This is a genomic window from Zobellella aerophila, assembly GCF_039539325.1.
Taxonomy (GTDB): Bacteria; Pseudomonadota; Gammaproteobacteria; order Enterobacterales; family Aeromonadaceae; genus Oceanimonas; species Oceanimonas aerophila.
Genome location: NZ_BAABCX010000008.1, coordinates 1 through 57,061, shown reverse-complemented (window position 1 = coordinate 57,061; position 57,061 = coordinate 1). Strand labels below are relative to the sequence as shown.

52 protein-coding genes, 5 tRNA genes and 1 pseudogene (1 of these 58 cut by a window edge) are annotated in these 57,061 nt (G+C 60.1%); 24 read left to right on the top strand and 34 right to left on the bottom strand.

From position 1 onward, the window contains the following. The 13 genes from rpoB to ABD806_RS17110 form a co-directional block, all read right to left on the bottom strand. Positions 1–4,028 carry the 5' portion of a DNA-directed RNA polymerase subunit beta gene (rpoB, locus tag ABD806_RS17170; protein ID WP_344960034.1) on the bottom strand. Its footprint begins 1 nt before the window's first position, so the window shows 4,028 of its 4,029 coding nt (coding positions 1–4,028); it begins with the start codon at positions 4,026–4,028; its stop codon straddles the left edge of the window (only 2 of its three bases are visible, at positions 1–2). A gap of 223 nt (positions 4,029–4,251) precedes the next feature. After that, complete coding sequence (gene rplL, locus ABD806_RS17165) at positions 4,252–4,617, bottom strand: 50S ribosomal protein L7/L12 (protein ID WP_344960032.1); 366 nt, start codon at positions 4,615–4,617, stop codon at positions 4,252–4,254. A gap of 54 nt (positions 4,618–4,671) precedes the next feature. Beyond that, on the bottom strand, positions 4,672–5,175 hold the full coding sequence (gene rplJ / locus ABD806_RS17160; RefSeq protein WP_116475732.1) for a 50S ribosomal protein L10: 504 nt from the start codon (positions 5,173–5,175) through the stop codon (positions 4,672–4,674). Positions 5,176–5,415: 240 nt separating this feature from the next. After that, the gene (gene rplA, locus ABD806_RS17155; RefSeq protein ID WP_344960031.1) at positions 5,416–6,114 is read right to left on the bottom strand and encodes a 50S ribosomal protein L1; all 699 of its coding nucleotides are present in this window, start codon (positions 6,112–6,114) and stop codon (positions 5,416–5,418) included. Positions 6,115–6,118: 4 nt separating this feature from the next. Further along, on the bottom strand, positions 6,119–6,547 hold the full coding sequence (gene rplK, locus ABD806_RS17150; RefSeq protein ID WP_344960030.1) for a 50S ribosomal protein L11: 429 nt from the start codon (positions 6,545–6,547) through the stop codon (positions 6,119–6,121). A gap of 129 nt (positions 6,548–6,676) precedes the next feature. Further along, positions 6,677–7,219, bottom strand: coding sequence for a transcription termination/antitermination protein NusG (gene nusG / locus ABD806_RS17145; RefSeq protein ID WP_116475735.1), 543 nt, complete (start codon positions 7,217–7,219; stop codon positions 6,677–6,679). A gap of 9 nt (positions 7,220–7,228) precedes the next feature. Then, positions 7,229–7,600, bottom strand: a complete 372-nt coding sequence (gene secE / locus ABD806_RS17140; protein WP_344960029.1) for a preprotein translocase subunit SecE — start codon at positions 7,598–7,600, stop codon at positions 7,229–7,231. Positions 7,601–7,664: 64 nt separating this feature from the next. Further along, positions 7,665–7,741: transfer RNA gene (locus ABD806_RS17135), tRNA-Trp, on the bottom strand. Positions 7,742–7,793: 52 nt separating this feature from the next. Then, complete coding sequence (gene tuf, locus ABD806_RS17130; RefSeq protein WP_344960028.1) at positions 7,794–8,978, bottom strand: elongation factor Tu; 1,185 nt, start codon at positions 8,976–8,978, stop codon at positions 7,794–7,796. A gap of 98 nt (positions 8,979–9,076) precedes the next feature. Next, positions 9,077–9,152 (bottom strand) — tRNA-Thr (locus tag ABD806_RS17125). A 3-nt stretch (positions 9,153–9,155) separates the two neighbouring features. Beyond that, positions 9,156–9,230: transfer RNA gene (locus ABD806_RS17120), tRNA-Gly, on the bottom strand. A 70-nt stretch (positions 9,231–9,300) separates the two neighbouring features. Continuing rightward, positions 9,301–9,385, bottom strand: a tRNA-Tyr gene (locus ABD806_RS17115). A gap of 9 nt (positions 9,386–9,394) precedes the next feature. After that, positions 9,395–9,470, bottom strand: a tRNA-Thr gene (locus ABD806_RS17110). Between the two features lie 266 nt (positions 9,471–9,736). On the opposite strand from ABD806_RS17110, the gene coaA reads away from it, so the two are divergent. Further along, on the top strand, positions 9,737–10,678 hold the full coding sequence (gene coaA / locus ABD806_RS17105) for a type I pantothenate kinase (RefSeq protein WP_344960027.1): 942 nt from the start codon (positions 9,737–9,739) through the stop codon (positions 10,676–10,678). On the opposite strand, the gene birA is transcribed toward coaA, so the two are convergent. Then, a complete protein-coding gene (gene birA / locus ABD806_RS17100) occupies positions 10,679–11,641 on the bottom strand; it encodes a bifunctional biotin--[acetyl-CoA-carboxylase] ligase/biotin operon repressor BirA (RefSeq protein WP_344960026.1) in 963 nt (320 codons plus the stop codon). After that, positions 11,629–12,666 carry a UDP-N-acetylmuramate dehydrogenase gene (gene murB / locus ABD806_RS17095; RefSeq protein ID WP_425583175.1) on the bottom strand — a complete coding sequence of 346 codons (1,038 nt, stop codon included), beginning with the start codon at positions 12,664–12,666 and terminating at the stop codon, positions 11,629–11,631. Before murB ends, birA begins: the two co-directional genes overlap by 13 nt. 203 nt (positions 12,667–12,869) lie before the next feature. Between murB and ABD806_RS17090 the strand changes: the two genes are divergently transcribed. The 3 genes from ABD806_RS17090 to ABD806_RS17080 are packed head-to-tail and all read left to right on the top strand — an operon-like array spanning position 12,870 to position 14,760. Beyond that, a complete protein-coding gene (locus ABD806_RS17090; RefSeq protein ID WP_344960024.1) occupies positions 12,870–13,280 on the top strand; it encodes a ketosteroid isomerase-related protein in 411 nt (136 codons plus the stop codon). Continuing rightward, entirely contained in the window at positions 13,280–13,888 is a 609-nt protein-coding gene (locus ABD806_RS17085; protein WP_344960023.1) for a GNAT family N-acetyltransferase, read from the top strand. Before ABD806_RS17090 ends, ABD806_RS17085 begins: the two co-directional genes overlap by 1 nt. Beyond that, a complete protein-coding gene (locus ABD806_RS17080; RefSeq protein WP_344960022.1) occupies positions 13,885–14,760 on the top strand; it encodes a carbon-nitrogen hydrolase family protein in 876 nt (291 codons plus the stop codon). Before ABD806_RS17085 ends, ABD806_RS17080 begins: the two co-directional genes overlap by 4 nt. Before the next feature lie 268 nt (positions 14,761–15,028). Here ABD806_RS17080 and ABD806_RS17075 read toward each other — a convergent pair whose 3' ends face one another. The 8 genes from ABD806_RS17075 to ABD806_RS17040 all read right to left on the bottom strand — a co-directional run bounded on the left by ABD806_RS17075 (position 15,029) and on the right by ABD806_RS17040 (position 23,837). Further along, positions 15,029–16,117 (bottom strand): trypsin-like peptidase domain-containing protein, encoded by a 1,089-nt coding sequence (locus ABD806_RS17075; protein WP_344960021.1) that lies wholly within the window; start codon positions 16,115–16,117, stop codon positions 15,029–15,031. Between the two features lie 127 nt (positions 16,118–16,244). Continuing rightward, a complete protein-coding gene (locus ABD806_RS17070) occupies positions 16,245–18,173 on the bottom strand; it encodes a DNA topoisomerase III (RefSeq protein WP_344960020.1) in 1,929 nt (642 codons plus the stop codon). Positions 18,174–18,366: 193 nt separating this feature from the next. After that, a complete protein-coding gene (locus tag ABD806_RS17065) occupies positions 18,367–18,828 on the bottom strand; it encodes a hypothetical protein (protein ID WP_344960019.1) in 462 nt (153 codons plus the stop codon). 42 nt (positions 18,829–18,870) lie between these two features. Then, positions 18,871–19,500, bottom strand: coding sequence for a protein-methionine-sulfoxide reductase heme-binding subunit MsrQ (msrQ, locus tag ABD806_RS17060; RefSeq protein ID WP_344960017.1), 630 nt, complete (start codon positions 19,498–19,500; stop codon positions 18,871–18,873). Further along, positions 19,491–20,507 carry a protein-methionine-sulfoxide reductase catalytic subunit MsrP gene (msrP, locus tag ABD806_RS17055; protein ID WP_344960016.1) on the bottom strand — a complete coding sequence of 339 codons (1,017 nt, stop codon included), beginning with the start codon at positions 20,505–20,507 and terminating at the stop codon, positions 19,491–19,493. Before msrP ends, msrQ begins: the two co-directional genes overlap by 10 nt. 57 nt (positions 20,508–20,564) lie before the next feature. Next, positions 20,565–21,908, bottom strand: a complete 1,344-nt coding sequence (locus ABD806_RS17050; RefSeq protein ID WP_344960015.1) for a sigma 54-interacting transcriptional regulator — start codon at positions 21,906–21,908, stop codon at positions 20,565–20,567. Then, positions 21,905–22,297, bottom strand: a complete 393-nt coding sequence (locus ABD806_RS17045; RefSeq protein ID WP_344960014.1) for a hypothetical protein — start codon at positions 22,295–22,297, stop codon at positions 21,905–21,907. Before ABD806_RS17045 ends, ABD806_RS17050 begins: the two co-directional genes overlap by 4 nt. Positions 22,298–22,403: 106 nt before the next feature. Then, a complete protein-coding gene (locus tag ABD806_RS17040; RefSeq protein WP_344960088.1) occupies positions 22,404–23,837 on the bottom strand; it encodes a sensor histidine kinase in 1,434 nt (477 codons plus the stop codon). A 541-nt stretch (positions 23,838–24,378) separates the two neighbouring features. Here ABD806_RS17040 and ABD806_RS17035 point away from each other — a divergent pair. Beyond that, positions 24,379–24,786, top strand: a complete 408-nt coding sequence (locus tag ABD806_RS17035) for a CBS domain-containing protein (RefSeq protein ID WP_344960013.1) — start codon at positions 24,379–24,381, stop codon at positions 24,784–24,786. 41 nt (positions 24,787–24,827) lie between these two features. Here the strand turns inward: ABD806_RS17035 and asnC are convergent, their stop codons facing one another. Then, positions 24,828–25,298: a transcriptional regulator AsnC gene (gene asnC / locus ABD806_RS17030; RefSeq protein WP_116475752.1), complete on the bottom strand. Its 471-nt coding sequence runs from the start codon at positions 25,296–25,298 to the stop codon at positions 24,828–24,830. 140 nt (positions 25,299–25,438) lie between these two features. Between asnC and asnA the strand changes: the two genes are divergently transcribed. Continuing rightward, positions 25,439–26,431, top strand: a complete 993-nt coding sequence (asnA, locus tag ABD806_RS17025; protein WP_344960012.1) for an aspartate--ammonia ligase — start codon at positions 25,439–25,441, stop codon at positions 26,429–26,431. Positions 26,432–26,705: 274 nt separating this feature from the next. Here asnA and ABD806_RS17020 read toward each other — a convergent pair. After that, positions 26,706–27,030, bottom strand: a pseudogene (locus ABD806_RS17020) (hypothetical protein); the annotation flags it as partial. 181 nt (positions 27,031–27,211) lie between these two features. Here ABD806_RS17020 and ABD806_RS17015 point away from each other — a divergent pair. After that, on the top strand, positions 27,212–28,126 hold the full coding sequence (locus ABD806_RS17015; RefSeq protein ID WP_344960011.1) for an o-succinylbenzoic acid (OSB) synthetase: 915 nt from the start codon (positions 27,212–27,214) through the stop codon (positions 28,124–28,126). Between the two features lie 104 nt (positions 28,127–28,230). Beyond that, positions 28,231–30,216, top strand: a complete 1,986-nt coding sequence (locus tag ABD806_RS17010) for an exoribonuclease II (protein WP_344960010.1) — start codon at positions 28,231–28,233, stop codon at positions 30,214–30,216. Positions 30,217–30,249: 33 nt separating this feature from the next. Here ABD806_RS17010 and ABD806_RS17005 read toward each other — a convergent pair whose 3' ends face one another. From ABD806_RS17005 to ABD806_RS16985, 5 genes are all read right to left on the bottom strand, one after another. Beyond that, positions 30,250–31,206, bottom strand: coding sequence for a methyl-accepting chemotaxis protein (locus ABD806_RS17005; protein WP_344960009.1), 957 nt, complete (start codon positions 31,204–31,206; stop codon positions 30,250–30,252). A 50-nt stretch (positions 31,207–31,256) separates the two neighbouring features. Then, entirely contained in the window at positions 31,257–32,093 is an 837-nt protein-coding gene (locus ABD806_RS17000; RefSeq protein ID WP_344960007.1) for an alpha/beta fold hydrolase, read from the bottom strand. A 434-nt stretch (positions 32,094–32,527) separates the two neighbouring features. Then, complete coding sequence (gene pcaF, locus ABD806_RS16995; protein ID WP_344960006.1) at positions 32,528–33,733, bottom strand: 3-oxoadipyl-CoA thiolase; 1,206 nt, start codon at positions 33,731–33,733, stop codon at positions 32,528–32,530. Continuing rightward, positions 33,730–34,524 (bottom strand): CoA-transferase subunit beta, encoded by a 795-nt coding sequence (locus ABD806_RS16990; RefSeq protein ID WP_425583167.1) that lies wholly within the window; start codon positions 34,522–34,524, stop codon positions 33,730–33,732. Before ABD806_RS16990 ends, pcaF begins: the two co-directional genes overlap by 4 nt. Then, on the bottom strand, positions 34,521–35,342 hold the full coding sequence (locus ABD806_RS16985) for a CoA transferase subunit A (RefSeq protein ID WP_344960005.1): 822 nt from the start codon (positions 35,340–35,342) through the stop codon (positions 34,521–34,523). Before ABD806_RS16985 ends, ABD806_RS16990 begins: the two co-directional genes overlap by 4 nt. A 263-nt stretch (positions 35,343–35,605) precedes the next feature. On the opposite strand from ABD806_RS16985, the gene ABD806_RS16980 reads away from it, so the two are divergent. Further along, a complete protein-coding gene (locus tag ABD806_RS16980) occupies positions 35,606–36,391 on the top strand; it encodes an IclR family transcriptional regulator domain-containing protein (protein ID WP_344960004.1) in 786 nt (261 codons plus the stop codon). Between the two features lie 250 nt (positions 36,392–36,641). Here ABD806_RS16980 and ABD806_RS16975 read toward each other — a convergent pair whose 3' ends face one another. Further along, a complete protein-coding gene (locus ABD806_RS16975; protein ID WP_344960003.1) occupies positions 36,642–37,529 on the bottom strand; it encodes a LysR family transcriptional regulator in 888 nt (295 codons plus the stop codon). A gap of 122 nt (positions 37,530–37,651) precedes the next feature. On the opposite strand from ABD806_RS16975, the gene ABD806_RS16970 reads away from it, so the two are divergent. The 13 genes from ABD806_RS16970 to cysA all read left to right on the top strand — a co-directional run bounded on the left by ABD806_RS16970 (position 37,652) and on the right by cysA (position 50,614). Next, entirely contained in the window at positions 37,652–38,770 is a 1,119-nt protein-coding gene (locus ABD806_RS16970) for a muconate/chloromuconate family cycloisomerase (protein ID WP_344960001.1), read from the top strand. A 36-nt stretch (positions 38,771–38,806) separates the two neighbouring features. Continuing rightward, positions 38,807–39,097, top strand: coding sequence for a muconolactone Delta-isomerase (gene catC / locus ABD806_RS16965; RefSeq protein ID WP_344960000.1), 291 nt, complete (start codon positions 38,807–38,809; stop codon positions 39,095–39,097). A 62-nt stretch (positions 39,098–39,159) separates the two neighbouring features. Next, positions 39,160–40,098 carry a catechol 1,2-dioxygenase gene (gene catA / locus ABD806_RS16960; RefSeq protein ID WP_344959998.1) on the top strand — a complete coding sequence of 313 codons (939 nt, stop codon included), beginning with the start codon at positions 39,160–39,162 and terminating at the stop codon, positions 40,096–40,098. Between the two features lie 110 nt (positions 40,099–40,208). Further along, positions 40,209–41,585, top strand: coding sequence for a Rieske 2Fe-2S domain-containing protein (locus ABD806_RS16955; RefSeq protein WP_344959997.1), 1,377 nt, complete (start codon positions 40,209–40,211; stop codon positions 41,583–41,585). Next, on the top strand, positions 41,582–42,067 hold the full coding sequence (benB, locus tag ABD806_RS16950) for a benzoate 1,2-dioxygenase small subunit (RefSeq protein WP_344959995.1): 486 nt from the start codon (positions 41,582–41,584) through the stop codon (positions 42,065–42,067). Before ABD806_RS16955 ends, benB begins: the two co-directional genes overlap by 4 nt. Before the next feature lie 19 nt (positions 42,068–42,086). Further along, positions 42,087–43,115 (top strand): benzoate 1,2-dioxygenase electron transfer component BenC, encoded by a 1,029-nt coding sequence (gene benC, locus ABD806_RS16945; RefSeq protein WP_344959994.1) that lies wholly within the window; start codon positions 42,087–42,089, stop codon positions 43,113–43,115. Next, the gene (benD, locus tag ABD806_RS16940) at positions 43,112–43,891 is read left to right on the top strand and encodes a benzoate diol dehydrogenase BenD (protein WP_344959993.1); all 780 of its coding nucleotides are present in this window, start codon (positions 43,112–43,114) and stop codon (positions 43,889–43,891) included. The genes benC and benD overlap by 4 nt, the downstream gene beginning before the upstream one ends. A gap of 102 nt (positions 43,892–43,993) precedes the next feature. After that, a complete protein-coding gene (locus tag ABD806_RS16935; RefSeq protein ID WP_344959992.1) occupies positions 43,994–45,334 on the top strand; it encodes an MFS transporter in 1,341 nt (446 codons plus the stop codon). A 119-nt stretch (positions 45,335–45,453) separates the two neighbouring features. Beyond that, complete coding sequence (locus ABD806_RS16930; RefSeq protein ID WP_344959991.1) at positions 45,454–46,677, top strand: benzoate/H(+) symporter BenE family transporter; 1,224 nt, start codon at positions 45,454–45,456, stop codon at positions 46,675–46,677. Between the two features lie 152 nt (positions 46,678–46,829). Continuing rightward, positions 46,830–47,831 (top strand): thiosulfate ABC transporter substrate-binding protein CysP, encoded by a 1,002-nt coding sequence (cysP, locus tag ABD806_RS16925; RefSeq protein WP_344959990.1) that lies wholly within the window; start codon positions 46,830–46,832, stop codon positions 47,829–47,831. Positions 47,832–47,834: 3 nt separating this feature from the next. Further along, positions 47,835–48,677 carry a sulfate/thiosulfate ABC transporter permease CysT gene (cysT, locus tag ABD806_RS16920; protein WP_344959989.1) on the top strand — a complete coding sequence of 281 codons (843 nt, stop codon included), beginning with the start codon at positions 47,835–47,837 and terminating at the stop codon, positions 48,675–48,677. Beyond that, the gene (cysW, locus tag ABD806_RS16915) at positions 48,677–49,516 is read left to right on the top strand and encodes a sulfate/thiosulfate ABC transporter permease CysW (RefSeq protein WP_344959988.1); all 840 of its coding nucleotides are present in this window, start codon (positions 48,677–48,679) and stop codon (positions 49,514–49,516) included. The genes cysT and cysW overlap by 1 nt, the downstream gene beginning before the upstream one ends. 6 nt (positions 49,517–49,522) lie before the next feature. Continuing rightward, the gene (cysA, locus tag ABD806_RS16910) at positions 49,523–50,614 is read left to right on the top strand and encodes a sulfate/thiosulfate ABC transporter ATP-binding protein CysA (RefSeq protein WP_344959986.1); all 1,092 of its coding nucleotides are present in this window, start codon (positions 49,523–49,525) and stop codon (positions 50,612–50,614) included. 67 nt (positions 50,615–50,681) lie between these two features. Here the strand turns inward: cysA and cysM are convergent, their stop codons facing one another. Together cysM and ABD806_RS16900 are read right to left on the bottom strand one after the other, a co-directional pair. Next, positions 50,682–51,572 (bottom strand): cysteine synthase CysM, encoded by an 891-nt coding sequence (gene cysM / locus ABD806_RS16905; RefSeq protein WP_425583165.1) that lies wholly within the window; start codon positions 51,570–51,572, stop codon positions 50,682–50,684. An 82-nt stretch (positions 51,573–51,654) separates the two neighbouring features. Further along, positions 51,655–52,275: a LysE family translocator gene (locus ABD806_RS16900; protein WP_344959984.1), complete on the bottom strand. Its 621-nt coding sequence runs from the start codon at positions 52,273–52,275 to the stop codon at positions 51,655–51,657. A 145-nt stretch (positions 52,276–52,420) separates the two neighbouring features. Between ABD806_RS16900 and ABD806_RS16895 the strand changes: the two genes are divergently transcribed. Together ABD806_RS16895 and ABD806_RS16890 are read left to right on the top strand one after the other, a co-directional pair. Beyond that, entirely contained in the window at positions 52,421–55,081 is a 2,661-nt protein-coding gene (locus ABD806_RS16895) for a bifunctional acetate--CoA ligase family protein/GNAT family N-acetyltransferase (RefSeq protein WP_344959983.1), read from the top strand. Positions 55,082–55,181: 100 nt separating this feature from the next. Then, a complete protein-coding gene (locus ABD806_RS16890) occupies positions 55,182–56,087 on the top strand; it encodes an aldo/keto reductase (protein WP_344959982.1) in 906 nt (301 codons plus the stop codon). 177 nt (positions 56,088–56,264) lie between these two features. On the opposite strand, the gene ABD806_RS16885 is transcribed toward ABD806_RS16890, so the two are convergent. After that, positions 56,265–56,567 carry a hypothetical protein gene (locus ABD806_RS16885; protein WP_344959980.1) on the bottom strand — a complete coding sequence of 101 codons (303 nt, stop codon included), beginning with the start codon at positions 56,565–56,567 and terminating at the stop codon, positions 56,265–56,267. Between the last annotated feature and the right edge of the window lie 494 nt (positions 56,568–57,061).

Here is a 57,061-nt window from a genome sequence, read left to right as displayed (position 1 = left end):
TAATTTTCTTCCAGCTCGATGTTGATACCGAGGGAGCGGATTTCCTTCAACAGTACGTTGAAGGACTCGGGCATGCCCGGCTCCATCCGGTGATCGCCGTCCACGATGTTTTTGTACATCTTGGTCCGGCCGTTCACATCGTCCGACTTGACGGTCAGCATTTCCTGCAGGGTATAGGCGGCACCGTATGCTTCCAGTGCCCACACTTCCATTTCCCCGAAACGCTGACCACCGAACTGGGCTTTACCGCCCAGCGGCTGCTGGGTAACCAGGCTGTAGGAACCGGTAGAACGGGCATGCATCTTGTCGTCCACCAGGTGGTTCAACTTCAGCATGTACATATAACCCACGGTGACCGGACGCTCGAAGGCATTGCCGGTACGACCGTCGAACAGGGTGATCTGGCCGGATTCGGGCAGATCGGCCAGGCTCAGCAGGCGCTTGATCTCACGCTCGCGGGCACCGTCAAACGCCGGTGTGGCGATCGGCAAACCCTTGCGCAGGTTTTCGGCCAACACCTTAACTTCCGCATCAGAGAAGCTGGCGATATCCACCTTCTGCTGTACGCCATCCCCCAGGTCATAGACTTCCTGGAGAAACTCGCGCAGTCGGGCCAGTTCCTGCTGTTCCTTGATCATGCGATCGATCTTCTCGCCGATACCCCGGGCAGCCAAGCCCATATGTGTTTCGAGGATCTGACCGATGTTCATCCGCGAGGGTACCCCCAGCGGGTTGAGCACGATATCGACCGGACGGCCATGCTCGTCATGAGGCATGTCTTCGATCGGAACTATAGTGGATACCACACCCTTGTTACCGTGACGGCCGGCCATCTTGTCGCCGGGCTGAATGCGACGCTTCACGGCCAGGTAAACCTTGACGATCTTCAGCACACCCGGTGCCAGATCATCGCCCTGGGTGATCTTGCGACGCTTGTTCTCGAACTTCTTATCGAAGTCGGCTTTCAGCTCGGCATACTGCTCGGCGATCTGTTCCAGTTCGATCTGTTTGCCTTCATCGTCCAGGGCCTGCTCCAGCAATTTGGCGCGGGCTATCTTGTCGACTTTCTCGGCACTCATACCGGCGGCGATCAGTACCGAGCGGGCGCGGGCATAGATGCCGTCCTCGAGGATGCTGAATTCTTCGGTCAGGTCTTTCTTGGCCTGCTTCAGCTGCATCTGCTCGATATCCTGGGCGCGCTTGTCTTTTTCCACGCCATCGCGGGTAAAGACCTGCACGTCGATCACGGTGCCGTACACGGAGTTGGGTACCCGCAGCGAAGAGTCCTTCACGTCGGAAGCCTTCTCACCGAAGATGGCGCGCAGCAGCTTCTCTTCCGGGGTCAGCTGGGTTTCACCCTTGGGTGTTACCTTGCCCACCAGGATATCGCCAGGCTTGACCTCGGCACCCACATAAACGATACCGGACTCGTCCAGCTTGCTCAGGGCGGCCTCACCCACGTTGGGGATGTCGGCGGTGATCTCTTCCGGACCCAGTTTGGTGTCACGGGAGATGCTGGACAGCTCCTGGATATGGATGGAGGTCAGGCGATCTTCCTGCACCACCCGCTCACTCAGCAGGATGGAGTCTTCGAAGTTGTAGCCGTTCCAGGGCATGAAGGCGACACGCAGGTTCTGGCCCAGGGCCAGTTCACCCAGATCGGTCGACGGACCGTCGGCCAGTACGTCACCGCCCATCACCCGCTCGCCCGGCATCACACAGGGACGCTGGTTGATACAGGTGTTCTGGTTGGAACGGGTGTATTTGGTCAGGTTGTAGATGTCGATACCGGCTTCGCCCGGCAGCATCTCGTCTTCGTTGACCTTGACCACGATACGGGAGGCATCCACATAGTCGACCACACCGCCACGCTTGGCGACCGAGGTCACCCCGGAGTCCACCGCCACGGCACGTTCGATACCGGTTCCCACCAGCGGCTTGTCGGCGCGCAGGGTCGGTACCGCCTGACGTTGCATGTTCGAGCCCATCAAGGCCCGGTTGGCGTCATCGTGCTCCAGGAAGGGGATCAACGAGGCTGCAACCGATACGATCTGCTGCGGGCTCACATCCATGTACTGGATCTGGTCCGCATTCATGTAAGTGGCTTCACCCTTGTGACGACAAGGTACCAGATCTTCCAGCAGGCGACCGTCTTCATCGGTAGCCGCGTTGGCCTGGGCGATCACGAAGTGACCTTCCTCAATGGCCGACAGGTAGTCCACCTCATCGGTGATCTGGCTGTCCACCACCTTACGATACGGGGTCTCGAGGAAACCGTATTCATTGGTGCGCGAGTAACAGGCCAGCGAGTTGATCAGACCGATGTTCGGACCTTCAGGGGTCTCGATCGGGCACAGACGACCATAGTGGGTCGGGTGTACGTCGCGCACCTCGAAGCCGGCGCGTTCACGGGTCAGACCGCCCGGGCCCAGGGCCGAGATACGGCGCTTATGGGTCACTTCCGACAGCGGGTTGTTCTGATCCATAAACTGGGACAGCTGGCTGGAACCGAAGAATTCCTTGACGGCGGCAGAAATCGGCTTGGCATTGATCAGGTCCTGAGGCATCAGGGTATCCAGATCGCCCAGCGACAACCGTTCTTTCACCGCCCGCTCGACCCGCACCAGGCCGACCCTGAACTGGTTCTCGGCCATTTCGCCGACGGAGCGGATACGACGGTTGCCCAGGTGGTCGATATCGTCCACTTCGTCATTGCCGTTACGGATGGCGATCAGCTGCTTCATCACGTCGACGACGTCTGACTTGGTCAGGGTGCCGGAACCGTTCGAATCATCGCGCAGCAGGCGGCGGTTGAATTTCATCCGACCTACGGTGGACAGATCATACCGGTCTTCGGAGAAGAACAGGTTCTCGAACAGGGTCTCGGCCGCATCACGGGTAGGCGGCTCGCCCGGACGCATCATGCGATAGATTTCGACCAAGGCCTCGAGTCGGCTGGTGGCGGAATCTACACGCAGGGTCTCGGACATATAGGCGCCGTGATCCAGTTCATTGGTAAACAGGGTTTCGAACCGCTTGAAGCCGGCCACAGACAGGTTGGCCAGGTTTTCCAGGCTCAACTCGCTGTTGGCGGCCACGATCACTTCGCCGGTATCGGCGTTGATATAATCCTTGGCCGACACCTTGCCGACGGCATATTCCACCGGCACTTCGATCTGCTCGACGCCGGCCTTTTCCAGCTGGCGGATATGGCGGGCGGTGATACGACGACCGGTTTCCACCACGGTTTCACCGTCGACGACGATATCGAACGAGGCGGTGTCGCCACGCAGGCGCTCGGGCTTGAGCTCCATCATCAACTTGCCATCGATCACTTCGAACTTGGTGGTCTCGAAGAAGGTGGCCAGGATGTCTTCGGTGGTGAAGTCGAGCGCGCGCAGGATAATGGATGCGGGCAACTTACGACGACGGTCGATACGGACAAACAGGTTGTCTTTCGCATCGAATTCAAAATCGAGCCAGGAACCACGGTAGGGGATCACCCGGGCGTTATAGAGCACCTTCCCGGAGGAATGGGTCTTGCCACGGTCATGATCGAAAAACACACCCGGGCTGCGGTGCAGCTGGGAAACAATTACCCGCTCGGTACCATTGATGACAAAGGTGCCGTTTTCAGTCATGAGCGGGATTTCGCCCATGTAGACTTCTTGCTCTTTGATGTCCTTGACAGTGCCGGCCGCGGCTTCTCTGTCATACAACACCATGCGCAACTTGACGCGCAGGGGCGCCGAGTAAGTCACACCACGGATTTGACATTCCTGTACGTCAAACACGGGCTCACCCAGGCGATAGCTGACATACTGCAACTCGGCAGAGCCAGAATAGCTGGTGATAGGGAAAACGCTACGGAAAGCCGCTTCCAGACCGTACTCGCCTTGCGGATCTGCATCAATAAACTGTTTGAAGGAGTCAAGCTGGATTGACAGCAGGTAAGGCGTGTCCAAGACCTGGTCACGCTTACCGAAGTCCTTACGAATGCGTTTTTTCTCTGTGTAAGAGTAAACCATAGGGTTCCTCAGCTCGCTGATAAGTGACCCACTCTGTCCAAATGGGACAGCTCTAAAACACCGTTTTTTGTCAGACCGGGTCTCTCGACAAAACCCGATGGCTGGTACAACAAGGGGATCAAACGGTGTGAAAATTCCCCTCATCCCACAGCGCAAAAGGGCCGGTGAATGAAGATTCACCAGCCCTAGCCCGATTGCTCAGGCCGCTAAGCTATAGTCTAGCTTATTTGAGCTCAACAGAAGCACCGGCTTCTTCGAGTTCTTTCTTCAGTGCTTCGGCTTCGCCTTTGCTCAGCTGCTCTTTAACAGCGGCAGGAGCGGACTCAACCAGGCCCTTGGCTTCTTTCAGGCCCAGACCGGTAGCGCCACGGACGGCTTTGATAACGGCAACTTTGTTGGCGCCAGCAGCAGTCAGGATAACGTCAAATTCGGTCTGCTCTTCGGCAGCAACAGCAGCTTCACCGGCAACGGCAACGGCAGCAGCGGCAGAAACGCCGAACTTCTCTTCCATTGCTTCGATCAGTTCAACAACTTGCATTACAGACATTTCTGCAACGGCTTCAATGATTTGGTCTTTAGTGATAGACATGACTCAAATTCCTAATGTTCTGAAGTATTCGGTAATCAAGCAGCCAGAAACAGCTTAGGCGGCTTCGGCTTCTTTCTTGTCGCGCAGGGCAGCGATGGTACGCACCAGCTTGCCAGCGGAGGCTTCTTTCATAGTCGCCATCAGCTTCGCAATCGCTTCGTCGTAAGTCGGCAGTTTTGCGAGACGGTCAATATCGGCTGCGGGGATGAACTCGCCCTCATATGCCAGACCTTTCACCTCAAACGCTTTCTGCTCTTTGGCAAAATCCTTGAACAGACGGGCAGCTGCGCCCGGGTGCTCGTTGGAAAACGCGATTAAGGTAGGACCAACAAACACCTCTTTCAGGCATTCGTAGTTGGTCTCTTCCACTGCCAGGCGAGCTAGGGTGTTACGGACTACCTTGAGGTAGATACCGTTTTCACGGGCTTGCTTACGCAGGGTGGTCATGGCAGCTACAGTCACGCCGCGAGAATCGGCAACAACTGCAGACAGGGCGCCCTTGGCAGCTTCGTTGACTTCAGCAACAATTGCTTTTTTGTCGTCGAGTCTTAATGCCATTGGCTAAACTCCTGGATTCCACCTGGGTTATACCCAGATTAAACACACGCCCCTTTATCGGGGGCACCAAGGTGGCAGATTCCAGAAGAAAGGAAATCTTTCTAACTGGGTCCCGGCACCATCTACGCTGGAAAATTAAGACGTTAAAGTCTCCAGCGGTCTTGGACGGGAGTCGAAGCCCCCAACCAAATTACAAGGCGCAAAATTCTAAGAGAAATCCCGCGCCTTGTAAATGCTTAATTAAGCAACATCCAGGCTAGCTTGCTCGATAGTCACGCCGGCGCCCATGGTGGTGGACAGGCTGACTTTCTTGATGTACTGGCCTTTGGAGGAGGCCGGCTTGGCGCGCTTCAGCGCAGCCAGCAGAGACTCCAGGTTGCCTTTCAGCTTATCTGCGTCGAAATCAACCTTACCGATGGTGGTGTGGATGATACCGTTCTTGTCGTTACGGTAGCGCACCTGACCGGCCTTGGCGTTCTGAACGGCTTCGGCAACGTTCGGGGTCACGGTGCCCACTTTCGGGTTCGGCATCAGGCCGCGCGGGCCCAGGATCTGGCCCAGCTGGCCGACAACACGCATGGCATCGGGAGAGGCGATAACGACGTCGAAGTTCATTTCGCCTTTCTTGACCAGGTCGGCCAGGTCGTCCATGCCGACCAGTTCGGCACCGGCAGCCTTAGCGGCTTCGGCATTAGCGCCCTGAGCGAACACGGCAACGCGCACGTCACGACCGGTGCCGTGCGGCAGCACGGTGGCGCCACGCACGTTCTGGTCGGATTTACGTGCATCGATGCCCAGGTTAACGGCAACGTCGATGCTCTCTACGAATTTAGCGGTCGCCAGCTCTTTCAGCAGGGCAACGGCTTCGTTGATTTGGTACTCTTGTGATGCGTTAACGCGCTCACGGATGGTACGCATGCGTTTGGTCAGTTTAGCCATCGTCTTAGCCCTCCACTACCAGGCCCATGGACCGGGCAGTACCTTCGATACAACGAACACGGGCGTCCAGATCGGCACCGGTCATGTCCTGCAATTTCACAGTTGCGATTTCTTCCAACTGAGCGCGGGTAACGGTACCCACCTTCTCTTTGTTGGGTTTACCGGAACCGGACTTGATGCCAGCCGCTTTACGCAGCAGGAAGGCCGCAGGCGGAGTCTTGGTTTCGAAGGTGAAGGAGCGGTCACTGTAGACGGTGATGATAACCGGAGTCGGTGAACCTTTTTCCAGGCTTTCTGTACGGGCGTTGAACGCCTTACAGAATTCCATGATGTTAACGCCGTGCTGACCCAGGGCAGGACCAACGGGAGGACTCGGGTTAGCTGCACCGGCCGCAACCTGCAGCTTGATGTAGGCTTGTACTTTCTTAGCCATTGAAAAATACCTCGTGAACGGGTGATAGCGCCTCGGAGTCTTGCTCCTTATCGGCTCCCCAAAGTTAAAAGGGCGGCAAATTGTAGTGATTTTTGCCGCCCCTCGCAAGAGATGATGAGTGAAATTCGCTCAGCTTTTTTCTACTTGTCCAAACTCCAGCTCGACCGGGGTGGAACGGCCGAAGATCAGCACGGATACCTTGACCCGGCTCTTTTCGTAGTCGACTTCTTCCACCACGCCGTTGAAGTCGGCGAAGGGACCATCGGAGACCCGCACCACTTCACCCGGTTCGAACAGGGTCTTGGGTTTCGGCTTGTCCACCGCATCCTGCAGGCGATTGAGGATGGCATCGGCTTCCTTGTCGGAAATGGGGGCCGGACGGTCGGAGGTTCCGCCGATAAAGCCCATTACCCGGGGAATGCTGCGTACCAGGTGCCAGGTATCGTCGTTCATCAGCATCTGCACCAGCACATAGCCGGGGAAAAATTTGCGTTCGCTCTTACGTTTCTGTCCGGCGCGCATTTCCACCACCTCTTCGGTGGGGACCAGCACTTCACCAAACTGATCTTCCATGCCGTGCATCTTGATATGCTCGCGCAGGGACTTGGCTACGCGGGACTCATAACCGGAAAACGCCTGGACCACATACCAACGCATTCTTTGTTCAGACATGGTTTATCCTTATACTCCAGTAACCAGATTGACCAGCCATACCAGCAGGCCATCCAGCAAAAACAGGAACAGGCCCACCAGCGCGGTGACGGCCAGTACGATCAAGGTAGTCTGAATAGCTTCCTGTCGGGTCGGCCAGACCACCTTGCGCATTTCCATGCGGGACTCACGGGCAAAGGCGAATGAGCTCTTGCCTTTTTGGGTTTGATAGGCCAGGAAGCCCGCGATGGCGACCGCCACCACTACCCCAGCGGCACGGATAAAGACGGCGAGATCACTATAAAGATAATTGGCTACCACGGCTGCGACCAGAATAATGAAGACCAGCCCCCACAGCAGGGTGTCTTTAGCCCCGCCCTGGCTCTCGGTGTTTGCACTCATAAGCTACCTGTTTAAAAACTTGAGTCTGTCACAGACACAAAAGCCCCGCTATTGGCGAGGTGGATGGCAGGGGCGGAGGGACTCGAACCCCCAACCGTCGGTTTTGGAGACCGCCGTTCTACCAATTGGAACTACGCCCCTAATACAAGAAAGCCCCTATTATAGGGGCTTTCCGATGCGATTGTAAGCGCAATTACTCGATGATTTTGGCTACCACGCCAGCACCAACGGTACGGCCACCTTCACGAATGGCGAAGCGCAGGCCTTCTTCCATCGCGATAGGAGCAATAAGGTTGACGACCATCTTGATGTTGTCGCCAGGCATAACCATCTCAACGCCTTCCGGCAGTTCGATGGTACCGGTCACGTCAGTGGTACGGAAGTAGAACTGGGGACGGTAGCCTTTGAAGAACGGAGTATGACGGCCGCCTTCTTCTTTGGACAGTACGTATACTTCGGATTCGAAACCGGTGTGCGGGGTGATGGAGCCCGGCTTGGCCAGTACCTGACCACGCTCAACGTCTTCGCGCTTGGTGCCACGCAGCAGCACGCCTACGTTCTCACCGGCACGACCTTCGTCCAGCAGCTTGCGGAACATTTCAACACCGGTACAGGTGGTCTTGACAGTATCCTTGATACCCACGATGGCCACTTCTTCACCCACCTTGACGATACCGCGCTCAACACGACCGGTAACAACGGTACCGCGGCCCTGGATGGAGAACACGTCTTCGATCGGCAGCAGGAAGGCGCCGTCGATGGCACGCTCAGGCTCGGGGATGTAGGAATCCAGGGCGGCAGCCAGTTCCAGGATCTTCGGTTCCCACTCGGGGTCGCCTTCCAGGCCTTTCAGCGCGGAACCCTGGATAACAGGGATGTCGTCGCCCGGGAAGTCGTACTCGGACAGCAGTTCGCGCACTTCCATCTCAACCAGCTCGAGCAGCTCTTCATCGTCAACCATGTCGCACTTGTTCATGAACACAACGATGTAAGGTACGCCTACCTGGCGGGCCAGCAGGATGTGCTCACGCGTTTGCGGCATAGGGCCGTCGGTGGCGGCAACAACCAGGATGGCGCCATCCATCTGGGCAGCACCGGTGATCATGTTTTTCACATAGTCGGCGTGGCCGGGGCAGTCAACGTGAGCGTAGTGACGGGTTGCGGTGTCATACTCAACGTGAGAAGCGGCGATGGTGATACCACGGGCCTTTTCTTCAGGGGCGTTGTCGATCTGATCGAAAGCGCGAGCGGCGCCACCAAACTGCTTAGCCAGGACGTTGGTGATGGCAGCGGTCAGTGTCGTTTTACCGTGGTCAACGTGGCCGATGGTACCAACGTTAACGTGCGGTTTATTACGTTCAAATTTTTCTTTAGACATGCTCGTCCCTCTAACTGGTTTGGTGGTGAGCTATACCACGCGAATCGCAAGTAGGAAGTATATAACAAAAAAGGCTTGAGGGTGTCGGGGTAAAGAAGTGGTGCTGATACCCAGATTCGAACTGGGGACCTCACCCTTACCAAGGGTGCGCTCTACCAACTGAGCCATATCAGCATCTGGAGCGGGCAGCGGGAATCGAACCCGCATCATCAGCTTGGAAGGCTGAGGTAATAGCCATTATACGATGCCCGCAAAACTCTTTACTTTAAACAACCGTCAAACCGCTTTATTTCAGACCGCTTTAATCAGCGCTCTGCAAATTTGGTGGAGGGAGCTGGATTCGAACCAGCGAAGGCTGAGCCGTCAGATTTACAGTCTGATCCCTTTGGCCACTCGGGAACCCCTCCAAATTTTTATGGTGCCGGCAGAAGGAGTCGAACCCTCGACCTACTGATTACAAGTCAGTTGCTCTACCAACTGAGCTATGCCGGCACAAGAGCGAGGCGAATTCTAGGGCAAGGGATTAGGTGGATGCAATACCTTTGATGCAAGTTTTTCATCCCGCCCGCCCTGTTCGAGCAAAAAACACTCAGCGACGGATATCCTGAGTGCCTCTTCGACTTCCCTGCCCTGGCTCGGGAACACATCGCCGTTGCTGTATCCGTCAATATACAAAAATTCATTAACGCGCCGGCCGCCTTGCCTTGTTCATCATTCAACCATGGTGTATCGTCCCCGGGCTAATACAGGACTCGCCCATGAAGATAGATAACAACTCCCCCTATCTGGCCTTTTCCCGTGAAACCTGGTCAGAGCTGCGTGATGCGGTGCAATTGCCATTAACGGAAATTGAGCTCGAACGCCTGCAGGGCATGAACGATAAAGTATCACTGGATGAAGTCAGGGACATTTATCTGCCCCTGTCCCGCCTGCTGAATCTCTATATCAAGGCCAAGCAAAGGCGCAACAGGGTATTGGATCAATTCCTGGGCAAGGCTCCCCATCATGTCCCCTACGTGATCAGCATCGCCGGCTCTGTGGCCGTGGGCAAGAGCACCACGGCGCGTATCCTGCAGGCCTTGCTCGAACGCTGGCCACAGCACCCCAAGGTCGCCCTGGTGACCACGGACGGCTTCCTCTACCCCAATCAGGTACTGGAGCAACGCGGGCTGATGCAGAAGAAGGGTTTCCCCCAGTCCTATGATATTCGCCGCCTGGTCCAGTTTGTGTCCGAGATAAAATCCGGCAAGCCCAGGGTGACGGCCCCCGTCTATTCCCACCTGGTCTACGACATAATCCCGGACCGGGAAACCGTGGTGGAACAGCCGGATATCGTCATTATCGAAGGGCTGAACGTGCTGCAGAGCGGCATGGATTATCCTCATGAGCCCCACCGGGTATTCGTCTCTGATTTTGTTGACTTTTCTATCTTCGTGGATGCGGACGAACGGCTGCTGAAAACCTGGTATGTGGAGCGTTTCCTCAAGCTGCGCTCCGGGGCCTTTACCAACCCCGATTCTTACTTCAAGCACTACGCCCTGCTGACCGAGGAAGAAGCGGTGACGGTCGCCAGCCGCATCTGGCAGGAAATCAACTACAAGAATCTGAAGCAGAATATTTTGCCGACAAAGGACAGGGCCGAACTGATCCTGACCAAGGGCAGGGCTCATGGGGTAGAGCAGATCTGGCTGAAGAAATAATCAGCCGCCGCGTAGCGAGATCTCCCCGCCCAAGAAACTCCTGACACCGGCCGTCGTTTCCAGGCGCAGACCACCCTGCTCATCGATGCCCCGGGCAATACCGTGAATTTCCTGCTCACCCATCAATACCCGCACCGGTTTGCCGTTAAAATAGTCCAGCCGGTTCCACGGCTCCCGAAAGCTCGCTATGCCGTTGGCTTCAAAACGGCTCAGATAGTCCTGTAAATAACGGACCAGGGTCACCACCAGACGGTTGCGGTCGGTCACCGGGGCCAGTTCGGTCAGCTCGGCCCAGGGCTGATCGATACGTTGCTGTTGCTCTCGGGGCAGCACCAGGTTAAGCCCCATGCCGATCACCAGATGGCAGGGACCGCCGGCGGTACCGGACATTTCCACCAGTATGCCCGCCAGTTTGCGCCCGTTCAGATAAAGGTCATTGGGCCACTTCAGCTGCACACCGGCAAAGCCTTCCGCCTCCAGGGCCTCGACCACGGCGATGCCCACCACCAGGCTCAGCCCCATGGCCGCCGCCATGCCCTGATCCATACGCCAATACATGCTCATGATCAGCTGGCCGCCGAAGGGAGATATCCAAGTGCGTCCCCGCCGTCCCCGACCGGCGGTCTGGCATTCGGCCAGACAGACATCCCCCTTGCTCAGTCGAACTATGGATTCCAGCCAATACTGGTTGGTGGAGCCGATTACCGGCACTACTTCCACCTGCGCCGGGACCAGTGCTTGAGCCAGCCGGTCGGGATCCAGCAACTGTAAAGGCACCGCCAGCCGATAGCCCCTGCCGCTGACGCTGTAGATATCCAGCCCCAGCGCCTTCAATGCCTGTATGTGCTTGCTGACCGCGGCCCGGCTGATGGCAAGCCGCTCGCCCAACTGCTCCCCGGAATGGAACTGGCCATCGGCCAGCTGCTTGAGCAGGGCCTCCCGCAGCGGGGTCAGGACAGACATGACAGCACCTCATCCAGGTTGGTTTCCCCCTCGTCGTTCAAGATGCGCACTTCCGGCTCCAGACGCACGCCAAACTGCTGTGCGACCCGGCTACGCACCAGATCGGCCAGGCGGATCAACTGCTCGGCGGTGGCGCCGCCATGGTTGACCAGCACCAGCGCCTGCTGGCTGTGTACACCAGCCCCACCCACCCGGGTGCCTTTCAGGCCGGCCTTGTCGATCAGCCAGCCGGCGGCCAGCTTGGCCTGACCAGGCCCGGCCGGGAACACCGGCATCCCGGGCCAGGCGGCCTGCAAGGCTTGCGCCTGGGCCAGGTTGACCTTGGGATTCTTGAAAAAGCTGCCGGCATTACCTAGCACCCTGGGGTCGGGCAACTTGGAGCGACGAGTCGCACATACCTGCTCGAAAATATGCCGGGGCTCGGCCTGTTCACCCAGCTGTGCGAGCGGGCCATAGTCGGTGCGGGGCTGCCAAGCCTTAGGCAGCCGCAGGGTCACGCTCAGGATCAGATGATGTTTGGCCTGGTGTTTGAACACGCTGTCCCGGTAACCGAAGGCACAATCGGCGGCGGACCAGAGCACGGTTTCGCCAGTGTGCCAATCGAGGCTTTCCACCTGTTCGCAGTACTGGGCCAGCTCGACGCCATAGGCGCCTATGTTCTGGATCGGCGAGGCACCGACGGTGCCGGGGATCAACGCCAGGTTTTCCAGCCCGGGCATCTCCTGCTCCAGGGTCCAGCACACCAGCTGATGCCAGATTTCCCCCCCTTCAACCTTCAACAGCCAGGCATCGGCCGCTTCCGTCACCGCTATGCCCTTGAGCCGATTGACCAGCACCAGACCGTGGAAGGGCGCGGTAAACAACAGGTTGGAGCCCTCCCCCACGATCAACAAGGGCTCATCCTGTCGCGCTTGCCACAGGCTGAGTAATTGTTCCCTCTGCTCCACCACCACCAGCCTGTCGGCGGTTTGGGTCAGACCAAAGGTATTGTAGGGGGCAAGGGATGCCTGAGTGAGCAGCATGATGGAATATCCTGAATAGACGCCGCGTCAGTGTACCCCAAGTGCCGGGCCGGGTTAAGCCATCCCGTGGCAACCGCCCCTTCCTGAAGCACGTATTTTTGCTGCGGTGAAAAAGTGATTTGTCGGCAGGGGCGAACGGACCACCTTGACCACCCCGGAGGTTTCGCCGAGATTACCCCCTGATTCAGAGCCAGGATAACGACACCATGAGCAGAGCAGACACAGAACAGTTGATCGCCGATTATTACCAGGCCTTTAACGCGGGCGACATGGATACCTTCCTCGACCTGCTGACCGATGATGTGCAGCACGACATCAACCAGGGCGGACGGGAAATCGGCAGGGAGGCCTTCGCCGCCTTTATGGCGCGCATGAACCGCAACTACCGGGAGCGGCTGGTCGACATCCAGATCATGGCCAGCCCGGATGGCGCACGTGCCGCCGCCGAATTCGTGGTGCTGGGCGAATACCAGGTGACCGATGAAGGCCTGCCCGAGGCCCGCGGCCAGCAATACCGGTTGCCGGCCGGTGCCTTCTTCGAGCTGCGCGACAACAAGGTCGCCCGCATCAGCAACTACTACAACCTCAACGACTGGGTCGCCCAGGTCAGCGCCTGATGAGCGCGTCCGTCCGACTCCTTACGGTCACCGGCCAGGGCCTGGCGCCCTGGCTGGATCGCCTGGCCGGGCTGCGTATCCGGGTGTTTCGCGACTTTCCCTACCTCTATGACGGTAGCCTGGACTACGAGGCCGAGTACCTGAGCACCTATACCCGCACCGAGACCAGCGTCTGCATGCTGGCGCTCGATGGCGAGCGGCTGGTCGGGGCCTCCACCGGGCTGCCGCTGTGCCATGAGATGGAGGCCTTTCGGCGCCCCTTTATCGAGCAGGGCATGGCGATCGGGCGCATCTTCTACTGCGCGGAGTCCGTGCTGCTACCCGCCTATCGGGGCCAAGGCATCTACCGTGCCTTCTTCGACGGGCGCGAGGCCCACGCCCGCCGGCTGGGCGGCCTTGCTTACTCGGCCTTCTGCACCGTCGAGCGGCCGACCAGCCATCCGTTGCGCCCCGCCGACTACCAACCCCTGGAGCCAGTCTGGCGGCATTTCGGTTACCGGCCCGAACCCGGCCTTAACACCCGCTTCGGCTGGAAGGATATCGATCAGCCGGCCGAGACCGACAAGGCCATGCAATTTTATCTCAAGCGACTGGACACCCCATCATGACTCCCCCCCTTCGCCTAGCCTGCACCCAGTACCGAATCGATTTCCTGTCGGACTGGGCCACCTATGAACGCAAGATCCGCAGCCTGGTGGCAGAGGCGGTCGACCGGGAAGCCAACTTCCTGCTGTTTCCAGAATACTTCAGCATGGAGCTGGCCTCCCTGTTTGAGGAGCGGGTCTACCGCTCGCTCCATGGTCAGCTGGAGGCCATGCAGGGCCTGCTGGCGGATTTTAAGGCCCTGTTCGGCACCCTGGCCCGGCAATACGGGCTGCACATACTGGCCGGCACCTTCCCGGTACGCCAGCCGGACCACAGCTACCGCAACCGCGCCTACCTGTTCCGTCCCGACGGCAGCGACGACTGGCAGGACAAGCTGCAGATGACCCGCTTCGAGAACGAACAATGGCGGATAAACGCAGGCACCGAGCTGAAGGTGCTGGATACCGCCTTCGGCAAGGTAGGCGTGGCCATCTGCTATGACAGCGAATTTCCCCTGCTGGCCCGCCGCCAGGTCGAGGCCGGCGCCAACCTGATCCTGGTGCCGAGCTGTACCGACACCCAGGCAGGCTTCAACCGAGTACGTATCGGTTGCCAGGCCAGGGCGCTGGAAAACCAGTGTTACGTGGCCCAGTCTCCGACCATAGGGACGGCCCCCTGGTCGGAGGCGGTGGACGTCAATACCGGCCGGGCCGCCATCTATACCCCGGTGGACTACGGCTATCCGGACGACGGTGTGCTGGCGATGGGTGAGCCCGGCCAAACCCAGTGGGTCATGGCCACGCTTGATCTGGACGCCCTGGCCGAGGTCAGGGCCAAGGGCCAGGTATTCAATCACAGGGACTGGGACGGGCAGCTGCGGTTTGAGACCATCTAGTTATGCATCTCGCCTGATGTGACGGTCGGTAGATGCAAGCCCTGTTGCCTCTTGTTAACGTCTGAGTTGGCGGTGGATAGCACAAGCAGGCAATATCGGTGCATCAAGGAAGACAAAGGGATCTGCTCCGCCGACCTTCCGTTTCAGATGAAACGGAGAGCGTACAGGGATGTATCCATAGCGAGTCGGCGGAGCGGGCCCTTTGGCCGATCTATAACGTGTAGCGAGTATTGGCAATCTGCCAGGACAGTTATCGGATTGGTATCACCTATTCCGCCAAGAACGCCTGCACCTCGTCCACCGCAATGGCGAAGTTGAAGTTGCCCCCCGCCTGTATTCCCTTGGTGGTGATGCCGATCAGCCGCCCCTCGGCATCAAACAGGGCGCCGCCCGATGAGCCATAGGTAATGGGGGCCGTGGTCTGGATCAGGCGAACCCCGCGGTCATTCCTCAACGCGGAAACGATGCCTTCGGTCAGGGTTTTTTCAAGCCCTGCCGGCGAGCCGATGGCAAACACCTTCTCGCCGACCCGAACCTGGCTGTATGACTTAATCGCATCGGTGAATACCAGTTGCCGGTTGGGCTCGAGCAACTCCAGCAGGGCGAGGTCCCGCCTGGGATCCGTCTTGATCACCCGCCATACCAGCACATCCCCTTCCCGGACATATTCACCCTGGGTATTGATGCTGACGGGCACACCGCCGGCCTTAACCAGGTGATAGTTGGTGATGACCCGATATGGGTCGATGGCAATGGCGGACCCCAGGCTGATGGGCTCAAGGCCGGCGCCGAGCCGCTCATAGACCACTATCTTGTACACGCTGGGTTCACGCCGGGCATACAGCTCAACGGCCGCCGAGCCGGGAGGGGGGACCCCGCCGATGGCAGGGATGGCCGGCGATACCGAGGGCGACGGCAGCGCTGGCGGGCGGCCAAGCAACGCCAATAACCGAGCGCATTCTTCATCCCCCTGCTCGGCACAGGCCCGGTAGTGCTCCGCCGCCTGCGATTGGTCCAGGTGCTGCTCCCCAAATTGCCCCTGGTAAATGGCGCCCAGCTGCAGGTGTGCCAGCGGGCTCCATACCGGATCCCCGGCACTCGTCACCCGTTTGAACCAGTTGATTGCCTGCCCCGTATCCTGGCGGGTGCCCCTGCCCTCGAGATACATGCTGGCAACGGAAAACTGGGCCTCGGGGTAGCCATTGTCCTGGGCCGCCCTGAGGTAATATTGAAACGCCCTGCCATCATCACCTTGTATTTCAGCCTCGTAGGCGGTCTGGTACTGGGCATCCCTGGTCAGGTTACAGCCGCCAATAAACATGGAGAAGAGGGCGAACAGCAGTCGTATCTTGTCCATGGCAGATATCCATCCGGTGCGCGAAAAGGCGATGATTCGTTCGAATCAAAGCCTAAGCATAGCATCGCCGTCGGGGGAAGGAGCCGGGCCAGTCACGGCCCAATAGAACGCCCGGCCCTCGATGGCGTTATTTGGCCCCGGCCGCTGTCTTGCGCGTCCTGCGTTTACGAAATACCTTGGGCCTGGCGCCGCCCTGCAGGCCACGGAATGAGGCAGGGTCGACCTGTTGCATCAGCTCGGGCAAGGACTGCTCCAACGCCGACATAAAGTCCTGATAGCCGGCCTGTTTACGGCTGATGGCGTCCAGCTGAGCCTCCCAGCGAGCGGTCATGTCCGGGGTGGTGGCCGCGGCCGGCAGGCTGGCGATCAGCTTTTTGCCAGCCTCGGTGGCCCGGATCTGCTTGCCCTGACGGAGCAGAAACTGGCGCTTGAACAGCAGCTCAATAATGCCGGCGCGGGTCGCTTCCGTACCCAGGCCATCGGTATCCCTGAGGATCTTCTTGACCTCGGGATCCGTCACGAAACGGGCGATACCGGTCATCGCCGCCAGCAGGGTGGCATCGGTAAAGTACTTGGGAGCCTGGGTCAGCTTGTCCAGCAGTTCCCCCCGCAGGCACTGCACCACCTCCCCCTCAACCAGCTCGGGCAGCCGAGTCGGCAGCTCGGCAGCGTCTTCCGGCTCGGCACGGCCACTGCCTTCAAACAGCTGCTTCCAGCCCTTGCCGACCTGCTGCCGGGCCCGGGCGATAAACAGGCCGCCGGCGATCGCGATATCGACCTGTTTATCGTCGTATTCCCAGGCCGGGTAGAACTGGGCCAGGTACTGGCGGGCGATCAGCTGATAGATATTGAGTTCGGTCGCCGACAGCCGGCCGCCCTCTGTTTTTTTCCCGGTCGGAATAATGGCGTGATGGGCTTCGACTTTCTTGTCGTTCCAGGCCTTGCCGCGCAAGCCGAGGTCCGCTGCTGCCACCGCCGGCGCCAGGGCCGGACACAACCGGGCGATGGCGGCGGTCACCGCCGGCGCCTGGCTGAAATGCTCTTCCGGCAGGTAGCGGCAATCTGAGCGGGGATAGGTGATCAGCCTATGGCGTTCATACAGGACCTGGCAGCTGTCCAGCACCTGCTTGGCGCTCAAGCCGTAACGGCGGGCGGCGTCGATCTGCAGCGCCGACAGGTTATAAGGCAGCGGGGCCGCCTGCTGTTTGCGCTTGCTGGAAAGCGCCCGGACCAGACCCGGCTGACCGGCAATGCGCCCGAGCACATTTTCCGCCAGGGCCCGGGACAACACCCTGCCCTCTTCATCCTGCCAAGGCTGGCAGGCGTCGCTCGGTTGCCAGCGGGCGCGAAACTGCTCGCCCCGCTCGGTCTGCAACAGGGCGTCCACCTCATAGTAGGGCTTGGCCTGAAACGACTCGATTTCCAGATCGCGACGCACCACCAGGCCCAGCACCGGGGTTTGCACCCGGCCCACCGACAGCACCCCCTGATAGCCCATTTTCTGGCCCTGGATAGTGCACAGCCGGCTCATGTTGATGCCGTACAGCCAGTCGGCCCGGGAGCGGGCAAGGGCCGACACCGACAGGGGTACGAACTCCCGGTTGCTGCGCAGCCGGCTCAGGGCCTTGCTGACCGCGCCCGGGTTCAGGTCGCTGATCAGGCAACGCTGCACCTGGTCCCGCTTGGCGGCCGGCACCGCACAGTAGTTGATCACCTCATCCACCAGCAGCTGCCCTTCCCGATCCGGATCCCCGACGTGGACTATGCCGTGCGCCTCTTTCAGCAGCTTGCGCAATACCCCCAGCTGGCCACGGGTTTTGGCCTTGGGTTCCAGCTTCCATTCCCGGGGACTGATCGGCAGGTGCTCCAGCCGCCACTGTTTATAGGCGGGATCATAAGCATCGGGCTGGGCCTGCTCGAGCAGGTGGCCGATGCACCAGCTGACCACGTCACCGTTGGCGACACGGATAAAGCCGTCACCCTTGTGGTGCGGTTTCGGCAGTACATCGGCCAGGGCTCGGCCCAGGCTGGGTTTTTCTGCGATATAGAGGATCATGCTGGCAGCGGCCTGAATCGTCTGAAGTTGTCATACAAGTCGGCCAAAGCAAGCGCTCCACCGACACGCTGCAGGCACCTCCTTGTGGAGCTCAGCACGTGCCCTCCCTGGCATGCGACGGTCGGTGAAACGCCTCCCTTTGCCCTCCTGTTAGCAAATGGGATCGCTTGTAAGGCCATAAGAGAGAACGGGATCAGTAATCCCCGTTCAGCAGGAACTCATCCATGGCTTCCACCAGGTAGGGCCAGTCCTCTTCCGGGACCGGCAGAGCGGGATCTTCGTCACCCTCACCGTATTCCTGCCAGTAATGTTCACGCAGTGCCAGGGCGAAATCGCTGGAGTCTTCGGCCAGGGCATACAGGGGACCGAACCAGATGATGCGGGTCAGGCCGGCGGTGAGATCATTGAGATATTCCACCAGCACCTCCGGCTCCGGATACTGCTCCATCAGCAGGGCGAAGCGGTCCCCGGCGGCGGCGGTTTGTTCCGGATCCAGCTCGCCCAGTTCGGCGACATAATGCAGGTAGTCCCGCAGCACATATTGTCGGGCCTGGTCCTCCCCCGACAACCACTGACAACGGGTTTCTTTACGGCTGATAATGGAGAGGGCCACCCCCTCATCGAGATAGCACAGGGCCCACAGCTGGTCGTCCATAATGTCCTCAAGGCGGATTCAATCAACGGTCGCCAGTGTAGCCTAAACCGGGCGTGCTTTGTAAAACCCGTGAGCCAGGCGCAGCAGTTTATCCCGCCGCCGCCACAGCAGCGACAGGCTCACGGCCAGGTAGAGGGCCGGCTCGATCCAGCCGGATTTGACCGACCACCAGAAGTGAATGGGGATCAGCAGGGCCACCAGATAGACCCAGTCATGCAGGCGCTGCCAGCGGCGCCCCAGGCGCCGTTGCCAGCCCTGGGTCGAAGTGGCCGCCAGCAACAGCAGCAGCACCCATGACAGCATCCCCAGGGTGATAAAGCCACGTTTGACGAGCTCCCCGCCGATCAGCCCCCAGGCCAACTGCAGATCCAGCAGCAGCCATGCACTCAGGTGCAGGCTGGCGTAGACGAAACACCAGAGTCCGACCAACCGCCTGACCCGGATCAGGGCGCCGTTTTTCAGCGCTTTCGCCAGGGGGGATATACACAGGGTCAGCAACAGCAGACGCAGCGCCCACAGGCCCAGGAACTGCAGCAGCTCGGGCACGGGGTCGGCGCTCAGTCGACCGGCATTGATGGCCCACAGCAGCCACAGCAGCGGCAGGGCCGCCAGCAGGTGCAGGACGCCTTTCAGCCAGAACAGCCGGCGCGGGGTCAGCCGGATCAAAACCATTTCCTCAGATCCATACCCTGATACAGGCCGGCGACCTCATCTTGATAGCCATTAAACATCAGGGTGGGCTGGCGTTCACTGCCAAACAGGCCGCCCTCGCCAATCACCCGCTCACTGGCCTGGCTCCACCTGGGATGGTCCACCGTCGGATTAACATTGGCGTAAAAACCGTACTCGTGGCGCGCCAGCAGGTTCCAGGTGGTCGGGGGCTGCTGCTCGGTCAAGCGGATTTTGACTATCGACTTGATCCCCTTGAAGCCGTATTTCCAGGGCAGCACCAGCCGCACGGGGGCCCCGTTTTGCGGCGGCAAGGTCTTGCCATACATACCGACCGTCAATAACGCCAGCGGGTGCAGGGCCTCATCCAGGCGCAGGCCCTCCACATAGGGATAGTCAATACCACCGCCGACATAGCGGGAGGCCTGGCCAGGCATCTGCTCCGGGTCATAGAGGGTTTCGAAGGCCACATACTTGGCTTTGGAAGTGGGCTCGGCCGACTTGATGATGCCGACCAGCGGCACCCCCAGCCAGGGGATCACCATGGACCAGGCCTCGACACAGCGATGGCGATAAATCCGCTCTTCCAGCCGCTGCCGCTCGAGCCAGGCCCAGACATCCAGGGTCTGGGGCTTGTTCACTTCCCCTTCTATGGTCAGGGTCCAGGGGCGGGTATTAAACTGCTGGGCATGGCGGGCAGGATCGGACTTGTCGGTGCCGAATTCATAGAAATTATTGTAACTGGTCGCCACCTTTTCGGTGGTCAGGGGTAACTCCGGCCGGTAACCGGCGGGGCGACTGAATTCGAGCGGCCTGGTGGTCGCCACCCTGGCCGCGTCGTCCTTGTCATCGAGGAAGCCGAACAGGCTGGCATTCGCCGAACCACTCAGGGCCGCGGCCCCCAGGCCCAATCCCAGGCCCTTGATAATTTGCCGACGTTGTTGATATACCGCTTCCGGGGTGACCTGATGCTCACCGAGGGCGGAGGATTTGGAGATTTTTATCAGCATGCGGGATCCATAAGTAGGGGTTACCTTGGTATAGAGGGCACCACACCAAAAAATCTTTCACGGTTCGGATTTGTCTTTATAGCTGCTGGCCTCCAGGCCATGACGGTTGAGCAGCTTGTAGAAGTCGGTGCGGTTGCGTCCGGCCAACGCCGCCGCCTGGGTCACATTGCCCTCCGTCATCCGCAACACCTTATGGAGGTATACCCGCTCGAAATCGGCCCTGGCCTCGTTGAAGGTGGGGAAATGCCCCCCGCCCCCGGACAGGATAGACTCGATCAGCTGAGGGCCGATCACCGGCGCCGAGGCCAGGGCGACCGCCTGCTCTACTGTGTTGCGCAACTGCTGCACGTTACCCGGCCAGGCCGCACCGGCCAGCAAGGCCAGCGCTTCTGGCGCAAATCCGGTCACCTGGGTCTGCTGGCGCTGCCTGATGTGATCCAGAAAATGCCGGGCCAGCAGGGGGATGTCCTCCGGCCGCTCCTCGAGCGCCGGCAATGCCAGGTTGAACACATTCAGGCGGTAGAACAGATCTTCCCGGAATTGCCCCTGCTCCATGGCGGTGACCAGATCACGGCTGGTCGCCGACAGGATGCGCACATCGATGCTCACATTGTGGCTGCTGCCCAGCGGGCGCACCTGCTGCTGCTCAAGGGCACGCAACAGTTTCACCTGCAGCAAGGGGGGCAGATCGCCGATTTCATCCAGCAGCAGGGTGCCCCCCTGGGCCGACAGAAACAGCCCGGGATGGTCGGACAGGGCCCCGCTGAACGCCCCCTTCACATGGCCGAACAATTCGGACTCCAGCAATTGTTCGGTCAAGGCGCCGCAGTTAAGGACCATAAAGGGATAGTCCCGCCTCGGGCCCGCATCGTGGATAGCCTGGGCCATCAGCTTCTTGCCTGTACCCGAAGGCCCAGTGAGCAACACGCTGATATCCAGCGGGGCAATACGCCTGGCCTGCTCCAGCACCCCTTCCATAACCGGGCTACGGGTCATGACCTGCGCTTGCCAATCCGTCTCATGGGCGGGCAGCGACACTGACAGGGCTTCATTAATGGTTTTGCGCAGGGACTCCTTGTCGATAGGCTTGGTCAGGAAGCCGAATACCCCCGAGCGGGTGGCGGTCACCGCATCGGTAATGGAGCCATGGGCGGTCATGATAATCACCGGCAAGCCCACATACTGGGCCTGAATGCGATCGAACAGGGCCAGCCCGTCCATGCCGTCCATCTTCAAGTCGCTCAGCACCAGATCCGGCCGCTCTTTCTCCAGCTGCTCCAATGCCTGCGGACCCGACTCGGCGGTTTGTACCACAAAGCCTTCACTCTTGAGCCTTAACCCCAGGAGTTTCAACAGGCTGGTATCGTCATCCACCAGCAGTATCTTGGCCTTACGCTTCATGGCTGGCCCGGCTCTTGGTATTTGCGTTCATTGATTTGCTCATCTATGGTGGCCAGTTCTTTCAGCTTGCTGCTCAGGCTCTCGACCTGCGCCTGCCGCTGCTCGACCAACTCATTCAGCGTCAATAACTCTTGATTATATCCTTGATAGACGGCGAAGAACTGCTTGAGCCGGGGGCTGATTGACGACATATTCCGACTCAACAGCTGTTGCGCCTGCTGACGCTGGCCCGGCTCCGCCTTGGGGTGGCTGAGCCAGAGTGCCAGCTGTAACTCATTGTTATTGGCCTGCTGACGCAGGCTCTGAATGCTGCTCTTTCGCTCGGCGTCATTGCTCTGCAGCACCTTGTCGGCATAGCTCAGCCAGCTCAGCAATTCATCATGCGCCATGGCGGATATTCCGATGGCAGCCGGTTCCGATGCGACAGGCGTTGTCTTCCACACCGGGGATGTGCAGGCAGACAACAGCAACGCCGACAGGCAAAGAAGCCAGTGTTTATTCATTTATCTTATCCTTGTCTGTGTCTGTACTTGCGGGCAAGCTGAGTTCAAAGCAGACCAGCCCCGCCTCATCGTCACTTAGCTGGAGTCGTCCCGCCATGCTCAGGGCCGCCTCCCTGGCGATACTCAGGCCGATGCCGGAGCCTTTCAATACCCCCTTGCGCTCCTGGCTACCCTGTACGAATGGCTCGAAGATGCGCGCTTTATCCTGTTCCGGGATCGGTTGTCCGCTATTGGCGACGCTCAGGGAATACAGCTCGCCGGCCTGGACCGAACGGATCCGGATAAGACCACCCTGGTCACCATAATTTACCGCATTGGAGATGAGATTATCCAATACCAGCTTCAAGCGGTGCGCATCCGCAATCGGCTCGGCCTCCTCCACCTCCAGTTGAACCTGCATGCCTTTGCCTTCTATGGTCAGGCGATGGGCATTCAGGCTTTGCTCCAGCAGGGGGCGCACATCGACCCTTTGCTTGAACACCTGGACCTGCTGCACCCGGTTATAATCCAGCAGCTGCTCGATGAGTCCCTGCAGGCGGAAGCTGTTATGTACCAGTAATTCGCAAATCTCCATCTGTTCCGGGGTGAGTGGGCCCGTCACCCGCTCGAGCAGGAGATCCGCCCCCTCACGCAAACTGGCCAGGGGGGTTTTCAACTCATGGGAAAGATGACGCAAAAACTGCAGCTTCTGCGCCTCCAGCTCGCGCAAACGCAGGTGCAACCATTGCAAACGCTCCCCCAGGTCCACCAGCTCGGCCGGCCCCCGGATCGGCCTGTCATCGGGTTCTATTCCAGCCCCCAGGCTTAATATACAGCGCTCCAGCTGACGCACCGGCCGAATGATCAAATAGGTGAACAACAGCACCAACAGCAGGCTGACGCCACCCAGGGCCGCACTTAACCACCATAATTGCCGGCGCAGCTGCAGCACATGCTGACGTACCTGCTGAATACGCACATCCACCTGCTCCCGGGTCAGCTGATCCAGTTGCAGCGTCAGGGCATTGAATTGATCGAATATCGCTGCCCGTTGACGAATCTGCGAACCGTCGGCCTGGGCCAGGTCGACCAGTTCAATCAGGAGCCGAGGTATGGTCGTCGTCAGTGCCCCCGCATCAACGGAAACCAGTTGGCCATCCAGGGCGCCGCGGTAACGCTCGAGCAGGCGCAGGTAAGACAAGCGTAGCTCCGGATCTTCCAGGACCGCATAACGTCTGATGGTACGTTCCATCTCCAGGGCCAGATCATTCATGTCCGATGTCCGACGGGTGTCCCTGACCGCCCCTTCGATACCGTCCTGGGCCAACCCTATCACCTGCTCCAGGCTGCGGCTGTTCTGATATACCAGCAAAATCAGCGGTAATAGCACCAGCAGGAAAGCCATCAATACCAACTGCAATAAAGAACGCGGAGCCAAGCCCCTCACCGCCCTCGACATCATACACCTACTTATCAACCCGGCAGGCAGGCAGGATATCAAAAGCGGCTGTGCTGCGGATAAAAAAAAACCGGTCGGGGGTGGACCGGTCTGAAAAGTACAGAATGTGCATCCTTGCACGAGTCCGACGGCTGCTCAGTGGTGCTTAAAGCAGTATCAGACAGCCCTAAATAAGCAAATTGCAGGCCAATGATTTTTATGTTTAATTTTCAATTATTTACAAAAAAAATTCTGCTGGTGACGATGCCACCTGTATCAGCTGAGAGTCATAAAAGAACAGCTCAAATATAATTTCCTTAAAAATTAAAAACTTAGACTGTATCAAAAAACAGACAGTCGCTTGACCATCTCCCTGTCGCCGCAGGTCCACCCCGCCATAAATGATGCTGGCACCGTTCCAGTCGCAGCCCCATGTTCTATGCTCAATACAGGCCGAGGTGAAGGCTATCAATCCATCAGGCGACACCTATTGGATAATGCATATAAAGACTGCCACACTCGGCTTATCAAGCATTTAAGGAGAATGGCAATGGCACAAGTAAATGAAATTATGCGACATAGCCTGCCCCTGCTGACGGCCGACATGTCCATATCAGAAGCCTTGGATCGGATGCTGGAGTCGGGCTTAAGCGGCCTGCCGGTGGTGGATGTACAGCGGCACATTGTCGGCTTTCTGTCGGAGCAGGATTGCATCCCCAAACTGATCAATGCCAATTACTATTGCGACAACCGCGCCAAGGTCAGTGACGTGATGCGTTCCACCCCCATGACCGTGGCTCCGGACACCGATGTATTTGAGCTGGCACGCATGATGGGGGGTGCCAAGCCCAAGCTGTATCCTGTGGTGCAGGGCAAGAAGGTGATTGGCATCGTCACCCGCCAGCAGGTAATGCGCTTTTTAAATCATCAGCTTAAAACCTGTCTGATGACCTACTGACACAAAGGGCTCGAAGAGCCCTCTTTTTGCCCGCCAGCACCCTAGGGCGTAACATCCCGATCGATAGGCTGTTGCAGGGAGATCAGGGTCTCGGTGGACTGGATCTCGTCGATAGGCTGCAAACGGTTGATCAGCACCCGCTGCAACTCATCGATGGAGCGGGTCATCACCTTGATAAAGATGTTGTAGTGTCCCGTGGTGTAATAGGCCTCGACCACTTCTTCCAGTTGCTCCAGTTTGGCCAACGCCTGAGGGTAGTCCCGCGCACTTTTCAGGATAATGCCGATAAAGCAACAGACGTCGTAACCCAGCTTTTTGGAGTTGACCTGCACCCGGGTGCCTTCTATCACGCCGGCCTGTTTCATCTTCTCGACCCGCACGTGAATGGTACCCGGACTGACCTCGAAACGTTTGGCCAGTTCCGCATAAGGCACTCGGGCGTTGTCCATCAGCGCCATCAGGATGGATTTATCGAGATTATCGATCCGGTAATGAAAGTCTGTTTTTTCCATCTAAATTAAACAATCCATCAAAATAAAGGAAAATTTTTATAGAAAATAAAACAGAATCCGTTTTTATGCCAATGATTGTTGAAATCTAATCGAACATAACTGATTATCCTGCAAAAGATATAGCAACCCAGGTGAGTCAGATGAAACAAAGTTATATTGTGCGCCAGCGTCAAATCCGTTTTGTAAAAGAGTATTTTTCCGGTCAGTTGGCCCAGCAACTCAACCTGCTCGAAGTTCAGGCACCGATCCTGAGCCGCCTGGGTGACGGCATGCAGGACAACCTGTCCGGTCATGAAAAAGCGGTACAGGTCAAGGTTAAGGCGCTGCCGGAGGCCAGCTTCGAAGTGGTGCACTCCCTGGCCAAATGGAAGCGTCACACCCTGGGTCGCTTCGGCTTCGAACCGGGTGAAGGCCTCTACACCCATATGAAAGCCCTGCGCCCGGATGAAGACAGGCTCAGCCCCATCCACTCCGTCTATGTGGATCAGTGGGATTGGGAACAGGTGATGTCCCCCGCCGAGCGCCATGCAGACTTCCTGGTACAGACGGTGCAACGCATTTACGGTGCCATCAAGCGCACCGAGCAGGCCGCCGCCGCCGAGTTTGAATTCACGCCTTTCCTGCCCGAGCAGATCCATATTCTGCATGCAGAAGAGCTGCTGGCCCGATACCCCGAACTGGATGCCAAGGGCCGGGAACGCGCCATCACCAAGGAACTGGGCGCCGTGTTCCTGATGGGCATAGGGGGCCAGCTCAGCCATGGGGATCGCCACGATGTGCGTGCCCCCGACTATGACGACTGGTCCAGCGTGGGCAAAGACGGCCTGGCCGGCCTGAACGGCGATATCCTGGTATGGAACCCGGTGCTGGAAGATGCTTTCGAAATTTCCTCCATGGGGATCCGGGTCGATCAGCAGGCGCTGACCCGCCAGCTGGCGCTGACCGGCAATGAAGACAGGGCCGCCCAAGAATGGCACCAGCAACTGCTGGCCGGCCGGCTGCCCCAGACCATAGGCGGCGGCATCGGTCAATCCCGCCTGGCCATGCTGCTGCTGCAGCTGTCTCATATCGGTCAAGTGCAGTGCGGCGTCTGGCCGGCCGAGCTGAGCCAGTCGGTACCCGAATTACTGTAAATTAACCGGGCTCTGTACAGGTAATGCTGTTCAGTTAATGGGAGTCCTCATCTACCAAGCCGACCGTTGGCGTCATGGATGACGCCGCCGAGCCCCCAGGGACGGGATTTCGGCGAGTCGGCGTGTGGAGGAGGACTCCCCTTTTCATCTTAAGTGAACGGCATTGGGCTCTGTACAGGGCCCTTTTTATTGGCAGCCAAGCAAAATATGCAGCCCCATCCGTGCACCAGCCAAGGTTAACCACCTCTGGCAGCGCCATGACGCGGGCCAGGCGGTGGCTCTCTCTGACCTCAGGGTGCAAATCCTGACGATGGACATTAGCGCCGCGCCGTCGCCAGGCATAGAAACCACTCCGGCTGACTTGCATGAACCGACACAACACGGCCACGGGATAGGTGGCCTTCTCAGACTCGATGGGCTGGAATCCCGGCTCAACTCTTTGCCGAAGAAAGCAGCCATATTTTTTAAATATCCTTTTTAATCTTAAGCTTACGAACTCCTTCGCGGTGCTTCTTGATCTCGGCGCGCGATCATCCTCTCGCCGGCTCGAGACGCTGTTAACGGTGATTGCGGCACCAACGATCTAACAAGCCGCGGTCTCCCCCCAGACCAGGATGGCGTTCAGCCAGGTGCTTAAGGGCATTGGCGCGCTCTTGGTCACGAAAGGAAGCCCCATCATACCCGGACCCAGGACGGTAAAAACAGCACTACCCTCTCTGGCGGACAGATGTTATTTTTAACTAAAGATATCTCTGACGGCGCTTAACGGGGTCACCACATATGCGGATTGCGGTTTACGGCTATGAACTCTCCCTGACCATGGCACTGACCATCAACGGCACCCCCCTCGGTCGCCGCCGGGGTTTGTATGTGTGCATCGAGGGCTGCTGGGGCGAGGTCGCTCCCCTGCCCGGCGAGTCCCGCGAAAGCCTGGAGGAGGCCCGGGACGAGCTGCTGGCCGCCTGCGAGCGGCTGGCCCGGGGCGAACCCCACGACGCCCGCCTGCCTTCGGTGCAGTTCGGACTGGACTGTGCCCTGACGGGCATCGACGGCGAGGCGGCCCCGTCGCTGCCGCTGCTGGAAGGCGAGCGGGAGCCCATTATCCGCGCCTGGCGCTGCCGCCGAGAGCACCCCCGACGGGCCTGGCTCACCCTTACCGGCGAAGTGCAGCATGACGCCGGCCTGGTGCGCGAGTTGACCCTGCTGGTGCCCAGCCTGCAGCTGGTGCTGGACGCGGGCGGGCGGCTGAGCGAAGAACAGTTGGCAGGGCTGTGGCGGCGCATCGATCCCGGCCGTATCGAGTGGTTGCTGGATCCCGCCGCCGACATGGCCGCCAGCCAGCGACTGGCGGAAGACCATGGCTGGCCGGTGGCCTTCGATCTTGGCCGCCATGCATCCACTGACTACCCGGTGTTCGAACAGCTTAAGGCCCTGGTGCTCAGGCCCACCCAGCTGGGCGGCCTGGGGCTGTGTCGGGAGCTGGCCGGGCAGGCGCAGGCCCGGGGGCTGGAAGTGGTAGTAGCCGACAGCCTGGAAAGCGGCTTGGGCAACGCCCAGCTGGCCCGCCTGGCCCACCGCTGGGCGCCGGGCCGGGCGGCGATGCTGAACCGGCTGCGCTACCTGCTGGACAAGGGCATGGACGGCAACGACCAGCCGGATCTCGGCAGACTCACTCTGCTCCGGGAATACGGTTAGCCGGCCCCAGATGGGCACATAAACCCGGCCCCGTGCCAAGGTTTCCTTGGCTTTGGCGAATGAAATCCGTATAGTCAGGCCGATATTTCGACAGGTTTTCGCATATGTTTCAAAACAACCCCCTGCTGGCTCAGCTCAAGCAACAAATCCGCGAGTCCATTCCCACCAAGGAAGGGACCATCAAAGCCACCGCCAGAGGCTTTGGCTTCCTCGAGGTGAGCGAGAAGGAAAGTATTTTTATTCCGCCTCCTTACATGAAGAAAGTGTTGCACGGCGATCGGGTCACTGCCCTGGTGCGTACCGAAAACGAGAAGGAAGTGGCCGAGCCCGATACCTTGATTGAACAGGGGATGACCCGCTTTGTCGCCCGGGTGAAATGGTTCCGCGACCGGCTCAATATAGTACCGGATCATCCGCTGATTAAAGATGCTATCAAGGCCCGAGCCAAGAAGGGGTTGGATGAAAAAAGTCTGAAAGACGGCGACTGGGTGGTTGCCGAGCTGAAACGCCACGCCCTGAACGACAACGGCTTCTTCGCCGACGTGGTCGAGCTGGTCGCCGGGGTGGACGACCCCATCGCCCCCTGGTGGGTGGTGCTGGCGCGCAATGCCCTGGCCAACCAAGCACCCCAGGATCAGGAGCAATGGCAAACGCTGGAAGAAGCCCTGCCCCGCCAGGACCTGACCGAACTGCCGCTGTTCACCATCGACAGCGAATCCACCCAGGACATGGACGATGCCCTGGGTATTCGCAAGCTGGATAACGGCTGGGAACTGACCGTGGCCATCGCCGATCCTACCGCCTATGTGGCGCACGACAGCGAGCTGGACAAAATCGCCGCCGAGCGGGCCTTCACCGTCTACCTGCCCGGCCGCAATATCCCCATGCTGCCGCGCACCCTGGCCGACGAGCTGTGCTCGCTCAAGGCCGGCGAAATACGCCCAGCATTGTGCGCCCGCCTGCAGGTCACCTTTGATGGACAGGTCACCGAGCAGGTGGAATTCTTTGCCGCCCGGATCCGCTCCCAGGCCAAGCTGGCTTACAACAAGGTGTCCGACTGGCTGGAGCAGAAAGGTGACTGGCAACCCGAGTCCGACGTCATTGCCGAACAGCTGCGCGAGCTGGCCGCCTTCACCGAGGCCCGCAGCCGCTGGCGCACCGAACACGCCATCGTGTTCAAGGACAGACCCGATTATCGCTTCGAGCTGGACGAAGCCAGCAATGTGGTGGCCATCCATGTGGATCAGCGGCGCATCGCCAACCAGATGGTGGAAGAATCCATGATCGCCGCCAACCTGGCCTGCGGCAACTGGCTGGCCGAACATGCCAACACCGGTATATTCAACGTGCATGCGGGCTTCGACAGCGAAAAAATGGAGCAACTCATCGAGCTGCTGCAGGCTCATGAAGCCCCGTTCGACCCGGATACTCTGGCAACCCTGGACGGTTTCTGTGCCCTGCGTCGCTGGCTGGACGCCCAGGAAACCAGCTACCTGGACAGCCGCATCCGCCGCTACCAGTCGTTCGCCGCCATGGCCGTGACCCCGGCCGCGCATTACGGTCTGGGACTGACGGCCTACGCCACTTGGACCTCGCCCATCCGCAAATACGGCGACATCATCAACCACCGGCTGATCAAGGCCATCCTGGCCGAGCAGGCGCATGACGCCCATGCGCCCAGCGCTGAACTGGCCACCCATCTGTCCGAGCAACGGCGCATGCATCGCCGGGCCGAGCGGGACATCGCCGACTGGTTGTACGTACGTTACCTGCAAAGTGCGGTCACCGAGGCCAAAGTATTCGATGCGGAAATCATCGACATCGGCCGAGGCGGGGTGAAACTGCGCCTGCAAGAAAACGGCGCCGTGGTCTTTATGCCTTCCTCCCTGATCCTCGCCAACCGGGATCGGCTGGAGTGCAGCTGGGACGACGGCCGCGTCTATCTGGATAAAGAGGCGATTTTCGAGCTGGGCCAGTTCACCCAGGTGATCCTGACCGAGGCGGTGGAAGAAACCCGCTCGCTGATTGCTAAACCGGCGGTTTCCGTGGTGCCCGAGCAACAGGAAAAGCTGGAACAACCCGCCTCCTGATACCAAAAGGGCCTGCGATTGCAGGCCCTACACCTACTTAGCGCCATCAATGTCCGCCAGCAGATCCGCCACTAGCGACTGCTGGTTGCCCACTCGTTGGGTGACCTGCTGAACAATCTCCATGCGGGTCTGTGCTCCCGCTTGGATGTTATCAATCGCGGCCAGCGCCAGGCTGGCCTCCTGCAAACAGGCGCCACGGGACTGGTCCATGTTCTCCAGTCCGGTGCGGGCCTTGGTGGCGGAATGCCCCAGGTTCTCGGCAATTTTCCGAATTTGTTCGCTGGACAGGTTCACCCGGTGGGACAGATTGCGGACCTCGTATGCCACCACCGAAAAACCCCGGCCGTGTTCCCCCGCCCGGGCAGCTTCGATGGAGGCATTGAGGGCCAGCAGGTTGGTCTGTTTGGCGATGTCCTGAATATTGCCCACGATGGCGCCGATCTCGGCAGACTGATCCTGCAACTGATTGAATACCCGATCGATATTCTCCATATAACCGGCGAGTGAGCGGATCGCGGCCTCCGACGTGCGGATGCTGTGGGCGGTCTCGGCCACCTTGTCACCGGATTGCCGGGCCAGAATGCTGGCCTGTGCCATTTCTTCCAGGATCAGCTCGGCGTTGGCGCCCAGTTTGCCGAGGTGTTCCAGCAAGCGTTGATGGTTGACCGGAGCGGGTGCCGGGTGGGCTGTTTTCACTGGCTCGGGTTCGGCCGCCGGTAGCAGCGGAGGTAGCACTTCGACAACGACGGGCTCCGGTGCCGGTTGGTCGACAATACGCACCGGCAACCTCAGGGCCAGACAAGCTGCAGCCAGGGCCAGCAGTGCGCCTAACAGAGACAGCGTCAGTACCACACCATCCTGACCACCCAGCCAGATGGAGAGGGCGATCTGGAGCATAGCCGCGGTACTGATGGAGGCGATCAACACCGCTTTGGTATGGGATTCGGGGTATGTTGTGCGAACAGCACCGGCTTCGTAAGAGTTCATCATGAGTCATCTCTTGCAGGTTCTGGGCTTGGTGTCTTCTGAAAATAGGAACGTTAAGGCCGATTGACGTGGGCGCTCCCTGCAGGCAGGGGCGCCATCGTTGAAGGTTGGCTCACTCGTGTGACCAGCAGTTCGGCGAAAACCGCCGGGCATTCCACCGAGGGCACATGGCCGATGCGCTCCAGGATCACCGGCTCGTCGGCGCCGGCGCATTGGGCCAGGGTACGCAACGACTCGGGCGGGGTGGCAATGTCGTCGCTGCCGCCCACCAGCAACAGGGGAACCTGGTGATCCCGCAGTCGCGCGCGGAAGTCTGCGCGGCCCAGCATTTCGCACAACAGGGCGTAACTGTTGGCGTCACCCCGTCCCATGATGGTGTTCCAACCATCAAGCAGGGCCGGTTGGGCCTCGCAGGCGGCCGGGCCGAACCAGCGCGGCACTATGTCCACCGCCATGGCCCCCAGGCCCCGCTCCCGCACGGCCGAGGCCCGGGTTTGCCAGGCCTCGGCCGTGCCGATCACGGCGCCTGTGTTGGTCAGGATCGCGGACAACAGGCGTTCAGAGTAGCGGCTCAGCAGCTGCTGACCGATAACCCCACCGATGGAGGTGCCGACGAAGTGAAACCGCTCGGATCCAGCCACCTCGACCAGCGCCAGCAGCTCCGCCGCCAGGTTCTCGGGGGTGATTTTCGCCCCGTGCCAGGCCGCACTGCTGCCGTGGCCGGGCAGATCCCAGCTCAACACCCGGTAGCGGGGCAGCAGGGCGGGCAGCAGTTCATCCCACACCGCCTGGCTCATGCCCAAGGGATGGGCCAGCACCACCAGCGGCAGCGCCGGGTCGCCAAGCAGGCGATAGCCGACGGCACGGCCGTCAATTTTCAGAAAAGACATTCAGCCTCCAAATAGTTAGGGCCTTGGGCCCTGGCTCCTAGTCACAAATAGTCGGCTCAGTCTGCCACGCAAGCATCAGCAGGGCTGCCTCCTCCGACACGCTTCAAGCCCTTCCCTGGCTCACTCGGTAAATGCCGTCCCTGACATTGGACGGTCGGCGACGGCAATCCCTGCTGCCGCATCGTGCTACTCCAGCATCGCCTGTTGCAGATCGGCTGGCAACTCGATAGCAAGCAAGGAGGACAAAAGGAACGGCTCCGCCGACCCTCCGCGCCAGGGCCGGAAAATACTCCCTTCCATTCTGGCATTCCCGCCATCCATGGCGGTCAGTGACGCGGTGGAGCCCCAGGGGCGAGTTTGCTCGGCGTGACTGAGGAGCAGTCCCTTTAGTCGACTTCCTTGCACTGGAAGACAACTCGACAGGCTCCGGACAGTTAAACCCGCTCAATCAGGGTGGCAATACCCTGGCCGACGCCCACGCACATGGTGCACAGGGCCAGGCGCTTGTGCTGCCGGTGCAGCTCGTGGGCGGCGGTTTGCAGCAGGCGGGCGCCGGACATGCCGAGCGGGTGGCCCAGGGCGATGGCACCGCCGTTGGGGTTGACCCTGGAGTCGTCGTCCTTCAGCCCCAGCTCGCGCATGCAGGCCAGGGCTTGGGCGGCGAAGGCCTCGTTGAACTCGAACAGGTCGATGTCATCCATCGACAGCCCGTGGCGCTCCAGCAGCTTGCGCACCGCAGGAACCGGGCCTATGCCCATGATGCGCGGCTCGACCCCGGCGGTGGCCATACCCAGGATGCGGGCCATGGGCTTGAGGCCGTGGCGCCGCACCGCTTCCTCGCTGGCGACCAGCATGGCGGCGGCACCGTCATTGACGCCTGAGGCGTTGCCGGCGGTGATGCTGCCGCCGGCGCGGAACGGCGTCGGCAGCCTAGCCAGCTTGTCCAGTTGGGTGTCCGGACGCAAGTGTTCGTCATCGGCGAAGATCAGCGGCGCCTGCTTGCGACGCTCAATTTCCACCGGCACGATTTCCTCGGCGAAGCGGCCTGCGCTTTGGGCATCAAACGCCTTCTGCTGGGAACGGACCGCGAAGGCATCCTGATCTTCCCGCGATATACCGAACTGTTCGGCGACGTTCTCTGCCGTTTCCGGCATGGAGTCCACACCGTACTGAGCCTTCATCAGCGGGTTGATAAAGCGCCAGCCGATGGTGGTGTCTTCTATCTGCTGATCACGGGTAAAGGCCGAGCTGGCCTTGCCCATCACATAAGGCGCGCGGGACATGGATTCCACGCCGCCGGCCAGCACCAGATCCAGCTCACCGGCCTTGATGGCGCGCACCGCGGTACCCACCGCGTCCATACCCGAACCGCACAGCCGGTTGAGGGTGGTGCCGGGCACAGTTACCGGCAGTCCGGCCAGCAGGGCCGACATGCGCGCCACGTTGCGGTTGTCCTCCCCCGCCTGGTTGCCACAGCCCATGATCACTTCGTCGATGGCGGCGGGATCAAGCGTTGGCGCATCCGCCAGCACCGCCTTGAACACCCGGGCGGCCAGATCGTCGGGGCGCACCGCCGCCAGGGTACCGCCGAAACGACCGATGGCGGTGCGCCGCGGATGACAGAGATAAACGGGCTTCATTGGTCGGCCTCCTGGGATACCGGTTTGGCATGGTGGTCGGCGGTTCTGGCCTTGAGCGAACGCAATATCTCCAGCTCTTCGGCGTTGGGCTCGGGGGTCAGCGCCAGCTGCTCGGCAAAGCGTACCGGCCAGCCGGTGGCCTCACTCACCTGTTCACGGGTGACACCCGGATGCAGCGAGGTCACTACCAGCTCCTTGGTATCCGCATCGGGCTGCAGCACGCACAGATCGGTAATCACCTTGGTCGGTCCGCGGCCGATATTGGGCACGCCGTCGCGACCCTTGCCGTCACGGCCGAAGCCCAGGGTAGTGATAAAGTCCACCGCTTCGACGAAGGCACGACTGGAGTGCTTGAGGGTGATGAACACTTCCTTGGAGTTGGTGGCGATCTCGGGGGCTCCGCCACCGCCGGGCAACCGTACCTTGGGTGCCTGATAATCACCGATCAGGGTGGTGTTGAGGTTGGCATAGCGGTCGATTTGGGCGGTGCCGAGGAAGCCGACATCGATATGCCCGCCCTGCAGCCAATAACGGAACATTTCGGGCACGGCTACCGTGGTCAGCGCCGAATCGCACAACTCGCCGTCGCCGATGGACAGGGGCAGGATGTCGGGTTTGGTCTGCAGGGTGCCGGATTCATAGATCAGCACCACTTCGGGGGCGTGGGTCAGCCGCGCCAGGTTGGCGGCCTCACTGGGCAGGCCGATGCCGACAAAACAGGTCATGCTGTTGCGCAGGGCGCGGGCGGCGGTGACCGTCATCATTTCGGAAGAATTGTATGCCAGTGTCATTGGGTTTGCCCTCCCCGGTTGTAGACCTGCTCTTGCAGCCAGTTGTTGAAGCTGTCGCGATCCCGTGCGATAGCGTCCCACTCCTTGTAGAAACTGTTGTTTCGCGGGTAATAGCCGTGCGCATAGGACGGCGCGGCCCCCCGCTTCACCTCGGCGATGGCGTCGATGGCCCAGGCCGGGATCACACAGGCATTGGGATCGGCCTGCAGGTCGTCGACGATCTCTTCCACGGTAACGATGCTGTGCTTGGCCGCCAGTACCGCCTCTTTCTGCACGCCGATGATGCCGGACACCAGCACGTTGCCCTGCCGGTCGGCGCGCTGGGCATGGATGATGCTCACATCGGGCCGCACCGCCGGCACCGCCGCCAGCCGTTCGCCGGTGAAGGGGCACTCGATAAAGCGGATCTGCGGGTTCACCTTGGGCAGGTCGCTGCCGATGTAGCCGCGCAGCACCGCCAGCGGCAGGCCGGCGGCGCCCGCCTCGTAGGCGCAGGCCATGGCCGCGTGGCTGTGCTCCAGGATTTCCAGCTTGGCGGGCCAGCCCTTTTCCACCGCGTCGCGCAGCCGGTGCAGGGAGCCGACACCGGGGTTGCCGCCCCAGGAGAAGATCAGCCGCTCGGCACAACCGGCGCCGATCAGCTGGTCGTAGAGGATATCCGGGGTCATGCGGATCAGCGTCAGCCGGCGCTTTTCCTGACGGATGATTTCATGACCCGCCGCAAAGGGGATCAGGTGGGTAAAACCCTCCATGGCGACGGTGTGGCCGTCCTGGAGGTAGCGGGCAATCGCGTCGTGCAGGCTCATGAATTGGGCCATGGGTATCGCCTCCCTGGGTGAATTTAAAGTTCGCATTACGAACTTGAGTTTGCATTACGAACATATTTACACCCATTCGCCGGCCATGGCAAACCCCGATCCCGGCGATTTTTTTGAAAAATCGATTAACAGGTTGAAAAAGAAAAGATTATTTTTTGCTCATGAACAGAAAAAAAGAAGGAATGAAAACGGGGGTTCGTTATGCGAACTTTTGCTACCATGGGTGGCCAGGACAACCATCGACACCTCACAGGGGAAACACCATGACCGCAGAGGACAAGCTCAGACCAGAAGACAGGGACTTCGTCGCCGCCCTGGCCAGCGGACTGGAGGTACTGCAGGCCTTCGATCAGCAACATCCGCGCATGACCCTGAGCGAGGTGGCGACCAGAACCGGTATGGACAGGGCCAAGGCCCGCCGCTTCCTGCTGACCCTGCACGCCCTCGGCTACCTGGACAAGCAGCAGCGCCACTTCGCGCTGACCCCCAGGGTGCTGCAACTGGGCAACGCCTTCCTCTCGGCCAACCCGTATCGGGTGGTGATCCAGCACTATCTGGAGGAGATCACCCGGGAGATCGGCGAGTCCACCTCGTTGGGCATCCTCGACGGCGACGACGTGGTCTATATCGCCCGCTCCGCCGCCGAACACCGGTTGATGGCCATTCGCCTGGCGGTCGGCACCCGGCTGCCCGCCGCCTACACCTCCATAGGCCGGGTGCTGCTGGCCCAGCTGCCGGAAACCGAGCTGGAAAGCTATCTGGAGCGGGTCCGGCTGGAAGTCCATACGGAACACAGCATCACCGACAAAACCGAACTGCGCCGGGCCCTGGAGATAGTGCGCCGCCAGGGCTACGCCATCGTCGACCAGGAGCTGGATTCCGGCCTGCGCTCGCTGGCGGTGCCGGCCTTCGATCAGCGGGGGCAGCTGCTCGGCGCCATCAACATCAGCACCAACGCCGCCCGGGTGGACATGGCCACCCTGACCGGCCGCTTCCTGCCGCTGCTGCAGGAAAAGGCTCGGCTGATCCGGGAAACCCTGCAAGGCTGAAGGCAGTCTCTTGGTCACGGGTGTTTGGTGACTTTCGCGCCATGCAGATCGTCGGCCAAAGGGCACTACTCCGCCGACACGCTGTGAATACCTCCCTGTACGCTCTCTGTTTCATCCCTGAAACAGAAGGTCGGCTAAGCAGCGCCCTTTGTCCTCCTCAATGTACCGGCGCCGCCTGCCGGCACCACCATCAGACAGCGCCGAGGTGTGACCAGGAAACAGCGCTGAAGGTTTTTAACCCCTTCGTCAGTCAGGGATAACGCCCGGTCAGCCGGTTCTCCACCAGCTCCACCAGTATGGTGTTGACCAGCCGCATCGCCGCATTGGGGTTTTCGCCACGGCGACGGGAGGCAATCACCGGGATGGTGAGGTTGTCATCCGCCACCGGCACGAAGTCCACGCCCTCCCGGTGCAGCTTGCGCACCTGCTCGGGCACCAGGGCGAAACCCATGTCCGAAGCCACCAGCGACAGCGCCGTCTGCAGGTCGTTGACCTGCTGGATCACCTGTACCTTCAGGCCCCGGCGATGGAACAACCCCAGGGCGATGTCGGCAAAGTTGGGGCCGGCACCGGCGGGAAAGGCCACCATAGGCACTCCCGCCAGCTCCGCCATGGTGGGCACATGTCCGGTCAGCGGATGGGAGGCCGGCAGGGCGGCGATCAGCGGCTCATTGAACAGCACCTCCTGTTCCACGTCCGGATCTTCGATGTGGACGCGGCCAAAACCGATGTCGATCTTGCCGCTCTTGAGCGCCTCTATCTGTTCCTGGGTTTTCAATTCGTGCAGCACGATTTCCAGGTTCTTGTTGCGCCGCAGGCGCCGCACCATCAGCGGCAACTGCCCATAGAACACCGAGGGCACGAAGCCGATGGAAAACACCGTCTTGCGCAGCTGGGCGATCTGGCGCGTGGCCAGCACGGTCGCATCGATTTTGTCCATGATATTGCGGGCCTGCTGGAGGAAGTACAGACCCCCCTGGGTCAGCTCCAGCCCCCGGGGCTTGCGGATGAACAGCTGCACCTCCAGTTCTTCTTCCAACTGCTTGATCTGCCGGGTCAGCGGCGGCTGGGCGATAAACAGCTTTTCCGCGGCCCGGGTCAGGTTCAGCTCCTCCGCCACCGCGATGAAGTATCGCAAATGTCTCAACTCCATCCATACCTCCAAGGTATCAGTAGTGACTTAATCAATATTGGTGCACCCCACCCCGAAATTGTAACTTCACTGTAACAGAGGGTTATCACTCGAGGTTCAGAGGTTACATGTCAGCAATCATTCAGTCCATTGAAGCTATCCTGGTCGACATCCCGACCATACGCCCGCACAAGCTTTCCATGGCTACCATGGGTGTCCAGACCATGGTGATAGTGCGGATCAAAGACTCCGCCGGCCTCGAGGGGCTGGGTGAGGCCACCACCATAGGTGGCCTGGCCTACGGCCCGGAAAGCCCCGAAAGCGTCAAGCTGACCATCGACACCTACTTCGCCCCCCAGCTGTTCGGCCAGCCGGCAGACAACATCAATACCCTGAGGGTAAGGCTGAACCGGACTACCCGTGGCAACAACCTGGCCAAGTCCGCCATCGAGACCGCCCTGCTGGATCTGCAGGGCAAACGCCTGAACCGTCCCCTGGCCGAGTTGCTCGGCGGCGCCGTGCACCGGCATATTCCGGTGCTCTGGACCCTGGCCAGCGGTGATACCGCCCGGGACATCGACGAGGCCAAGAGCCTGCTCGCGGCCAAACGCCACCGCGATTTCAAACTGAAGATCGGCTCCCGCCCGCTGATGGACGATGTGCGCCACGTGGCGGCGATCAAGGCCGCCGTGGGCGACAGCGCCAGCGTGCGGGTCGACGTCAACCAGGCCTGGGATGAGGCGACCGCCGCCAAAGGCATGGCCGAGCTGCAGGCGGCCGGCATCGATCTGGTGGAACAGCCCACGCCGATGAAAGATCAGGCGGCGCTGGTGCGCCTGTCTGAGAAATTTCACCTGCCGATACTGGCGGACGAGGCCGTGGCCGACGCCAGCGACATGTTCAGCCTGGCCGCAGCCGGCTTTGCCGGGGCCGTGGCCCTGAAGATTGCCAAGGCCGGTGGCCCGCTGCGGGCGCTGGAGGCGGCCACCGTGGCCAGTGCCGCCGGCATCGGCCTCTACGGCGGCACCCTGCTCGAAGGCACCATAGGCACCGCCGCCGCCCTGCACGCCTGGTCCACCCTCGACAACATTCAATGGGGCACCGAGATGTTCGGGCCGCTGCTGATGAAGGACGACATAGTGGTCAAGCCGCTGCGCTTCCACGACAACGGCGTCGAGCTGCCCACTGGCCCGGGCCTGGGCATAGAGATAGATGAAGACAGACTGGCCCAATACCGCCGGAAATAAGCACCGTCGCAAAGTTTACTAAACGGAGAAAGACCCATGCTGTTCAAAGTCGAGATGAAGGTGAATATCCCCCACGACATGCCGGTCGACGTCGCCGCCGGGATCAAGGCCCTGGAAAAAGCCTACGCCCAGGAGCTGCAGCGGCAGGGCAAGTGGCGCCATCTGTGGCGGGTAGCCGGCAGCTACGCCAACGTCAGCATCTTCGATGTGGCCGACAACGCCGAGCTGCAGGAGCTGATAAGCGGCCTGCCGCTGTTCCCCTACATGGACATCAGCGTCGCGCCCCTGTGCCGGCACCCGTCCTCCATCCATGCGGATGATCGTTAATCGTTTGAAGTGCCCAACACGCAACAACAAAACAAATGCAAATTGATGCAAGGAGCCAGGCAATGTCAGTCAAAACCATGGAAACCCAGGAAGTCAAAGAGCTGCTGGAAAAAGTAGCCGGTCTCAACCAGGAAGGCGGCAACGAGCGGGTCAAGACCATAGTTCACCGCGTGATGCATGATGTCTTCCAGATCATCGAAGATCTGGATATCACGCCGGAAGAATTCTGGAGCGCCGTTTACTACATCAACGATCTCGGCAAGAACGGCGAGGCCGCCCTGCTGGCTCCCGGTCTGGGCATGGACAAGTACCTGGATATCCGCATGGATGCCGAAGACGAGCTGGCCGGCCTGGCCGGTGGCACGCCGCGCACCATCGAAGGTCCCCTGTACGTGGCCGGCGCGCCGGTGTCCGAGGGCTTCGCCCGCATGGACGACGGCACCCAGGACGGTGAAACCATGATCCTCACCGGTCAGGTCACCGACCAGAACGGTCAACCGCTGGCCGACACCCTGGTCGAAATCTGGCACGCCGACCTGAAAGGTGCCTATTCCTACTTCGATCAGTCCCAGAGCGAGTACAACCTGCGTCGCGGCATCAAGACCGACGCCGAAGGCCGTTACACCGTCCAGAGCATTATTCCGTCAGGTTACGGCTGCCCGCCGGAAGGCTCAACCCAGGCACTGCTCAACCAGTTGGGTCGCCACGGCAACCGCCCTGCGCATATCCATTACTTCGTGTCCAAGCCGGGCTACAAGCACCTGACCACCCAGATCAACCTGGCCGGTGACGAATATACCTACGATGACTTCGCCTTCGCCACCCGTGAAGCGCTGGTGGTAGAGGCCGTCCGTGTCGAGGATGCCGCAGCCGCCGAGCAGTTCGGCCTGAACAAGCCGTTCACCCGGGTGGAGTTCAACATCCAGCTGGTGTCGACCGACAAGGCCGAGCTGCAGAGCCGCCACGAGCGCCTGCGCGCCCTGGAAAACCAAGCCGACTGACACCGACTTTTAATACCGTACTGCTTGTACGCCGACCGCCTGCTGCCAGCAGGCGGTCCGGGAGCACACAGGCCCGAAAAGGCCAGCAACGCCAGATGGAGTAATGTAACATGACTCGCCAACTCGACCGACTCGAAAAGAAGATCCGGGGCGCGGTGGAAGCCGACCCGGCCACCGGCCACTATCGCTGTGACCGTGGTGTTTTCACCGATCAGGAACTGTTCGACCTGGAGATGAAGCACATCTTCGAAGGCAACTGGATTTACCTGGGGCACGAAAGCCAGCTGGAAAATCCCGGTGATTATTACACCACCACAGTAGGTCGCCAGCCGGTGGTCATCACCCGCACCAAGGACGGCGAACTGCAGGCGCTGCTGAACACCTGTTCTCACCGTGGCGCTACCCTGTGCCGCAAGAAGCGCGGCAACAAGACCTCCTTCACCTGCCCCTTCCACGGCTGGACCTTCAAGAACGATGGCAAGCTGCTGAAAGCCCGCGATCAGAAGAAAGGCGGCTATCCGGAAAGCTTCAATACCGATGGCTCCCACGATCTGAAGCGTCTGCCGAAGTTCGAGTCTTACCGTGGCTTCCTGTTCGGTAGCCTGAATGCGGACGTGCTGCCGCTGACCGAGTACCTGGGCGAGACCACCAAGATCATCGACAACATGGTGGACCAGGCCGAAGATGGTATCGAAATTCTGCGCGGTACTTCTACTTATACCTATGAAGGCAACTGGAAGCTGACCGCCGAAAACGGCGCCGACGGCTACCACGTCGGCACGGTGCACTGGAACTACCTGTCCACCATGGGCCAGCGCAACTACGACAAGGGCGGCACCGAGGCGGTCGACGCCAAGAGCTGGTCCAACGAAGGTGGCTTCTATGGCTTCGAGCATGGCCACATGATGCTGTGGACCCGGCTGACCAACCCCCAGGTGCGTCCGGTTTACAGCCAGCTTGAACGGTTGCAGGAAAAAGTGGGCGAGGCCCGGGCCGACGCCATCGTCAACACCACCAAGAACCTGTGCCTGTACCCCAACGTCTACCTGATGGATCAGTTCTCCACCCAGATCCGGGTGCTGCGCCCCATTTCCGTCAACAAGACCGAGATCACCATCTACTGCTGGGCACCGAAAAACGAGCCGGCCGCCGATCGCGCCAAGCGTTTGCGCCAGTACGAAGATTTCTTCAACGTCAGCGGCATGGGTACTCCGGACGATCTGGAAGAGTTCCGCGCCTGCCAGCAGGGTTACGAGGCAAGCGGCCTGAAGTGGAACGACATGAGCCGGGGCGCCGCCCACTGGATTGAAGGCCCGGATGCCGGTGCCGAAGCCATCGGCCTCAAGCCCGTGCTCAGCGGCGTCAAGCCGGAAGATGAAGGCCTGTACGTGACCCATCATCAGCACTGGGTAAAAGAGATGCTGCAGGCGGTTGAAACCGAACGAGCCCAGCTTATTTCCATCACTTCCATGGAGGACTCCGAATGAACTTTGAACAGATTCAGGCGTTTATCTACCGCGAAGCCCGTCTGCTGGACGACCGCCAATGGGACGAGTGGCTCAAGTGCTACAGCGAAAACGTCGTCTACTGGATGCCGGCCTGGGACGACGAAGATCAGCTGACCGAGAACCCCCAGACCGAGATTTCTCTGATCTACTATCCGAACCGTGATGGCCTGGAAGACAGGGTGTACCGGATCAAGACCGAACGCTCCGGTGCCAGCTCCATGCCGGAGCCGCGCACCACCCACCTGACCAGCAACCTGGAGATCCTGTCCCGGGAAGGCAACGAGGTGAAACTGCGCTTCAACTGGCAGACCAACAGCCATCGCTACCACAAGACCGAAAGCTTTTTCGGTACCTCCTTCTATACCCTGGACATCGGCGGCGAACAGCCCCTGATCACCGAGAAGAAGGTAGTTCTGAACAACGATTACATCAATCAGGTGATTGATATCTATCACCTGTAATGGGTGGGGAGAAACCAAGATGAGTTACAACATCGCGCTTAACTTTGAAGACGGCGTTACCCGCTTCATCAGCTGTAATGAAGGGGAAACCGTACTGGATGCGGCCTACCGCAATCAGATCAATCTGCCGATGGACTGCTCCGACGGCGTATGCGGCACCTGCAAGGGCAGCTGCCACCAGGGCAAGTTCGACCTGGGTGACGAATACATCGACGAGGCACTGACCGACGATGAAGCCGAGCAGGGCATGATTCTGACCTGCCAGATGGTACCCGCCAGCGACTGTGTGGTAGAAATTCCCGTTGCCTCCACCATGTGCAAGACCGGCATCGCCAAGGTTCAGGGTACCGTGCTCGAGGTGAACCTGATTTCTCCCACCGCCATCGAACTGAAAGTGACCGCAGACGACGATATCGCCTTCCTGCCGGGCCAGTATGTGAATATTCAGGTGCCGGGCACCGAAGAGACTCGCGCCTATTCCTTCAGCTCCAGTCCCGGCAGCCGGGATCTGAGCTTCCTGATCCGCAACGTGCCGGGCGGCCTGATGAGCAGTTATCTGGTCGGTCAGTGCAAGGCCGGAGACCCGCTGACACTCACAGGCCCCATGGGCAGCTTCTACCTGCGCCCGGTGGAACGTCCGGTACTGATGCTGGCCGGCGGCACCGGCCTGGCTCCCTTCCTAGCCAAGCTGGAATACCTCAAGGCCAAGGGTACCGAGCAACCGACTCATCTGATTTACGGTGTCACCAACGATGACGATCTGGTGTGTGTCAAGGAGCTGGAGCAGTTTGCCGCCGAGATAGAGAACTTTACCTTCAAGACGGTGGTGGCCAGCGCCGACAGCGCTCACCCGCTCAAAGGCTACGTGACCAACCATATGCAGGATGCGCCCATCCACCACGGCGAGGTGGATGTCTACCTGTGTGGACCGCCTCCCATGGTGGACGCCGTGCTGGGCTACTTCCGTGACCAGGGCATCAAGCCGAACTCCTTCCATTACGAGAAATTCACCCCCAGCGTAGCTGCTGTTGCGGAGGCGGTAGCATGAAGCCGCGCTTCAGTAACAAGGTGATGGTGATCACCGGTGCCGCCCAGGGCATAGGCCGGCGGGTGGCCGAACGGGCGGCGGAAGAAGGTGCCAAACTGGTGCTGGTGGATCTGGCAGACCATGTGTTCGAGTTGGTGGCCGATCTTAACCAACAGGGCGTGGAGGCCATTGCCGTACAAGCCAACCTGGAATCCTGGGACGGCGCAGACAGCGTGATGACCAAAACCGCCGAGCATTTCGGTGGTATCGACATACTGGTGAACAATGTCGGAGGTACCATCTGGGCCCAACCCTACGAACATTACACCCCGGAACAGATCCAGAAAGAAGTGCAGCGGTCGCTGTTTCCCACCCTCTGGTGCTGCCGGGCGGTGTTGCCCCACCTGCTGAAACGTGAGGGTGGCGCCATCGTCAATGTGTCCTCCGTGGCCACCCGTGGCCTGATGCGAGTGCCCTACGCCGCGGCCAAGGGCGGGGTTAACGCCCTGACCGTGGCCCTGGCGTTCGAATATGCAGAGCACAATATCCGGGTCAACGCCACCGCCCCCGGCGGCACCGAAGCCCCGCCCCGGCTGACTCCGCGCAATACCGAAGCACAAAGTGAGCGTGAACAGCAGTGGTACCAGACCCTGGTCGACCAGACCAGGGCAACCAGCTTCATGCATCGCTACGGCACGCTGGACGAGCAGGCAGGCGCCATCCTGTTCCTCGCCTCCGACGATGCCAGCTATATCACCGGCACCATTCTCCCCGTGGCGGGCGGAGATCTGGGCTGATAGATGTGAAGAAGGCTGCCTGATGGATGGCGGCTTTTTTTTACCTGAACGGGGACTGCCCCCGAACTCCTGACGTATGGATAGTAAACGGAGTAATACCTGATGAGACAGATAGATGTAAACGAGACCATAGATAACGCCAGCTTCACCCCCTTCCACTGGAAGGTGCTGTTCTGGTGTTCCCTGATCATTATTTTCGACGGCTACGATCTGGTGATCTACGGTGTGGTACTGCCCCTGCTGATGGATCAGTGGTCCCTCAACCCCTACGTGGCCGGTCTGCTGGGCAGCAGCGCCCTGTTCGGCATGATGTTCGGCGCCATGGGCTTCGGCATGCTGTCCGACCGGCTCGGGCGCAAGAAAACCATCCTGATGTGCGTGGTACTGTTCAGCCTCACCACGGTACTCAACGGCCTGGTCACTACCCCCTGGCAATTCGGCCTGCTGCGCTTTATCGCCGGTCTGGGGATAGGCGGCGTCATGCCCAATGTGGTGTCGCTGATGAGCGAGTACTCGCCTAAGAAAAGTCGCAGCACCCTGGTGGCGCTGATGTTCAGCGGCTACGCCGTGGGCGGCATGATGTCCGCCGGCCTGGGGATCTGGATAGTGCCCAACTACGGCTGGGAGATCATGTTCTACCTGGCCATTGTGCCCATGCTGCTGCTGCCGCTGATGATAAAATTCCTGCCTGAATCCGTGGCCTTCCTGATGGCACAGAATCGCCAGGAAGAAGCCCGCGTACTGCTGCAGAAGGTTGCTCCCGACCAGCAGATTTCCAGCCAGGACCAGCTGGTGGTACCGCCCGCCAACGTGCAGAAGGCTCCCGTCCTGGAGCTGCTGCGTGGCGGCCGCACCCTGAGCACCCTGATGTTCTGGACCGCCTTCTTCTGCTGCCTGCTGATGGTCTACGCCCTGGGCTCCTGGTTGCCCAAGCTGATGTCCGCCGCCGGTTACCCCCTGGGCTCCAGCCTGCTGTTCCTGATGGTACTGAACATCGGCGCCATCGTCGGCGCCGTGGGTGGCGGCTGGCTGGCCGATCGCTTCTCCCTGCGCTCGGTGCTGGTCAGTTTCTTCATGTTGGCTTCCGCCTCCCTGGTGCTGCTCGGCTATCCGCACCCCATGTGGCTGCTGTACAGCCTGATGGCCGTTGCCGGTGCCACCACCATCGGCTCCCAGATCCTGCTGTACGCCTATGTGGCCCAGTATTATCCGGCCAACATCCGCTCCACCGCCCTCGGCTGGGCTTCCGGCATCGGCCGTAACGGCGCCATCATCGGTCCCATGCTGGGGGGGACCCTGTTGGCGCTGGCGCTGCCGCATCAGATGAACTTCCTGGCGCTGGCCGTGCCCGGTGCCATCGCCACCCTGGCCATTGCCCTGGTTGGCCGGCGCACCCGTGCCAGCCGGCCGGCCGGTGAAGCGAATGTGATCGCCAACGGCTGATCGCTTGCGGTGTTACCATGGCCCCGGCCCCGTGCCGGGGCTATGCTATTGACCCTTATGTTGTAATACCTGCCAGTCAAGAGGGCAGGATGTTGCCTTATTTTGCACGGGAGCCGAGCATGACCTCTTTTCTGCGTGACCTGTCACCGTCGGCGGTAGCCGCCGGCTTTCTGGCCGTGCTGGTGTCCTACGCCGGTCCGCTCGCCATCTTTTTCCAGGCCGGTGCCAGCGCCGGTGTGTCCCCGGAGATGATGACCTCCTGGGTCTGGGCCATCTCTCTCGGTGCCGCCGCCTCCGGTATCCTGCTGTCGTTCTGGCTCAAAGCACCTGTGGTCACCGCCTGGTCGGCACCGGGGTCTGCCCTGCTGGTCACCCTGTTTCCGGAGCTGTCGCTCAACGAGGCCGTCGGTGCCTATATCACCGCGGCGGCCGTCACCCTGCTGATCGGTATTTCCGGCAGCTTCGATGCCTTCGTCAGGACCATCCCCAAGGGGGTGGCGGCAGGCATGATGGCTGGCATCCTGTTCCAGTTCGGTGTCGGCGCCTTCACCGCCATCGAAAGCTCCCCTGCCCTGGCCATCGGCATGTTGCTGGCTTATGTGGTGTTTCGCCGGATCTGGCCCAAATACACCCTGATCCTGCTGCTGTTGGCCGGTGTCTTGCTGGCCGTGGTGGTGGAGGGCGCCTCCCTTTCCGGTATCCGCTGGGAGCTGGCCATGCCCCGGCTGATCGAGCCGGAATGGACCCTGGCCTCGACCCTCAGCCTGGCCCTACCGCTGGTGCTGGTCAGCCTGTCCGGCCAGTTCCTGCCCGGCATGGCGATACTGCACGGCTCCGGCTACCCGGTCGGCGCCAGGCCGGTGATCGGGGTAACCAGCCTGGTGTCCCTGCCGATGGCCTTGTTCGGCGGCATCAGCACAGTGGTGGCGGCCATCACCGCCGCCATTTGCGCCGGCCAGGATGCCCATGAGGATCCCTCTCGCCGTTATGTGGCGGGAGTGTTCAACGGCGTCTTCTACCTGGTGGGTGGCCTGTTTGCCGGCACCATCGTCAGCCTGTTCACCTCGCTGCCGGCGGCCTTCGTGGCGGTACTGGCCGGGCTTGCCCTGCTCGGGGCCATCGCCGGCAATTTGTTTACCGCGCTGGAAGAGGTGCGCCATCGCGAGGCATCCCTGATCACCTTTATCGTCACCGCCTCCGGCCTGTCGTTATACGGGCTGTCATCGGCCCTGTGGGGCGTGGTCATCGGCTACGGGGCACACCTGGTACTGAGCGGGCGACTAACCGGTGCCCAGGCCCCCTGGCGGGGCCGGCTGCGAGCCAGGGGGCAGAAAACCTCCTGACCCTGTTGCTGGCGGGCCGCCGGTACAGGGGGCCCGCATCATATATCCTCCCTTGCTTATATATTCCAAAAACAACTATCAAATTTAGTTTAAATTCCTCAATAGCATATTAGACTCATCAGCATCACCTTTACCTGCTCCTGGAGTTCATCATGCGAAAATCCCTTCTGGCTTCTGTGCTGTTTGCCGCCGGCCTGAGCGCCCTGCCGCTCCAGGCGAAGGAACTGCTCAACAGCAGCTATGACATCGCCCGCGAACTGTTCGCCGAAATCAATCCTGTGTTTGTCGAGCACTGGCAGCAGCAGACCGGTGAACTGCTGGAGATCAAACAGTCCCATGCCGGTTCGTCCCGTCAGGCCCAGGCCATTCTGCAGGGGCTACGCGCAGATGTGGTGACCTATAACCAGGTCACCGATGTTGACGTGCTTAATCAGAAAGGCCAGCTGATCCCGGCCGACTGGAAGACCCGCCTGCCCAACGACAGCTCGCCCTACTTCTCCACCATGGCGTTTCTGGTACGCGAGGGCAATCCCAAGGGCATCAAGGACTGGAACGACCTGACCCGGGACGACGTTCAGCTGGTGTTCCCCAATCCCAAGACCTCCGGCAACGGCCGCTATACCTATCTGGCCGCCTGGGGTGCCGCCCACAAGCAGTTCAACGGCGATGAAAACAAGATCCGCGAGCACATGGGCAAGCTGGTCAAGCAGGTCGCGGTATTCGACACCGGCGGCCGTGGCGCCACCACCACCTTCGTTGAGCGGGGCATCGGCGACGTGCTGATCACCTTCGAGTCCGAAGTCAACAACATCAGGGCGCTCAACCCGGAGGCCGGTTATCAGGTGGTGGTGCCGCCGGTGGACGTGCTGGCCGAGTTTCCGGTGACCTGGATCGATCGCAACGTGGAGCGTAACGGCACCGCCGAGCAGGCCAAGGCCTACCTGGAGTTCCTCTATACCCCCGAAGCCCAGCGCATCCTGGCCAGCTACTACTACCGGGTCCATAACGAAGACGTCGCCGCCGAAGTGTCCGACCGCTTCCCGGACACCGAATTGTTCAAGGTAGAAGACATCTTCGGCAGCTGGGAGCAGGCCATGGCCGCCCACTTCGCCAACGGCGGCAGCCTGGATCGGCTGCAGGCCCAGGGGCACTGAGTCATGGCGGCGCTGTTGGGTTCAAGCAAACGGGTGCTGCCGGGCTTTACCCTGAGCCTGGGCACCAGCCTGCTGTTCGTCAGCCTGATCATCCTGCTGCCGCTCACCGGCCTGGTGATCAATACCAGCCAGATGGGCTGGGACCAGTACTGGCAGGTGGTGAGCGACCCGCGGGTAGTGGCCACCTACAAGGTTACCCTCAGCGCCGCCGCCGTGGCCAGCCTGTTCAACATGCTGTTCGGGCTGCTGATGGCCTGGATCCTCACCCGCTATCGCTTCCCCGGCCGGGCCCTGCTCGACGGCCTGATGGATCTGCCCTTCGCCCTGCCCACGGCGGTGGCCGGCCTGACCCTGGCCTCGCTGTTCGCCACCAATGGCTGGTACGGCGCCTGGCTGGCGGAGCTGGGCATCAAGGTGTCTTACACCTGGATAGGCATAGTGGTCGCCATGGTGTTTACCAGCGTCCCCTTCGTGGTGCGTACCGTGCAACCGGTGCTGGAAGATCTGGGCCCGGAATATGAAGAAGCCGCCGCCACCCTGGGCGCCAGCCCCTGGCAGGCGTTCAGCCGGGTGGTATTGCCCGAGCTGAAGCCGGCGCTGATCACCGGCACGGCACTGTCTTTTACCCGCAGCCTGGGTGAGTTCGGCGCCGTCATCTTCATCGCCGGCAATATGCCCTGGCAGACCGAGATCACCTCGCTGATGATCTTCATCCGGCTACAGGAATTCGATTATGCCGCCGCCAGTGCCATCGCCAGCGTGGTGTTGCTCGCCTCTTTCGTGCTGCTGTTTCTGATCAATGGCATCCAGAGCCGCTTTATGCGCCGCATTAGGGGGAATGCCTGATGGAACAGACGCTTACACTGAATGCTTCCCGTCCCTGGGGGCGCTGGTTGCTGATAGGCCTTGGCGTGGTGCTGACCCTGCTGTTGCTGGTAGTGCCGCTGTTGGCCATCTTCGCCGGCGCCTTCGCCGCCGGCGTGGGTGGTATCATCGAGAATATCAACGAGCCGGACATGCTGCATGCCATCGGCCTCACCCTGCTGGTGGCCGCCCTGACCGTACCCATCAACCTGGTGTTCGGCACCCTGCTGGCCTGGCTGGTTACCCGCTTCCGCTTTCCCGGCCGCCAGCTGCTGCTGACCCTGATGGACGTGCCCTTCGCGGTGTCGCCGGTGGTGGCCGGCCTGCTCTATCTGCTGATGTACGGGGTCAACGGTCCGGTCGGCGGCTGGCTCGACGACCATGACATGCAGCTGATGTTCGCCTGGCCGGGTATCGTCATGGTCACCGTGTTCGTCACCTGCCCCTTCGTGGTACGCGAGCTAGTGCCGCTGATGAGCAGCCAGGGCACCGACTCGGAAGAAGCCGCCGTGCTGCTGGGTGCCAGCGGCTGGCAGTTGTTCCGCAAGGTGACCCTGCCCAACATTCGCTGGGCGCTGCTGTACGGGGTGATCCTCACCAACGCCCGGGCGGTGGGCGAATTCGGCGCCGTGTCGGTGGTATCCGGCGGCATTCGCGGTGAAACCAATACATTGCCGCTGCACGTCGAGCTGCTGCACCAGGACTACAACGCGGTCGGCGCCTTTACCGCCGCCGCCCTGCTGACCCTGATGGCGGTGGTCACCCTGATGTTCAAATCCTATCTCGAGTGGCGCCTGCACAGCGCCGAAGCACAGGAGTAATCCAGCATGAGTATTCAGATTGAGGGTATTCACAAGTCCTTCGGCAAGACCCGGGTGCTGCAAGACATCAACCTCGACCTGCCCGGCGGCCAGCTGGTGGGCCTGCTGGGCCCTTCCGGCTCGGGCAAGACCACGCTGTTGCGCATCATCGCCGGCCTGGAGCAGGCCAATGGTGGCCGCATCCACTTCAACGGCACCGAGGTGACCGGGCTGCACGCCCGGGATCGCAAGGTCGGCTTCGTGTTTCAGCACTATGCGTTGTTCCGCCATATGACGGTGTTCGACAATATCGCCTTCGGCCTGACCATCAAACCGAAAAAGGAGCGTCCCTCCGGCGATGATATCAAGCGTCGGATCGGCAACCTGCTGGAGATGATCCAGCTATCGCACCTGGCGGATCGCTTCCCGGCGCAATTGTCCGGAGGCCAGCGTCAGCGCGTCGCCCTGGCACGGGCACTGGCGGTGGAACCCCGGGTGCTGCTGCTGGACGAGCCCTTCGGCGCCCTCGACGCCCAGGTGCGCAAGGAGCTGCGCCGCTGGCTGCGCCGGCTGCACGACGAGCTGCACTTCACCAGCATCTTCGTGACCCACGATCAGGAAGAGGCGCTGGATGTGTCGGACCAGGTGGTGGTCATGAGCCAGGGGAAAGTCGAGCAGATCGGCAGCCCCGATGCAATCTGGCGTCAGCCGGCCAGCCGTTTCGTGCTGGAGTTTCTGGGCGAGGTCAACCGGATTGACGGCGAGATCCATGGCAGCCGTTTCAAGGTGGGCCACTACCCGCTGCAGTTGCCGGTGGCCAGCCACCGGCAGGGCAAGGCCAGCTGGTATCTGCGCCCCCACGAAATCACCCTCAGCACGCAAGCCGATGCCCGGCACCTGCTGCCGGTGCTGGTGACCGACCTCAACCCGCGCGGCGCCCTGCTGCGACTGGAGCTGGAGCCCAAAGACTGGCCGGGGCCATTACTGGAAGCCGAACTCCCCCGCCAACAGTTGGAACAGGCCAGTCGCGGCCAGAGCCTTTACCTCGGCAGCCAGGGCGGCCGCTTCTATGTGGGCGAGCAGCCGGTCAGCGACGACAGCTTGGCGTTAACGGCCTGAAAAACGGGGACTGGGGACTGACAAGTTGTTTACCCTCTTCCCGGTCCCTGCTCCCTAATCCCTGCGGTTACCCGTTGAACACCCCGGACGACAGGTAGCGATCGCCCCGGTCGCAGATGATGGCCACTATGATGGCATTGTCGACCTGTTCGGCCAGCCTGAGGGCGCCGGCCACGGCACCGCCGGAGCTGACGCCGCAGAAAATGCCTTCTTCCTTCGCCAGCCTGAGCATGGTCGCGACCGCTTCCTCCTCACTGATATCCAGCACCTGATCCACCCGACTCTTCTCGAAGATGCCCGGCAAATAGGCCTCGGACCAGCGGCGAATACCCGGGATATGGCTGCCTTCACAGGGCTGCAGGCCGACGATCTGCACCTCGGGGTTCTGCTGCTTAAGGTAACGGGACACCCCCATGATGGTGCCCGTGGTACCCATGCTGGAGACGAAATGAGTCACCCGCCCCTCGGTCTGCCGCCAGATCTCCGGCCCCGTGGTCAGCAGGTGGGCCTCCGGGTTGTCCGGGTTGTTGAACTGATCCAGGATCACGCCCTGCCCCTCGGCAGCCATCTTGTCGGCCAGATCCCGGGCCCCTTCCATGCCGGCCTCCTTGCTCACCAGTATCAGCTCGGCACCATAGGCCAGCATGGAGGCCTTGCGCTCCTCGGTGGAATTGTCGGGCATAATCAACACCATGCGATAGCCCTTGATCGCCGCCGCCATCGCCAGGGCGATACCGGTGTTGCCGCTGGTCGCCTCGATCAGGGTATCGCCGGGTCTGATCTGCCCCCGCTTTTCCGCCTGCTGGATCATATTCAACGCCGGCCTGTCCTTGACCGAACCGGCCGGATTGTTTCCCTCCAGCTTGACCAGTACCTGGCTGTTGGTATGGCCGGCCAGGCGCTGCAAGCGCACCAGGGGGGTATTACCGATGTATTCTTCAATGGTAGGGAAATTCATAACCATCCTTTATTGCTCCGCTCACGACCAGTGTAACCGGAGCGACTCAACAGGGTAAACTGCGCCGGGGGATAAGCCGTGTTTAGTACGGCGCCTTGCTCAGCGCCAGTCGCATCCCCAGCCCCATCATGATCAGCCCCGACAACTTGCCGGTGAGCCGGGAAACACCGGGGCTGACCCTGATGCGCGCCTGCAACCCCCTGGCCATCAGCGCATAACCGCCATTGCACAGGGTCGCCGTCAGGGTAAACACCAGCCCCAGCAATAACAACTGTTGCGATACCGGAACGGCATTCACCGAAACAAACTGAGGCAGGAACGCTAGAAAAAACAACGCCACCTTGGGATTAAGCAGGCCCACCATCAAGCCCCTGCGGAAAGTGCGCCAGGCACCGCTGTCTTGCGCCGCCGCCGGCACGGTCAGCCGGGAAGCGGTGCGCAGGCTGCACCACCCCAGGTACAGCAAATATCCCGCCCCCAGGTATTTTATCAGGGTAAAGGCGGCCGCCGACTGCATCACCAGGGCCGACAGGCCGACCACCGCCAACAGGGTATGGCCCAGATAGGACAGGCCTAACCCCAGGGTTGCCCATAGTCCACCCCGTCGGGCACCCAAAGCTTGCGATAGAATAAACAATACATCCGGCCCAGGTGTTAGATTCAGGGCCAGACAGGCAGGGATAAACAACAGCCAGGATTCCATGATTGAGTCTCGGTTAATGCCTAGGATAACCGCGGCAGCCTTCAAGGCCGCGCTGCCATTAAAACAGGCGTAGGATCAATACCTTATACTATGCTACATAATTCCGGGACTGCCCGCGCAGCACACACTATATTAAGGAGTCGCCATGCCCCTGCAAGGACTTGATGCGCTTTTTCGGCCTGCCAGCATAGCCGTGATCGGCGCATCGCACAGAACTCAGGGCGCAGGCCACCTGGTGATGAAAAACCTGCTCGCCGGCAACTTCAGTGGCCCTGTAATGCCGATCAATCCCAAATATGATGCGGTGGCCGGGGTCATGGCCTATCCGGACATCGCCAGCCTACCCAGGGTGCCCGATCTGGCCATTATCTGTACGCCGGCCGAAAAAAATCCGGGCATTATCGAAGCGCTTGGTCAAAAAGGCTGTAAGGCGGCCATTATCCTGGCCGCCGGCACCCTACCCGGGCCACTGGCGCAGATGAAAAAACTGGCCCGTCACTACCAGATGCGCCTGCTCGGCCCCAATAGCATGGGCGTGATCCTGCCGCACCTGGGATTGAATGTCAGTTTTGCCCCCTTTCCCGCCAAACCGGGGCGAATTGCCTTCGTATCACAATCGGCCGCCGTATGCGCCACCATCCTCGACTGGGCCCGCCATAACGACATCGGCTTTTCCCATTTTATTTCCCTGGGCGATGCCTGCGACATCGACTTTGCCCAGCTGCTCGATTATCTGACCCGGGACAGACACACCAACGCCATCCTGCTCTACATGGATGCCATCCAGGATGCCCGCACCTTTATGTCCGCCGCCCGCGCCGCCTCCCGCAACAAGGCGGTCCTGGTGGTAAAGAGCGGCAAAACCCGGTTCGGTGCCCAGCTTGGCCACCTCCATACTGGCGGTGACGTAGGACTGGATGCCGCCTATGATGCCGCCATCCGCCGGGCCGGCATGCTCAGGGTAAGGGATACCCACGACCTGTTCGCTGCGGTGGAAACCCTGAACCATGCCCAAAGCCTGCGCGGTGAGCGCCTGGTAATCCTCACCAATGGTGGCGGCCCCGCCATCATGGCGATAGATACCCTGCTGGCCCGGGGCGGAAAACTGGCCAGCCTGAGCGACGTCACCCTGGCGGCCCTGGATCAGGTATTACCCACCGCATGGTCCCATACCAATCCCATCGACATAGTGGGAGATGCCCCGGTGGCGCGCTATGTGGACAGCCTGAAAACCCTGCTTGAAAGCGATGACTTCGATGCCATCTTGCTGATGCACGCTCCATCCGCCGCCGTGTCCAGTACCCAGGTTGCCAAGGCCCTGATCGAGGTCATCAGGCAGCACCCCAGGGCCCGGCGCTTCAACATTCTCACCAACTGGTCGGGCGAAACCAGCGTGTTTGAGGCCAGACGCTGCTTCACCGAGGCTGGCATACCCACCTACCGCACACCGGAAAGCGCTGCCGGCGCCTTTATGCATCTGGTGGAATATCGCCGTAACCAGAAGCTGTTGATGGAAACCCCGGTATCCATTTCCGATATGCCAAACGACATCGATACCGTTCGCGGCTTGATCCGCCATGCGCTGGACGCGGGAATCCTTAGCCTGGATACCCATGAAGTCAGTAACCTGATGGCCGGCTATGGCATACAGACATTGCCCACCTGGATCGCCTCCGATGCCTCGGAGGCCACCCACATCGCCGGGCAAGTGGGCTATCCGGTGGCCATCAAGCTGCGCTCACCCGATATTCCGCACAAGTCGGACGTGTCCGGCGTGATGCTCAACCTACGCTCGGCGGTGGAGGTAGCCCAGGCCGCCGATGGCATCCTGGATCGGGTCCGCCAGACCTACCCCGGGGCCCGTATCTCCGGGTTGCAGGTTCAGCGCATGGCCCGGCGGGCTGGCGCCCTGGAATTGCATATAGGGGTGCGCTCGGATCCGGTGTTCGGCCCCATTATCCTACTCGGCGATGGCGGTGTGGACTGGGAGGGAGAAGAGCAGGCCGCCGTGGCCCTGCCCCCGCTCAACATGACCCTGGCCCGCTATCTGGTGATCCACGCGCTCAAAAGCGGCAAGATACGGGAGCAAAGATCCCAGCAACCGCTGGATATTCCCGCCATCTGCCGGGTGCTGTCCCAGGTATCCCACCTGATCATCAATCATCCCGAGATCATCAGCCTGGATATACACCCCCTGCTGGTATCCGGCAATGAGCTGGTCGCCCTGGATGTCAACATGAAGCTCAGCCCCTATGAAGGCGAAGGGCAAGCCAGACTAGCCATTCGTCCCTATCCCAAGGAATGGGAGGAGAGTGCCCAGCTCAAGGACGGCAGTCCCATAGTGCTCAGGCCGATACTGCCAGAAGATGAGCCCGCCCATAAAGACTTTGTCGGCCATGTCTCCGATGAAGACAGATACAAGCGTTTTTTTGCCGATGTGGTCATCGGCCACGAAGAACTCGCCCATATGACCCAGATAGACTACGACAGGGAAATGGCCTTTGTCGCCGTCGCCCTGGACGGCGATATTTTGGGGGTGGTCAGGGCCGTTTCCGATCCGGACAACCAGGATGCCGAGTTCGCCATCCTGGTTCGTTCCGATCTCAAAGGCATAGGCCTGGGCCGGCTGTTGATGGAAAAAATCATTCGCTATGCAAAAAGCCGAGGGCTTGGCATGCTTAGTGCCGTGACCATGCCGTCTAACCGGGGCATGCTGGTGCTGGCCCGTAAACTGGGATTCAAGGTCGAAATGCACTTGGAAGACGGCATAGTGGAATTACGGCTACCCTTGCATGAACAGGGCTAAGATCAAACATGCCGCTTATCACAACAAAGAACAAGATGGCTGTCATATTTCCCTTAGTATCCGGGAACATAACTTATATTCTGCACAAGGAGTCGTGACTATGTCGGTTTCTCGTATCTTAATCAGTCCCGAAGGACCCCAGTTTTCCCGCTTGGTCATGGGCTACTGGCGCCTGCTCGAGTGGCAGTTGTCACCTCAGCAGTTACTGGGCTTTATAGAGCAACATGTGGAGCTGGGTATCACCACCGTCGATCATGCCGATATTTATGGCAGCTATGGCTGTGAAACGGCTTTTGGCCAGGCCCTGAAATTAAAGCCCCGGCTCAGAAACCAACTCCAGATCGTCAGCAAATGCGGCATTGCCCTGCCCTCCGCACACACACCGCAATATCGCCTGGCCCACTACAATAGTGAAAAATCCCATATTCAGGCGTCTGTCGATCGGTCACTCACCAACCTGAACACTGATCATCTCGATCTATTGTTACTGCACAGACCGGATCTACTGATGAATGCAGACGAAGTAGCCAGGGCCTTTAGCCAGCTGAAACGCAGCGGCAAGGTTCGGCATTTTGGCGTATCCAACTTCACGCCAAGCCAGTTTGATTTATTACAGTCCCGGCTCGATTTTCCCCTGGTGACCAATCAGCTCGAGGTTTCGCCCATACGCCAGCAGTCCATCACAGACGGCACCCTAGATCAATGCCAGCAACAACAGTTCAAACCCATGGCTTGGTCCTGCCTGGGCGGGGGCGCCCTGACCAAGGCCCCCGCTTATCAGCCGTTAAGAGACGAGCTGGCCCAGATAGCCCTGGAGGTGGATGCCTCCAGCATAGCCCAGGTGGTGTTTGCCTGGGTGATGATGCTACCCAGCCACCCCTTGCCGATCTTGGGCACCGGCAAGATAGAACGAGTAAGACAAGCCGTACAGGCCGAGAATGTGGTGCTGAGCCGGCAACACTGGTATCGCATCCGGCGCGCAGCCCTGGGACGTGATGTGGACTAAACGCCAAAAAGCCCGGTACATCAGTGGCGGGCTTTAATAGCGATCCGATTGCTATTAGCAACGAAAGAGAGCATCAGGCTCATATAACAAAAAGCCCCATCCAGATGGACGGGGCCGATAAAAGGTGTTTGGGAGGGCTGATTGAACAACCTTTACTTAATGGGGCTGGATTCACGGTTACAGGTCTGTCATCAGTTCTTCGTATTCTTCGATAGCATCATCGATGATTTCACAGAGTTCGAAAGCATCTTTACGTGAGAGCGTCAAACTTACCTCTTTATGGGTTACACAGTCAGCATCGTCACAAATTAACTGCACTCCCTGGCTGCTCTCTTTGAAATGGACATGCTCAAACTCACTGGATAGGTGTTGATTTTTCTCAGGAATATCAATTTCTAACATGCCTACAGGGTTAACCACTATGTTGGCATGAAGAGGTTCGGTACTTTGTAAGGTATAGCAACGCTGCCTAGCTAACATCTCTATCTCCTTTACAGTTTCAGACCCAGGGACATTGTAGAACAAAAACAAAATGTTTAAAAAACAACCAAACCTGAATTGCAAAAAAATCTTACCATGGTGTTTTAATGCTCTTAGATTATGAGCAGAGCGTGCCCATCACCATAAATACTTAATTATCAACACCTTAAAGTTATAATTAATTTATCCAGCAAACGGATGGCAGTGTTCTGCCACCTTTGATCGGCGAGCCTGAACAGATAAGCCAAATAAAGATAGTCCAAACGCAGCAGGCCGCAAGCTTGCTTATATCAATCTGATTAAAGCTGTGATCTGGTTGATCCTGATCTGAACTCACCGTGGTCAATATGCCCAACGCAATTCCTTCATCTATTTAATCAGGTTGGCATTATTCTCTTGAACACAATCCCATTACACCGGCCAGCAGTTGGCTCAGCCAGCCCCCCCGGCTCACAGCTGCTTCAAGCGATGGATTGGATAAGATTGATCTGGTG

Bases quoted from the DNA above. Each gene is read 5' to 3' on its own strand.
- ABD806_RS17070 (WP_344960020.1), bottom strand. From the start codon at position 18,173: ATGATCCTCTATATCGCAGAAAAACCCAGCCTGGGCCGAGCCCTGGCC.
- benC (WP_344959994.1), top strand. From the start codon at position 42,087: ATGAGTTACAACATCGCGCTTAACTTTGAAGACGGCGTTACCCGCTTC.
- tuf (WP_344960028.1), bottom strand. From the start codon at position 8,978: ATGTCTAAAGAAAAATTTGAACGTAATAAACCGCACGTTAACGTTGGT.
- catC (WP_344960000.1), top strand. From the start codon at position 38,807: ATGCTGTTCAAAGTCGAGATGAAGGTGAATATCCCCCACGACATGCCG.
- catA (WP_344959998.1), top strand. From the start codon at position 39,160: ATGTCAGTCAAAACCATGGAAACCCAGGAAGTCAAAGAGCTGCTGGAA.
- ABD806_RS16970 (WP_344960001.1), top strand. From the start codon at position 37,652: ATGTCAGCAATCATTCAGTCCATTGAAGCTATCCTGGTCGACATCCCG.
- birA (WP_344960026.1), bottom strand. From the start codon at position 11,641: ATGTCTGTCCTGACCCCGCTGCGGGAGGCCCTGCTCAAGCAGCTGGCC.
- benB (WP_344959995.1), top strand. From the start codon at position 41,582: ATGAACTTTGAACAGATTCAGGCGTTTATCTACCGCGAAGCCCGTCTG.
- ABD806_RS17005 (WP_344960009.1), bottom strand. From the start codon at position 31,206: ATGATGAACTCTTACGAAGCCGGTGCTGTTCGCACAACATACCCCGAA.
- ABD806_RS16955 (WP_344959997.1), top strand. From the start codon at position 40,209: ATGACTCGCCAACTCGACCGACTCGAAAAGAAGATCCGGGGCGCGGTG.
- asnC (WP_116475752.1), bottom strand. From the start codon at position 25,298: ATGGAAAAAACAGACTTTCATTACCGGATCGATAATCTCGATAAATCC.
- cysA (WP_344959986.1), top strand. From the start codon at position 49,523: ATGAGTATTCAGATTGAGGGTATTCACAAGTCCTTCGGCAAGACCCGG.
- ABD806_RS17035 (WP_344960013.1), top strand. From the start codon at position 24,379: ATGGCACAAGTAAATGAAATTATGCGACATAGCCTGCCCCTGCTGACG.
- ABD806_RS16895 (WP_344959983.1), top strand. From the start codon at position 52,421: ATGCCCCTGCAAGGACTTGATGCGCTTTTTCGGCCTGCCAGCATAGCC.
- ABD806_RS17010 (WP_344960010.1), top strand. From the start codon at position 28,231: ATGTTTCAAAACAACCCCCTGCTGGCTCAGCTCAAGCAACAAATCCGC.
- msrP (WP_344960016.1), bottom strand. From the start codon at position 20,507: ATGCTGATAAAAATCTCCAAATCCTCCGCCCTCGGTGAGCATCAGGTC.
- benD (WP_344959993.1), top strand. From the start codon at position 43,112: ATGAAGCCGCGCTTCAGTAACAAGGTGATGGTGATCACCGGTGCCGCC.
- rplL (WP_344960032.1), bottom strand. From the start codon at position 4,617: ATGTCTATCACTAAAGACCAAATCATTGAAGCCGTTGCAGAAATGTCT.
- ABD806_RS16990 (WP_425583167.1), bottom strand. From the start codon at position 34,524: ATGACACTGGCATACAATTCTTCCGAAATGATGACGGTCACCGCCGCC.
- ABD806_RS16930 (WP_344959991.1), top strand. From the start codon at position 45,454: ATGACCTCTTTTCTGCGTGACCTGTCACCGTCGGCGGTAGCCGCCGGC.
- asnA (WP_344960012.1), top strand. From the start codon at position 25,439: ATGAAACAAAGTTATATTGTGCGCCAGCGTCAAATCCGTTTTGTAAAA.
- ABD806_RS16980 (WP_344960004.1), top strand. From the start codon at position 35,606: ATGACCGCAGAGGACAAGCTCAGACCAGAAGACAGGGACTTCGTCGCC.
- ABD806_RS17090 (WP_344960024.1), top strand. From the start codon at position 12,870: ATGAGCAGAGCAGACACAGAACAGTTGATCGCCGATTATTACCAGGCC.
- ABD806_RS17015 (WP_344960011.1), top strand. From the start codon at position 27,212: ATGCGGATTGCGGTTTACGGCTATGAACTCTCCCTGACCATGGCACTG.
- coaA (WP_344960027.1), top strand. From the start codon at position 9,737: ATGAAGATAGATAACAACTCCCCCTATCTGGCCTTTTCCCGTGAAACC.
- cysP (WP_344959990.1), top strand. From the start codon at position 46,830: ATGCGAAAATCCCTTCTGGCTTCTGTGCTGTTTGCCGCCGGCCTGAGC.
- secE (WP_344960029.1), bottom strand. From the start codon at position 7,600: ATGAGTGCAAACACCGAGAGCCAGGGCGGGGCTAAAGACACCCTGCTG.
- msrQ (WP_344960017.1), bottom strand. From the start codon at position 19,500: ATGGTTTTGATCCGGCTGACCCCGCGCCGGCTGTTCTGGCTGAAAGGC.
- nusG (WP_116475735.1), bottom strand. From the start codon at position 7,219: ATGTCTGAACAAAGAATGCGTTGGTATGTGGTCCAGGCGTTTTCCGGT.
- ABD806_RS16935 (WP_344959992.1), top strand. From the start codon at position 43,994: ATGAGACAGATAGATGTAAACGAGACCATAGATAACGCCAGCTTCACC.
- ABD806_RS16885 (WP_344959980.1), bottom strand. From the start codon at position 56,567: ATGTTAGCTAGGCAGCGTTGCTATACCTTACAAAGTACCGAACCTCTT.
- cysM (WP_425583165.1), bottom strand. From the start codon at position 51,572: ATGAATTTCCCTACCATTGAAGAATACATCGGTAATACCCCCCTGGTG.
- ABD806_RS17050 (WP_344960015.1), bottom strand. From the start codon at position 21,908: ATGAAGCGTAAGGCCAAGATACTGCTGGTGGATGACGATACCAGCCTG.
- rplA (WP_344960031.1), bottom strand. From the start codon at position 6,114: ATGGCTAAACTGACCAAACGCATGCGTACCATCCGTGAGCGCGTTAAC.
- cysW (WP_344959988.1), top strand. From the start codon at position 48,677: ATGGAACAGACGCTTACACTGAATGCTTCCCGTCCCTGGGGGCGCTGG.
- ABD806_RS17000 (WP_344960007.1), bottom strand. From the start codon at position 32,093: ATGTCTTTTCTGAAAATTGACGGCCGTGCCGTCGGCTATCGCCTGCTT.
- pcaF (WP_344960006.1), bottom strand. From the start codon at position 33,733: ATGAAGCCCGTTTATCTCTGTCATCCGCGGCGCACCGCCATCGGTCGT.
- rplK (WP_344960030.1), bottom strand. From the start codon at position 6,547: ATGGCTAAGAAAGTACAAGCCTACATCAAGCTGCAGGTTGCGGCCGGT.
- ABD806_RS17075 (WP_344960021.1), bottom strand. From the start codon at position 16,117: ATGGACAAGATACGACTGCTGTTCGCCCTCTTCTCCATGTTTATTGGC.
- ABD806_RS17065 (WP_344960019.1), bottom strand. From the start codon at position 18,828: ATGGACGACCAGCTGTGGGCCCTGTGCTATCTCGATGAGGGGGTGGCC.
- ABD806_RS17045 (WP_344960014.1), bottom strand. From the start codon at position 22,297: ATGGCGCATGATGAATTGCTGAGCTGGCTGAGCTATGCCGACAAGGTG.
- ABD806_RS16985 (WP_344960005.1), bottom strand. From the start codon at position 35,342: ATGGCCCAATTCATGAGCCTGCACGACGCGATTGCCCGCTACCTCCAG.
- ABD806_RS17080 (WP_344960022.1), top strand. From the start codon at position 13,885: ATGACTCCCCCCCTTCGCCTAGCCTGCACCCAGTACCGAATCGATTTC.
- cysT (WP_344959989.1), top strand. From the start codon at position 47,835: ATGGCGGCGCTGTTGGGTTCAAGCAAACGGGTGCTGCCGGGCTTTACC.
- ABD806_RS16890 (WP_344959982.1), top strand. From the start codon at position 55,182: ATGTCGGTTTCTCGTATCTTAATCAGTCCCGAAGGACCCCAGTTTTCC.
- ABD806_RS17085 (WP_344960023.1), top strand. From the start codon at position 13,280: ATGAGCGCGTCCGTCCGACTCCTTACGGTCACCGGCCAGGGCCTGGCG.
- rplJ (WP_116475732.1), bottom strand. From the start codon at position 5,175: ATGGCATTAAGACTCGACGACAAAAAAGCAATTGTTGCTGAAGTCAAC.
- ABD806_RS16900 (WP_344959984.1), bottom strand. From the start codon at position 52,275: ATGGAATCCTGGCTGTTGTTTATCCCTGCCTGTCTGGCCCTGAATCTA.